General features: G+C 68.2%; 51 protein-coding genes and 1 pseudogene (1 of these 52 running past the window's edge). 23 read left to right on the top strand and 29 right to left on the bottom strand.

All coding sequences use genetic code 11. The annotated features are described in order from the left end of the window. Positions 1-103 precede the first annotated feature (103 nt). Entirely contained in the window at positions 104-370 is a 267-nt protein-coding gene (locus C1933_RS14260; RefSeq protein ID WP_108750680.1) for a DksA/TraR family C4-type zinc finger protein, read from the bottom strand. A gap of 111 nt (positions 371-481) precedes the next feature. Then, positions 482-1039: a DUF2058 domain-containing protein gene (locus C1933_RS14265; protein ID WP_108750681.1), complete on the bottom strand. Its 558-nt coding sequence runs from the start codon at positions 1037-1039 to the stop codon at positions 482-484. A 62-nt stretch (positions 1040-1101) separates the two neighbouring features. Between C1933_RS14265 and C1933_RS14270 the strand changes: the two genes are divergently transcribed. The 3 genes from C1933_RS14270 to C1933_RS14280 all read left to right on the top strand — a co-directional run bounded on the left by C1933_RS14270 (position 1102) and on the right by C1933_RS14280 (position 4019). Beyond that, entirely contained in the window at positions 1102-1602 is a 501-nt protein-coding gene (locus C1933_RS14270; RefSeq protein WP_108753782.1) for a M48 family metallopeptidase, read from the top strand. A 47-nt stretch (positions 1603-1649) separates the two neighbouring features. Further along, positions 1650-2348 carry an RNA pseudouridine synthase gene (locus C1933_RS14275; RefSeq protein ID WP_108753783.1) on the top strand — a complete coding sequence of 233 codons (699 nt, stop codon included), beginning with the start codon at positions 1650-1652 and terminating at the stop codon, positions 2346-2348. Between the two features lie 126 nt (positions 2349-2474). Beyond that, positions 2475-4019, top strand: coding sequence for a phospholipase D family protein (locus tag C1933_RS14280; protein WP_108753784.1), 1545 nt, complete (start codon positions 2475-2477; stop codon positions 4017-4019). Between the two features lie 3 nt (positions 4020-4022). Here the strand turns inward: C1933_RS14280 and C1933_RS14285 are convergent, their stop codons facing one another. Continuing rightward, a complete protein-coding gene (locus C1933_RS14285) occupies positions 4023-5093 on the bottom strand; it encodes an HDOD domain-containing protein (RefSeq protein WP_108753785.1) in 1071 nt (356 codons plus the stop codon). A 275-nt stretch (positions 5094-5368) separates the two neighbouring features. On the opposite strand from C1933_RS14285, the gene C1933_RS14290 reads away from it, so the two are divergent. Then, complete coding sequence (locus tag C1933_RS14290) at positions 5369-6466, top strand: Glu/Leu/Phe/Val dehydrogenase dimerization domain-containing protein (protein WP_108753786.1); 1098 nt, start codon at positions 5369-5371, stop codon at positions 6464-6466. Positions 6467-6518: 52 nt separating this feature from the next. Here C1933_RS14290 and C1933_RS14295 read toward each other — a convergent pair whose 3' ends face one another. Further along, positions 6519-9359, bottom strand: coding sequence for an autotransporter serine protease (locus C1933_RS14295; protein WP_108753787.1), 2841 nt, complete (start codon positions 9357-9359; stop codon positions 6519-6521). A gap of 181 nt (positions 9360-9540) precedes the next feature. On the opposite strand from C1933_RS14295, the gene C1933_RS14300 reads away from it, so the two are divergent. From C1933_RS14300 to C1933_RS14310, 3 genes are all read left to right on the top strand, one after another. Next, positions 9541-10716, top strand: a complete 1176-nt coding sequence (locus C1933_RS14300) for an acetyl-CoA C-acyltransferase (RefSeq protein WP_108753788.1) — start codon at positions 9541-9543, stop codon at positions 10714-10716. A gap of 122 nt (positions 10717-10838) precedes the next feature. Beyond that, positions 10839-11180 (top strand): hypothetical protein, encoded by a 342-nt coding sequence (locus C1933_RS14305; RefSeq protein WP_108750689.1) that lies wholly within the window; start codon positions 10839-10841, stop codon positions 11178-11180. Between the two features lie 149 nt (positions 11181-11329). Then, a complete protein-coding gene (locus C1933_RS14310) occupies positions 11330-11740 on the top strand; it encodes a hypothetical protein (RefSeq protein WP_108750690.1) in 411 nt (136 codons plus the stop codon). 37 nt (positions 11741-11777) lie between these two features. Here the strand turns inward: C1933_RS14310 and C1933_RS14315 are convergent, their stop codons facing one another. Next, entirely contained in the window at positions 11778-13415 is a 1638-nt protein-coding gene (locus C1933_RS14315) for an acyl-CoA dehydrogenase family protein (RefSeq protein ID WP_108753789.1), read from the bottom strand. A gap of 112 nt (positions 13416-13527) precedes the next feature. Between C1933_RS14315 and C1933_RS14320 the strand changes: the two genes are divergently transcribed. From C1933_RS14320 to pdeM, 4 genes are read left to right on the top strand one after another with little or no spacing between them, the layout of a single operon-like run. Beyond that, entirely contained in the window at positions 13528-14526 is a 999-nt protein-coding gene (locus tag C1933_RS14320; protein WP_108753790.1) for a ligase-associated DNA damage response exonuclease, read from the top strand. After that, positions 14523-16130, top strand: a complete 1608-nt coding sequence (locus C1933_RS14325) for an ATP-dependent DNA ligase (protein ID WP_108753791.1) — start codon at positions 14523-14525, stop codon at positions 16128-16130. Before C1933_RS14320 ends, C1933_RS14325 begins: the two co-directional genes overlap by 4 nt. Further along, entirely contained in the window at positions 16127-18586 is a 2460-nt protein-coding gene (locus tag C1933_RS14330; RefSeq protein ID WP_108753792.1) for a ligase-associated DNA damage response DEXH box helicase, read from the top strand. The genes C1933_RS14325 and C1933_RS14330 overlap by 4 nt, the downstream gene beginning before the upstream one ends. Next, positions 18576-19223 carry a ligase-associated DNA damage response endonuclease PdeM gene (gene pdeM, locus C1933_RS14335; protein WP_108753793.1) on the top strand — a complete coding sequence of 216 codons (648 nt, stop codon included), beginning with the start codon at positions 18576-18578 and terminating at the stop codon, positions 19221-19223. Before C1933_RS14330 ends, pdeM begins: the two co-directional genes overlap by 11 nt. On the opposite strand, the gene C1933_RS14340 is transcribed toward pdeM, so the two are convergent. The 8 genes from C1933_RS14340 to C1933_RS14375 form a co-directional block, all read right to left on the bottom strand. After that, positions 19220-19489, bottom strand: coding sequence for a hypothetical protein (locus tag C1933_RS14340; protein ID WP_108753794.1), 270 nt, complete (start codon positions 19487-19489; stop codon positions 19220-19222). The two genes, pdeM and C1933_RS14340, sit on opposite strands and share 4 nt — an antisense overlap. Positions 19490-19665: 176 nt before the next feature. After that, entirely contained in the window at positions 19666-20949 is a 1284-nt protein-coding gene (locus C1933_RS14345; RefSeq protein ID WP_108753795.1) for an NAD(P)/FAD-dependent oxidoreductase, read from the bottom strand. A 191-nt stretch (positions 20950-21140) separates the two neighbouring features. After that, positions 21141-21347: a cold-shock protein gene (locus C1933_RS14350; protein ID WP_005410590.1), complete on the bottom strand. Its 207-nt coding sequence runs from the start codon at positions 21345-21347 to the stop codon at positions 21141-21143. 87 nt (positions 21348-21434) lie between these two features. Then, positions 21435-22181 (bottom strand): S-methyl-5'-thioinosine phosphorylase, encoded by a 747-nt coding sequence (locus tag C1933_RS14355; RefSeq protein WP_108750698.1) that lies wholly within the window; start codon positions 22179-22181, stop codon positions 21435-21437. Between the two features lie 82 nt (positions 22182-22263). Then, positions 22264-22818, bottom strand: coding sequence for a hypoxanthine-guanine phosphoribosyltransferase (locus C1933_RS14360; RefSeq protein WP_108753796.1), 555 nt, complete (start codon positions 22816-22818; stop codon positions 22264-22266). Further along, a complete protein-coding gene (gene nagZ, locus C1933_RS14365) occupies positions 22818-23825 on the bottom strand; it encodes a beta-N-acetylhexosaminidase (RefSeq protein ID WP_108750700.1) in 1008 nt (335 codons plus the stop codon). The genes C1933_RS14360 and nagZ overlap by 1 nt, the downstream gene beginning before the upstream one ends. 161 nt (positions 23826-23986) lie before the next feature. Next, entirely contained in the window at positions 23987-24679 is a 693-nt protein-coding gene (locus C1933_RS14370; RefSeq protein WP_108753797.1) for a DsbA family oxidoreductase, read from the bottom strand. A 60-nt stretch (positions 24680-24739) separates the two neighbouring features. After that, positions 24740-25225 (bottom strand): CYTH domain-containing protein, encoded by a 486-nt coding sequence (locus C1933_RS14375; RefSeq protein ID WP_108753798.1) that lies wholly within the window; start codon positions 25223-25225, stop codon positions 24740-24742. A gap of 90 nt (positions 25226-25315) precedes the next feature. On the opposite strand from C1933_RS14375, the gene C1933_RS14380 reads away from it, so the two are divergent. Further along, positions 25316-25939, top strand: a complete 624-nt coding sequence (locus tag C1933_RS14380) for a hypothetical protein (RefSeq protein ID WP_108753799.1) — start codon at positions 25316-25318, stop codon at positions 25937-25939. Between the two features lie 58 nt (positions 25940-25997). On the opposite strand, the gene rlmD is transcribed toward C1933_RS14380, so the two are convergent. After that, positions 25998-27332 carry a 23S rRNA (uracil(1939)-C(5))-methyltransferase RlmD gene (gene rlmD, locus C1933_RS14385; RefSeq protein ID WP_108753800.1) on the bottom strand — a complete coding sequence of 445 codons (1335 nt, stop codon included), beginning with the start codon at positions 27330-27332 and terminating at the stop codon, positions 25998-26000. Positions 27333-27459: 127 nt separating this feature from the next. Here rlmD and C1933_RS14390 point away from each other — a divergent pair, with 127 nt between their 5' ends. Further along, positions 27460-28182 carry a response regulator gene (locus tag C1933_RS14390; RefSeq protein ID WP_108753801.1) on the top strand — a complete coding sequence of 241 codons (723 nt, stop codon included), beginning with the start codon at positions 27460-27462 and terminating at the stop codon, positions 28180-28182. A 391-nt stretch (positions 28183-28573) separates the two neighbouring features. Here the strand turns inward: C1933_RS14390 and C1933_RS14395 are convergent. From C1933_RS14395 to rpoE, 10 genes and pseudogenes are all read right to left on the bottom strand, one after another. Next, a pseudogene (locus C1933_RS14395) lies at positions 28574-28684 on the bottom strand (IS110 family transposase); the annotation flags it as partial. Positions 28685-29184: 500 nt separating this feature from the next. Beyond that, positions 29185-29904, bottom strand: a complete 720-nt coding sequence (recO, locus tag C1933_RS14400; RefSeq protein WP_108753802.1) for a DNA repair protein RecO — start codon at positions 29902-29904, stop codon at positions 29185-29187. 18 nt (positions 29905-29922) lie between these two features. Beyond that, positions 29923-30819, bottom strand: a complete 897-nt coding sequence (gene era, locus C1933_RS14405; RefSeq protein ID WP_108750708.1) for a GTPase Era — start codon at positions 30817-30819, stop codon at positions 29923-29925. Further along, positions 30816-31496 carry a ribonuclease III gene (gene rnc / locus C1933_RS14410; RefSeq protein WP_108750709.1) on the bottom strand — a complete coding sequence of 227 codons (681 nt, stop codon included), beginning with the start codon at positions 31494-31496 and terminating at the stop codon, positions 30816-30818. Before rnc ends, era begins: the two co-directional genes overlap by 4 nt. Continuing rightward, positions 31486-31869 (bottom strand): DUF4845 domain-containing protein, encoded by a 384-nt coding sequence (locus C1933_RS14415; protein WP_108750710.1) that lies wholly within the window; start codon positions 31867-31869, stop codon positions 31486-31488. The genes rnc and C1933_RS14415 overlap by 11 nt, the downstream gene beginning before the upstream one ends. Positions 31870-31910: 41 nt before the next feature. Next, complete coding sequence (gene lepB, locus C1933_RS14420) at positions 31911-32705, bottom strand: signal peptidase I (protein ID WP_108750711.1); 795 nt, start codon at positions 32703-32705, stop codon at positions 31911-31913. Between the two features lie 54 nt (positions 32706-32759). After that, complete coding sequence (lepA, locus tag C1933_RS14425; protein ID WP_164272953.1) at positions 32760-34553, bottom strand: translation elongation factor 4; 1794 nt, start codon at positions 34551-34553, stop codon at positions 32760-32762. A 178-nt stretch (positions 34554-34731) separates the two neighbouring features. Beyond that, positions 34732-36264, bottom strand: coding sequence for a DegQ family serine endoprotease (locus C1933_RS14430; protein WP_108753803.1), 1533 nt, complete (start codon positions 36262-36264; stop codon positions 34732-34734). A 79-nt stretch (positions 36265-36343) separates the two neighbouring features. Continuing rightward, positions 36344-37213: a sigma-E factor negative regulatory protein gene (locus C1933_RS14435; RefSeq protein WP_108753804.1), complete on the bottom strand. Its 870-nt coding sequence runs from the start codon at positions 37211-37213 to the stop codon at positions 36344-36346. Next, positions 37210-37830: an RNA polymerase sigma factor RpoE gene (rpoE, locus tag C1933_RS14440; protein ID WP_108750715.1), complete on the bottom strand. Its 621-nt coding sequence runs from the start codon at positions 37828-37830 to the stop codon at positions 37210-37212. The genes C1933_RS14435 and rpoE overlap by 4 nt, the downstream gene beginning before the upstream one ends. A gap of 234 nt (positions 37831-38064) precedes the next feature. On the opposite strand from rpoE, the gene C1933_RS14445 reads away from it, so the two are divergent. From C1933_RS14445 to C1933_RS14460, 4 genes are all read left to right on the top strand, one after another. Next, on the top strand, positions 38065-40128 hold the full coding sequence (locus tag C1933_RS14445; RefSeq protein ID WP_108753805.1) for a 3-hydroxyacyl-CoA dehydrogenase NAD-binding domain-containing protein: 2064 nt from the start codon (positions 38065-38067) through the stop codon (positions 40126-40128). A gap of 715 nt (positions 40129-40843) precedes the next feature. Continuing rightward, positions 40844-41707: a pirin family protein gene (locus C1933_RS14450; RefSeq protein WP_108754852.1), complete on the top strand. Its 864-nt coding sequence runs from the start codon at positions 40844-40846 to the stop codon at positions 41705-41707. Positions 41708-41842: 135 nt separating this feature from the next. After that, a complete protein-coding gene (gene aqpZ / locus C1933_RS14455; protein WP_108753806.1) occupies positions 41843-42562 on the top strand; it encodes an aquaporin Z in 720 nt (239 codons plus the stop codon). A gap of 199 nt (positions 42563-42761) precedes the next feature. After that, positions 42762-43220 carry a hypothetical protein gene (locus tag C1933_RS14460; protein ID WP_108753807.1) on the top strand — a complete coding sequence of 153 codons (459 nt, stop codon included), beginning with the start codon at positions 42762-42764 and terminating at the stop codon, positions 43218-43220. Positions 43221-43352: 132 nt separating this feature from the next. Here C1933_RS14460 and C1933_RS14465 read toward each other — a convergent pair whose 3' ends face one another. After that, positions 43353-44204, bottom strand: coding sequence for a pirin family protein (locus C1933_RS14465; RefSeq protein ID WP_108753808.1), 852 nt, complete (start codon positions 44202-44204; stop codon positions 43353-43355). A 233-nt stretch (positions 44205-44437) separates the two neighbouring features. Here C1933_RS14465 and C1933_RS14475 point away from each other — a divergent pair, with 233 nt between their 5' ends. Further along, positions 44438-46519, top strand: coding sequence for a carbon starvation CstA family protein (locus C1933_RS14475; RefSeq protein WP_108753810.1), 2082 nt, complete (start codon positions 44438-44440; stop codon positions 46517-46519). After that, a complete protein-coding gene (locus tag C1933_RS14480) occupies positions 46519-46743 on the top strand; it encodes a CstA-like transporter-associated (seleno)protein (RefSeq protein WP_049467479.1) in 225 nt (74 codons plus the stop codon). Before C1933_RS14475 ends, C1933_RS14480 begins: the two co-directional genes overlap by 1 nt. 475 nt (positions 46744-47218) lie before the next feature. On the opposite strand, the gene C1933_RS14485 is transcribed toward C1933_RS14480, so the two are convergent. Together C1933_RS14485 and C1933_RS14490 are read right to left on the bottom strand one after the other, a co-directional pair. Continuing rightward, positions 47219-48361, bottom strand: a complete 1143-nt coding sequence (locus C1933_RS14485) for a DUF3103 family protein (protein ID WP_159094002.1) — start codon at positions 48359-48361, stop codon at positions 47219-47221. 143 nt (positions 48362-48504) lie between these two features. Then, positions 48505-49755 (bottom strand): DUF819 family protein, encoded by a 1251-nt coding sequence (locus C1933_RS14490; RefSeq protein ID WP_108753812.1) that lies wholly within the window; start codon positions 49753-49755, stop codon positions 48505-48507. Between the two features lie 138 nt (positions 49756-49893). Here C1933_RS14490 and C1933_RS14495 point away from each other — a divergent pair, with 138 nt between their 5' ends. Next, on the top strand, positions 49894-50283 hold the full coding sequence (locus tag C1933_RS14495; protein WP_108753813.1) for a VOC family protein: 390 nt from the start codon (positions 49894-49896) through the stop codon (positions 50281-50283). Between the two features lie 439 nt (positions 50284-50722). Here C1933_RS14495 and C1933_RS14500 read toward each other — a convergent pair whose 3' ends face one another. Further along, the gene (locus tag C1933_RS14500; RefSeq protein ID WP_108753814.1) at positions 50723-52009 is read right to left on the bottom strand and encodes a HAMP domain-containing sensor histidine kinase; all 1287 of its coding nucleotides are present in this window, start codon (positions 52007-52009) and stop codon (positions 50723-50725) included. Further along, positions 51993-52703 (bottom strand): response regulator transcription factor, encoded by a 711-nt coding sequence (locus tag C1933_RS14505; RefSeq protein WP_108753815.1) that lies wholly within the window; start codon positions 52701-52703, stop codon positions 51993-51995. Before C1933_RS14505 ends, C1933_RS14500 begins: the two co-directional genes overlap by 17 nt. Before the next feature lie 130 nt (positions 52704-52833). On the opposite strand from C1933_RS14505, the gene C1933_RS14510 reads away from it, so the two are divergent. The 3 genes from C1933_RS14510 to C1933_RS14520 all read left to right on the top strand — a co-directional run. Beyond that, positions 52834-54537, top strand: coding sequence for a glycosyltransferase family 39 protein (locus tag C1933_RS14510; RefSeq protein WP_108754853.1), 1704 nt, complete (start codon positions 52834-52836; stop codon positions 54535-54537). Between the two features lie 111 nt (positions 54538-54648). Then, positions 54649-55401 (top strand): phosphatase PAP2 family protein, encoded by a 753-nt coding sequence (locus C1933_RS14515; RefSeq protein WP_199911374.1) that lies wholly within the window; start codon positions 54649-54651, stop codon positions 55399-55401. Next, positions 55398-56781: the 5' portion of a phosphoethanolamine--lipid A transferase gene (locus C1933_RS14520; protein WP_108753816.1), read on the top strand. The gene runs 266 nt beyond the window's last position; 1384 of the gene's 1650 nt are visible here — the first part of the coding sequence; the start codon lies at positions 55398-55400; its stop codon lies off the right edge, out of view. Before C1933_RS14515 ends, C1933_RS14520 begins: the two co-directional genes overlap by 4 nt.

A 56781-nucleotide genomic window follows, 5' to 3' on the forward strand; every position in this document is an offset into this window, starting at 1 on the left:
GCGTCCCCGCGATCCGACACCGCCCCGCCATCCCACGGAATGCCGCTTTTGCTTTTGACGTTGACGTTGAGCAGGTGCAGGGCGCAGCCCTGCAAAAGCCCCCTCACCGCAACTGGCTGTCCTTGCTGCCGCGGCGGTTGTAACCGGCGTGTGCCTGTTCTTCGTCGTCCAGCGCCTGCTGGCACGCCACGCACAGGCGAACACCGGGCACGGCCTGGCGCCGCGCCAGCGGAATCGGCGCGTCGCATTCTTCACAGTGTTCCAGACCCGGCCCCTGGCGCAGCTGGCGCCGCGCACGGGCAATGGCATCGTCAACGGTGGCGTCGATCTGGTCCTGGACCGCGCCGTCGCCCGCCCAACCGGTGGCCATCACTCACCTCCGCAACTGTCAGGTATATCCCTGATATGGGGACCGTACCCGTAACTGCAATCGGCAGCACCGGGCCCTGCCCGGCGTGCTGGCGGCCGGTTCAGCCGCGCCTTACCAGACCAGGTCGTCCGGCACCTGGAACTGGGCGTAGTAGGCGTCGTCCTCGGCGTTGCCGGTGGAAATCTCGGCGGTCGAGCCCGGCTGGCCGTGGTCGACGATGATCGCCTCGGGGGCACGCTCGCGCACCTTCTCGGCGGCCGCACGCGGTAGCAGGGCGTAGCCCTCGCCGTGGGCGACGATGACCAGCACGCCCACCGACAGCGCCTTGCGCAGCTTGGGGTCGATCAGCAGCGTGCGGATCGCCGCGCCATCGCTGAAGCGGTACTCGTCATCACCCTTGTGCGGCACCGCGTGGGCCGTGATGATCTGCTTGGCCTGCGCCTTTTGTTCAGCCTGGCGGGCCTGGGCATTGCGCTCGGCCGCCAGGGCGCGGTCGCGTTCGACCTTCTCGGCGCGCGCGCGTTCAGCTTCGCGCTGCACCTCGGCCGAGGCCGATTCCGCCTTGCCCTGCCGCGCCTTGGCCTGTTCACGCGCTGCAGCACTGGCCTGCGACTTCTTGGCCAGGCCGGCCTTGAGCAATTGTTCCTGCAGCGCGTTTGGCTTTGCCATGGTCGGTCGGTACCGCGTGTAATCTTGGAAGCCCCATTCTACCGACGCCCCGCCGCCCCTGCATGGCTGTCCTGAAGTACCTCACCGGTTATCCCGAGCCCCTGGTGGCCCAGGTCAGCGAACTGCTGGCCCAGGGCAAGCTCGGCCCCTGGTTGCAGCAGCGCTACCCCGATCCGCACGAGGTGCGCAGCGACCGCCAGTTGTACGACTACACCCAGGAACTGAAGGACCGCTACCTGCGCAAGTCGGTGCCGCTCAACAAGGTCTGCTACGACAACACCCTGGAAGTGATCAAACACGCGCTGGGCACGCATACCGCCATCTCCCGCGTGCACGGCGGTCGCCTCAAGGCCAGTCGCGAGATCCGCATCGCCACGGTGTTCCGCCAGGCCCCGGCCGCGTTCCTGCGCATGATCGTGGTGCATGAGCTGGCGCACCTGAAGGAAGCCGACCACAACAAGGCCTTCTACCAGCTGTGCCAGCACATGGAGCCGGATTACCTGCAGCTGGAGTTCGACACCCGCCTGTACCTGACCGAGCTGGCCAACCGCAGCCAGCGCTGACCGGCCGCAGCAGCTACACTGCGCGCCCCCTGACCGACCTGCCCGCCATGGAACCGATCCGCCTCGACAAACGCCTGTCCGCCCTGCTCGGCATCCCGCGCGGGGAAGCGCGGCGCTATGTGGAAGGTGGCTGGGTGACCGTGAACGGCGAAGTGGTGGAACAGCCGCAGCGCCCGGTGGATGAGGACGCGGTGATCGTGGTGGCCGAGCAGGCCAGCGATGAAAAGGCCGAACGGGTCAGCATGCTGCTGCACAAGCCGGCGGGCATGGCCGCCGAGGCATTGTGCGCACTGGTCAGCAGCGCGACGCGCAGCGAACTGGATGCCAGCGGCACCCGCGCCCTGCAGCGCCACTTCCACGGCCTGCAACTGGCCGCCGCACTGCCGGCCGCCGACAGCGGCCTGGTAGTGGTCAGCCAAGACCCGGCCACGCTGGCCCACCTGCAGCGCAACCTGGGCCGCACCGAGCAGGAATACCTGGTGGATGTGGCCGAAGGCGGCCCCGAACGTGGCCCGTGGCTGCTGGCGCGCCTGCAGCAGGAAGCCGGCGGGCCCAAGGTCAGCTGGCAGAGCGAGCAACGCCTGCGCTTTGCCGGCAAGGGCCTGACCGCCAAAGGCCTGCGCATGGCGGTGACCGCTGCCGGGCTGCAGGTGACGGCGGTGCGCCGGCTGCGCATCGGCCGCGTGGCGCTGGGGCCGCTGGTGCCGGGGCAGTGGCGCTACCTGGGCAGCGACGAGCGGTTCTGACCTCGCCACGGGGTCGGATCCCTTGCCGCAGACAAGGGCTCTGACCCCACAAGGCGCCATCCACGCATGGCGTGACCGTGCCCAGAACGCCATCCACGCAGGGCGTGGATCCACTAGCATGGTGGCATGAGACTGCTGCGTATCGTCGCCATCATCATTGCTGCGCTGGTGCTGCTGGTGTTGTCGGGCCTGCTGCTGGCCGACCATCTCACCCCCAGCGCGCGCGGGCCCGCATCGCAGATGCTGCCACTGCAGCCGGCGCAGACCGCGATCGATCGCCAGCTGGCGCCGCTGCTGGCCGCCCACCCCGACCAATCCGGCGTGGCCTTCCTCAGCGATGGACTGGATGCCTTCGCCGCGCGCGCCGTCATCACCGAACAGGCCGGCCGCAGCCTGGACCTGCAGTACTACATCTGGCACGACGACCGGGTGGGCCACCTGATGGCCAAGGCGCTGCACGACGCCGCCGTGCGCGGTGTTCGCGTGCGCCTGCTGCTGGATGACATGAACGCCAAGGACAAGGACGCGCTGATGCTGGCGCTCGATGCGCACCCGAACATCGAGATCCGCCTGTACAATCCGCTCCGCAACCGCAGCGGCATCGCCCGTACGCTGGAACTGGTGCAACGCGCCTTCAGCGTGAACCACCGCATGCACAACAAGAGCTGGATCGCCGATGGCCGCGTGGCAATCGTCGGCGGCCGCAACATCGGCGAGGAATACTTCAGCGCGCGCGACGATGTGAACTTCCAGGACCTGGACCTGGTCGTGGCCGGCCCCGCCGTGCAGCAGGCCAGCGCCATCTTCGATGCGTACTGGAACAGCGACGCCGCCGTTACGATCAGCGCGCTGGCGCACTACAGCCAGGCGCAGCTGCGCGTGCTGCTGCAGCAGTCCGACCGCGATGCGCTGCATGACAGCAGCCGCCCCTACCTGCAGCGCGTGGCCAGCTCGCGTGCGCTGCGCCAGCCCGGCCCCGAGCCCCTGCACTGGAGCGCCCGGGTGCGCATCCTGTCCGATCCGCCAATGAAGCACCGCGACGATGCACGCGAGGGTTGGCTGGTGACCGCGCTGGCCGCACAGTTGCAGAGCGCACAGCACAGCGCACTGCTGGTCTCGCCCTACTTCGTGCCCGGTGCCGAAGGCCTGCAGGGTCTGTCGGCCATGGCAGCACGCGATGTGCAGGTGGGCGTGGTGACCAACTCGCTGGCCGCCAACGATGTGGCCGCGGTGCACGGCGGCTACATGGGCTACCGGGTGCCGCTGCTGCAGGCCGGCGTGCAGCTGTACGAACTGAAGGCACACGGCGAACCGGGCGACAGCAGCCTGTTCGGCAGCAGTGGCGCCAGCCTGCATACCAAGGCCTTCGTCGTCGACGACCGCCGCGGCTTCGTGGGCTCGTTCAATCTCGACCCGCGCTCGGCCTACCTCAACACGGAAATGGGCGTGCTGTTCGACGATCCCGTGTTGGGCGCGCGCCTACGCCAGGAGTACCTGCGGCTGGCCGACCCGCAGCACAGCTGGTGGCTGGCACTGGGCGCCGGCAACGAGCTGCGCTGGCTGGAACGGCAGCCGCCGCCGCACTGGGTAGGGCGCGAGCCCGGCAGTTCGCTGGGCAAGCGCTGGACCGCGCGGGTGATCAGCTGGCTGCCGCTGGAATCGCAGCTGTAGCGCTTACGGCACGGGCGCCTCACCGCCCTCGGCGCCGGCTTCATCCAGCGTTTCCACCGCGCGCCCGTGCAGCCGTCGCCAGATCCAGCGCAGCGCGTGCGGCGGTGCCGAAGGCAGCTGTTCCAGCAACGCCTGCATGCGTACCTGGCTGCCATGGCCATGACGGCACAGCAGGCTGGCCGCGGCCGCCGCGCTGCCCAGGCGCAGGCTGTCGGCCAGCGGCCCCTGCGCGTCGGCGGCCAGCGCCTGGTGCACCGGTTCGGGCAGGTCCCAGGCGGCGGCCACGCGTTGCGCCAGCGGCAAGGACCAGCGCTGCAGCAGGTCCAGTGCCAGCGCCGCATCCACCGTGCTGCTGCGGCCCTGCGCTTCCTGCAGCACCTGCCGCATCACCAGCGCCGCGCCCAGCCCCTGCACCAGCCCCAGCCACTGCGCGGCGAACGCATCGCCGAAGGTGACGGTGCGGGCGTGGTCGGCCGCGGCGCGCGAGGCCAGCAGCGCGTGTTCCCAGATGATGGTGCTGAACTGCGGGAAGACATCGCACTGCACCTGCATGACCGGCTGTACCAGCACGGCGCTGATGATCTGCCGCACCCCTTCGGTACCGACCAGGGTGACCGCGCGCTGCAGGCTTTCCACCGGCCGCTCGTGCACCTTGTAGGCCGGGCTGTTGGCAATGCGCAGCAGGTTGCCGGTCAGCACCGGGTCCTGGCCGATGATGGCGGCCATCACCCGCGCCGACGCGGCATCGTCGTTGACGGTCTGGATCAGCTGCGGCAGCAGTTGCGGGCGGCGCGGCAGCTGCCGGGTGGCCCAGTCGCGGTCCTGCAGGGCGCGGTCCACCGCCTCGGCCAGCGGCGAGCTGCCCTCGCCCGCCGGTTCGCCCACCAGATGCGGGGACAGCGCCAGCGCGTGCAGGCTGCGCTGCAGGTGCGCGGCGACATCGCCGGCGGCCAGCGGCTCGCCCTGCAGGGGACCGGCGGGCGGGCGGACATGCGATTCGGCCCGGCGCACCGGTGTGGTCGCGCGCCTGCCCGCCAGCCAGGCCGTCATGGCCTGCCACCAGACCGGCCTCACCGGCGCCCGCCGTGTTGTTGCACTGCTGCTGCCACTGCCTGCACCCGCGCCTTCTTCACATTCGGCGACCTGCCGTCGTCGCAGCATCGGCCGCGCTTTCATCTTCTTTAATGCAGCCGCCCCGGCCGTGCACGGCATCGGCCGGGCGAATGGACTAGAATGGCGCCGCGCGACCCGTCCCCCAGCCATGACGACGTCGCTTTTTTTGTTTTGGGACCCTACCGTTCATTGGCAGTTCGCTGCAGTTCGCCGCTGATCGCGCCATCGGAGACGCCATGCTATTCGAAACCCTCGCCACCACCGGTCATGAGCAGGTGGTGTTCTGCCACAGCCAGGATGCCGGCCTGAAGGCGATCATCGCCATTCACAACACCACCCTGGGCCCCGCCCTGGGCGGCGTGCGCATGCGCCCCTACGCCAGCACCGACGAGGCCTTGAACGACGTGCTGCGGCTCAGCCGCACCATGACCTACAAGAACGCCCTGGCCGGCCTGAACGTGGGCGGCGGCAAGGCGGTGATCATCGGCGACCCGAAGGTGGACAAGACCGAGGTGCTGTTCCGTGCATTCGGCCGCTACGTCGACTCCCTGGGCGGCCGCTACATCACCGCCGAAGATGTCGGCACCGATGTGAACGACATGGAGAACATCTACCTGGAAAGCCAGTTCGTGACCGGCGTGCACCAGGTCCATGGCGGTTCCGGCGACCCGGCCCCGTTCACCGCCTATGGCGCGCTGCAGGCGCTGATGGCGGCACTGCGCTTCAAGTTCGGGCACGAAGAAGTGGGCAAGACCAGCATTGCCGTGCAGGGCCTGGGCCACATCGGCATGGAACTGGTGAAGCTGCTGCGTGACCGCGGCGCCAAGCTCTACGTGACCGACCTGGACAGCGCGCTGGTGGATCGTGCGGTCAGCGATTTCGGTGCCGAAGCGGTCAAGCCCGATGAGATCCACGAAGTGAACGCCGACGTGTTCGCCCCGTGTGCGCTGGAAGGGGCGATCAATGCCGACACCCTGCCGCGCATCAAGGCGAAGATCATCTGCGGCACCGCCAACAACCAGCTGTCCAGCCTGGACATCGGCGATGAGCTGCATGCCCGCGGCATCCTGTACGCACCGGATTACGCGGTGAACGCCGGCGGCGTGATGAATGTGTCGCTGGAGATCGACGGCTACAACCGCGAACGGGCGATGCGCCTGATCCGCAGCATCTACCACAACCTGACGCGCATCTTCGAACTGTCGCAGCGCGAGAACATCGCGCCGCAGCGCGCGGCCGACCGCATTGCCGAAGCGCGCATCCAGTCCATCGGCAAGCTGAAGATGCCGCTGGGCCGCAGCACCCCGCGCCTGGGCAACCTGCGCGGCGGTTGATGGGCGCTGGCCACGCCCGGCAGCCTGCCGGGCGTGGTCACCCAACACCGCGTCAGAACGCGGCGCTGTAGCGCAGTGCGACCTGGCTCAGTTCGCCGCGCGGGCCGAAGCGCTGGTCGTAGCCGAAGCTGAGGCGGCTGTTGCGGCTCAGCCACGATTCCACCGACAGACCCAGCAGGCCACCGGAACGCATCGGCTGCAACCCGGCCATCGGCGCCCAGGCATCGATGCCGACGAAGCTGGCCTGCGCATCCATGCCCTGGCTGGACAACTGCTGCTGCCATTCGGCGTAGCCACGCAGCGCCCAGTTGCGCCACTGGCGCTCGGCGCGCACACCGGCCAGTGCCTGGCTGCGGCTGCTGGCATCGCCTGCGCTGCGCAGGCCGAAGCCCAGGCCACCCTGTTCGCTGAAGCGATCGCTGTCCACGCGGGTGTAGTCGGCGCCCAGGTACGGGGTCAGCGAAGCACCAGCCCAGCCGAAGCGATAACCGGCCTCCACGCTGGCCGTGCTGAAGTTGCCACCGTAGCGGGCGTTGACCCCGTACTGGCCGGCACCCAGCAGCAGCTGGCGATCGATCTCGCGGTTGAACTGGCCGGCACCCAGCTGGCCCAGCGCATAGGCACCGCCGGCATTCCAGCCGGCGTACAGCTGCGCCTGCGACTGCCGGTCGCGGCCGCGATCGCTGCCCCAGGCCCGGTTGCCGAAGCTGCGCGTTTCACCGAAGGCAAAGCCCAGCACGCCGTTGCTGCCCAGTGCGGTGTCCTGGCCCATCATCCAGCCATGGGTGTCGGCGCCGCTGGCCGAGAAGCTGCCCTGGCCGGCTTCGCCCAGCGCGTTCTGCCAGGCACCGGCCAGGCGCGGTGCGCCCTGCACCTGGCCGAAGCGTGCGGACAGCGCGCGGCGGCCCAGATCGATGCTGTCGAAGGTGGCCGCCGTAGCCAGCGCATGCGCCTTGCCGGACAGGCTGTCCAGGCTCTGCTGCAGCGCCAGGTTGCCCTGCACGCCCTGCAGCACGCCCGCGCCCTGGGCGAACACGCCGGTGACGTCGGTCCCATCGTCGAGTGCTTCGAACGCGCGTTCCACGCGCGAGGCCGAGGCCTGGGTACTGGCGCCCAGGCCGGCCGCCGATGCCGCGCTGACCACGTTGACCCGGTCGATGTTCAGGGTGACGTCGTTGCTGCCATAGCTGAGCCATGCATCCAGCAGGCTGCCCGCGTTGAGGCTGTTGCTGACCCCGTTGAACGTGCCGCTGACGCCCTGCCCGGCCTGCAGCACGGTCTGGGTGCGGCCGGCAGCCGGCACGTAGCCGCTGACGACACTGGACACGTGCACGTCGCCGCCCTGCAGGGTGGCCCTGCCGGTGATGGCAAGTGGACTGGAACCCAGCGAGATCATCAATCGCGCGCCGTCGCGGTGCAGGTAGTTGCCTTCGATGGTGGCGCTGCTGTTGGCATCGCGCACGATCACCATCGCCGCGTTGTCCACGTTGCCCTTGACCCGGGTGGTGCCGGTCATGAACTGCAGTGCCGCCGCGTTGGGGCTGGACGCCTGCGCGGTGATCACCACGTTGGAAGTGATGGACGCGCCGTCGCGCAGCGCCAGCGTGCCGCGTTCGATGCGGGTGTCGCCGGTGTAGGTGTTGGTACCGGAAAGGCCCAGCGAACCTTCGCCCTGTTTGACCAGGCCGCCGCTGCCGGTGATGTTGTTGCTCCAGACCGAATTCAGGCCCAGCTGCGAGACGTTGACGGTGGTATTGCCCCAGTCGAAGCGGGCCGGGCCGTTCACGGCCTTGCCGACATTCAGCAGGCCGTAGCCGTAGATGGCGTCCACGCCTGGCGCGCCGATGTCGGTGGCCGTGCCCAGCAGGGTCTGCCGCACCAGGTCGTTGTCGAAGTACGGGAAGCGTTCCCAGACCAGCGCGGCCGCGCCTGATACCAGCGGCGCGGCGAACGACGTGCCGTAATTCCACTGGTAGCCGTTGCCGTTGCGCTCGGGGAACACCGCGCTGCCCGGTGCGGTCAGGCAGTAACGCGCCGCATCGCCACAGGCGTTGGCCCAGCTGGTGCGTTCGCCGGGCTTGTTCGGATCGATGGCGGTGGCCACCAGCCAGCCCTTTTCCAGATCGGCCGCCGGCAGCGTACCGCCCACGCCGCGCTGGCTGGGCAGTGCCGCCACGCTGCTGGGCTGGTCGCGGCCCTCGTTGCCCGAGGCGAACACCACCAGGCCGCCGTTGCTCATGATGAAGGGGCGGTACTCGGCCGCCACCTGCGCGGTGGTGGCCAGATCGGTCCAGTACAACCCGCCCCAGGAGTTGTTCATGATCTTCACGCCGTAGCTGATCAGGTCCTGGTGGATGCCGGCCACGCCCAGCGGGCCGCTGAAGGAGTTGCCCTGGCCACTTCCGTCATCGGTGGGCGATGTGTCGGAAATGATTCGCGCCGACACGATCTGCGCCCCTGGCGCGATGCCGCCGGGCCAGACGCCCACGGTTGCGCCGGCGGCCAGGCTGGCCACCGCGGTGCCGTGGCCGACCACGTCGTCCACATTCAGGTTGTTGCGCGCCGGATCGACGTAGTTGAGGTTGGCCACCACGCGGCCATTGAGCGCGGCCGTGTCGCGCTTCACGCCGGAATCGACGATGCCGATGCGCACGCCCTTGCCGGTCAGGCCAGCGGACTGCGCGGCCAGGGCATTGGTCTGCACCAGATGTGCGTTCACCGCCGGCTCGGTGGGCTTGGCCGGCGTGGGCGTGGTGGGTGGCGGGGTTACCGGCGGCGTAGTGGGCGGCGGGTCGATGCGCACATTGCTGCCGCCACCGCCACCGCCACATGCACTCAGCGCGGCGACCAGCGCCGAAGCCAGAACCGACCTGCCCATCGTCTTACGTTCCATCGTTTCCTTCCCATGAACGTTGGCCTGCCGCAACCCCTTGCAGGCATCCAGTGCTGCCAGCGGCAGCTACCGCCGACCCTCTATACTGGGTCGACCCCCACGCAGTCTGCCGGGAAATGGCGCCGCTTCCAACGCCCGCCGTCTCCTTTCCGAACATTGCTCACGCATCAACGAGATTGCCATGTCCAACATCGTCATCGCCGCCGCCAAGCGCACCGCCATTGGCTCCTTCCTGGGCCAGTTCAACGGCGTGCCCACCCCGACCCTCGGCGCGGCCGCCATCGCCGCCGCCCTTGAGCAGTCCGGGGTACCGGCCAGCGACGTTTCCGAAGTCCTGATGGGCTGCGTGCTGTCGGCCAACCTGGGCCAGGCCCCGGCCCGCCAGGCCGCCATCGCCGCCGGCATTCCGCTGTCGGCCGGCGCGACCACCCTGAACAAGGTCTGCGGCTCGGGCATGAAGACCATCATGCTGGGCCACGACCTGATCAAGGCCGGTTCGGCCAAGGTGGTGGTGGCCGGCGGCATGGAATCGATGTCCAACGCCCCGCACATGCTGCCCAACTCGCGCACCGGCAACCGCTTCGGCAACTTCCAGGCGGTGGACCACATGGCCCACGACGGCCTGGTCAATGCCTACGACGGCAAGGCCATGGGTGAATTCGCCGAATGCGCGGTGGACAAGTACCAGTTCACCCGCGAGGAACAGGACGCCTATTCCATCGAATCGGTGCGCCGTGCGCAGGCCGCGCAGGCCAATGGCGCATTCGCCGATGAAATCGTCGCGGTGAAGGTGGCCACCCGCAAGGGTGAGGTCGAGTTCGCCAGCGACGAGCAGCCCGGCCGTTCGGACATCGCCAAGATCCCGACCCTGCGCCCGGCGTTCAAGAAGGATGGCAGCGTGACCGCCGCCAGTTCCTCCAGCATTTCCGACGGCGCCGCTGCCGTGGTCCTGCTGGCCGAAGACGATGCGGCCGCGCGCGGCATCACCCCGCTGGCGCGCATCGTCGGCCACGCCACCCATTCGCAGGAGCCGGAGTGGTTCACCACCGCGCCGATCGGCGCGATCCACGCCCTGCTGGCGAAGACCGGCTGGACCCTGGACCAGGTCGACCTGTTCGAAGTGAACGAAGCCTTTGCCGTGGTGGCCATGGCGCCGATGCGTGAACTGGGCATCAGCCACGACAAGCTCAACGTGAATGGCGGCGCCTGCGCACTGGGCCATCCGATCGGCGCCTCGGGCGCACGTCTGGTGGTCACCCTGGTCAACGCCTTGCGCACGCGCGGCGGCAAGCGCGGCATCGCTACCCTGTGCATCGGCGGCGGCGAAGCGACGGCAATCGCCATCGAGTTGATCTGAAAGGAATTAACGGCGATTTCGCAAAAATGAATGCGGGAGCGCTTGACACCCAATCTTGGCTTGTCATCATGTTGTCGGCGCGCAGTTGCGCGTTGCCTAATCTAACGACGAGGATTCACACAATGAGCATCAACAAGCTGCTGGTCGCTATGTCCCTGGCCCTGGCCCTGGCCGCCTGCTCGAAGCAGGAAGCTGCCCAGGACGCCGCTGCTTCGGCCAACGAAGCCGCCACCGAAGCCCAGGCTGCTGCCGACCAGGCCGCCGCTGCCGGCGCCCAGACCGCCGACGCTGCCCAGCAGGCCGCTGACACCGCCGCCACCGCTGCCGACGCTTCGACCGACGCTGCTGCCCAGGCTGGCGCTGCTGCCACCGACGCTGCTGCCGGCGCTGCTGCCGACGCTGCCAAGGCCGGTGAAGCCACCGCCGAGCAGGCCAAGGACGCTGCTGAAGAAGCCAAGAAGTAATAACTTCTTTCTTCACGCTGTTCTGGAAAAGCCGCTGGTTCGCCAGCGGCTTTTTCTTTGCCTGAATGCCGCTGTTGGCCTCGCGACCGGGCCTTCACAGGGGCCTGAATAGGCTGGCGTCCCCATCCATCGCTGTACCGGAGACCGCCATGAAGATCCGCACGCTGACCACTTCCCTGCTGGCCGCCTCGCTGGTGCTGGCCCTGGCCGCCTGCAAGGGCCCGGAAGCCGAACAGGCCCGCCAGGATGCCGCGCAGGCCGCCGACAGCGCGGGCGCCGCCGCGCGTGATGCAGTGGACCAGGCCGCCGCGGCCACCCGCGAGGCCGCTGACAAGACTGCTGCGGCCTCCGAGCAGGCCGCCGCCGATACCCAGCAGGCGCTGGACAAGGCCGCCGATGCGACCGCCACCGCCGCCGACCAGGCCAAGGCTGCGGCCACCGATGCGGCCGCGCACGCCAGCGATGCCACCGCCGATGCCGCGCAGAAGGTGGCCGACAAGGCCCGCGATGTCGCAGATGACGCGAAGGCCAACGCGGCCCACGAAGAAGCCAAGCACTGATGTTTCCCCTGTCGCCGGGCCTGTTGGCCCGGCGACGTTACGGCAGGGCGCGCGCCAGCATCTCGCCCAGTTCCAGCCCCGGCGGCAACGTCCCCAGCGCCAGGCCATGCTCGCCCTGCAAGCGGCTGCGGATGAAGGCGTCGGCCATGGGGCTTTCCGCCCGCAACAGCACCGCGGCCTGCAGCAGCAGTGCCGTGCGCTCGCAGAAGGCGCGTGCCTGCCCCTCATCGAACCCGGGTGATTCTTCCCAGCGCTGCAGCGCCTGCGAGTAGCGCAGGTCGGCATCGGCCGCCGCCTGCAGTTCCTGTTGCAGGGCGGCCATTGTTTCCGGCTCACGCGCCAGCGCGCGCAGCACGTCCAGGCACTGGATGTTGCCACTGCCTTCCCAGATCGAATTCAACGGCGCCTGCCGGTACAGGCGCGGCAGCATCGACTCTTCCACGTAGCCAGCGCCGCCCAGGCATTCCTGCGCCTCGTTGACGAAGGCCGGGGCGCGCTTGCACAGCCAGTACTTGCCCAGCGCCGTGCCCACCCGCGCCAGCGCGGCTTCTGCCGGATCGATGGCGGCGCGATCCACCGCGCGGGCGATGCGCATGGCCAGCACCGTGGCCGCCTCCGATTCCAGCGCCAGATCGGCCAGCACGTTGGTCATCAGCGCATGGTCCACCAGCGGTTTGCCGAACGCGCGCCGGTGCCGTGCATGGTGCAGCGCCTGGGCCAGGGCCATGCGCATTTCCGCCGCCGCGCCCAGCATGCAGTCCAGCCGGGTCATCATCACCATGCCGATGATGGTGGCCACCCCGCGCCCTTCCTCGCCCACGCGCCAGGCCTGTGCACCGCAGAACTCCACTTCGCTGGACGCATTGGCCCAGTCGCCCAGCTTGTCCTTCAATCGCATCAGCCGGAACGCATTGCGGTCACCATCGGCCAGGCGGCGTGGCATCAGCAGGCAGGTCAGCCCACCGGGGGCCTGCGCCAGCACCAGGAAGCCATCGCTCATCGGCGCGGAGAAGAACCACTTGTGCCCCGACAAGCGATAACGCTCGCCGTCGATCGGCTCGGCGTGGGTGCTGTTGGCACGCACGTCCGAGCCGCCCTGCTTTTCGGTCATGCCCATGCCCAGCGTGATGCCGGCCTTGTCGGCCACCGGCACATCGCGCGAATCGTAGACAGGCGCGGCCGCCTTGCGTGCCCACTCGGCCAGGTGCGGCTGCGAGCGCAGCACCGCCACCGCGGCGTGGGTCATGGTGAGCGGGCAACTGGTGCCCGCTTCGGCCTGGTGATGCAGGTAGCTCAGCGCCGCGCGCGCCACGTGTGCGCCCGGTTGCGGTTCGTGCCAGGACAGCCCCGCCACGCCGTGCTGCTTGGCCGTGCCCATCAGTTGGTGGTACGCCGGATGGAACTCCACCAGATCGATGCGGTGCCCCTGCGCATCGTGCGTGCGCAGGCGCGGCCGGTCGCGGTTGGCATCGAACCCCAGGCGGTACAGCTCATCGCCGGCCAGTGCGCCATACACCGCCAGGCGCGGCGCGAAGGCACCGCCGCCCTCACGCTGCACTGCCTCGGCCAGCGCGACATCGTCGGTACATAACTGCCGCCCGGCGAACGGTGGTGGCTGGTTCAGCACCACGTGCGTTTCGTAGGGAACGTTGCTGCTGAAGCCCGGTCCGTTCATCCATTGCTTCCCGTTGCGGAAAAGGAGCCCCTCGATTGTGCCGCATCGTCCGGCCAGCGCCCGTTCAGCGCGGTTCTCACCGCCTGCACGAGCGCCGCGCCAGAGTGGCCACATGAGCGACAACGAAGATCTGGTGGTATTGCGGCCAGAAGGCCTGTACTGCGCCGCCGGCGATTTCCACATCGACCCGTGGCGCCCGGTGCCGCGCGCGGTCATCACCCATGGCCATGGTGACCACGCACGCCCCGGCATGGGCGAGTACCACTGCAGCACCGGCAGCGTGCCGATCCTGCGCTGGCGCTTGGGCGATGTGCCGCTGCACGCGCATGACGAAGGAACGGCCTTCGCGCTGGGCCGGGTGCAGGTATCACTGCACCCGGCGGGGCATGTGCTGGGGTCGACCCAGGTCCGCATCGACGATGGGCGCCAGGTCTGGGTGGCCTCGGGCGATTACAAGCGCCAGCACGATCCCACCTGCACGGCGTTCGAGGTCGTGCCCTGCGATACCTTCATCAGCGAAGCCACCTTCGCCCTGCCGATCTACCGCTGGCCACACACCGCCGACGTGGCCGCCGACATCGTGGCCTGGCGCCGCGAATGCGCCGCGCGCGGGGAAGCGGCGGTGCTGCTGTGCTATGCCCTTGGCAAGGCCCAGCGCGTGCTGGCCGAGCTGCTGCCGCTGGACGATCAGCCGGCGTGGCTGCACGGGGCCATCGCCAATGGCGTGGCGGTCTACCGCCAGGCCGGGGTGGACATGCTGGACACGGTGACCGTGGCCGAACAGGGGCGTACCCCGGATGCGGCCGGGCAGCTGATCCTGGCCCCGCCGTCGGCGGCGGGCACGCCGTGGCTGCGCCGCTTTGGCCGTCACCAGTTGGCGTTCGCGTCGGGCTGGATGCAGCTGCGGGGCAACCGGCGACGGCGCAATGTTGACCGCGGCTTCGTCATTTCCGACCACGCCGACTGGCCGGCGCTGCTGCAGACCATCGAACAGACCGGCGCGCGTCGCATCATCGCCACCCACGGCAACACCGATGCGCTGATTCCCTTCCTGCGCGAGCGCGGCGTGGCCGCCGAGGCCTTCCGCACCGATTTCGGGGCCGAGGAATGAAGGCCTTCGCCGCGCTTTACCAACGCCTGGACCGCAGCACCGCGACGCTGGACAAGCGGGCGGCGCTGGTCGACTACTTCCGCACGGCGCGCCCACGCGATGCCGCCTGGGCGCTGTACCTGCTGAGCGGTGGCAAGGTGGGCGGCGCGCGCCGCAAGGTGGCCGCCAGCGGCGAGCTGCGCCGCTGGATCGCCGAGGCGGCCGCCCTTCCGGCCTGGCTGGTGGAAGACAGCTATGCGCAGGTGGGCGACCTGGCCGAAACGCTGACCCTGCTGCTGGATGACCCGGCAACGCGCGCCCCCGAGCGGGCCCTGGCCGACTGGATCGAACAGCATCTGCTGGCGGTGGCCAACCAGGACGAGGCGGTACGCCACGCCGCCGTGCTGCAGGGCTGGCAGCAACTGCCCGCCGCCGAACGCCTGGTGTTCAACAAGCTGCTGACCGGCGCCCTGCGCGTAGGTGTATCGCAGCGATTGGTGCAGCAGGCGCTGGCCGAATGGTCGGGGTTGGACATCGCCCGCATTGCCCAGCGCATGCTGGGGGAGTGGGTGCCCTCGCCCGCCGCGCTGGCGCAGCTGCTGTCGCCAGACGAGCTGCCGACCGACCGCCAGCAGCCCTACCCGTTCTTTCTGGCCTCGCCGCTGGAAGGCGCACCGGCCGAGCGGCTGGGCGCGCTGGATGACTGGTTGCTGGAATGGAAGTGGGACGGCATCCGCCTGCAGCTGCTGCGCCGCAATGGCGAGGTGGCCCTGTGGTCGCGCGGCGAAGAGCGGCTGGATGGTCGCTTCCCCGAAATCGAACAGGCCGCCGCCGGACTGCCCGATGGCTGCGTGATCGACGGCGAGCTGCTGGCCTGGGACAGCGCCGATGACCTGCCGCGCGCCTTCACTGCCCTGCAGACCCGCATCCAGCGCCGCAAACCCGGTGCCGCCACCCTGCGCAACACGCCGGTGCGCGTGCTGGCCTACGACCTGCTGGAACGTGATGGCCAGGATCTTCGCGAGCTGCCACTGCACGAACGCCGCGCGCAGCTGGCGCAGCTGCTCGATGCACTGGCCGATCCTCGCCTGCAGCTCTCGCCACCGGTGCTCGCCGAGGACTGGGCCGATGCCGCGCGCCTGCGTGACGGTGCCCGCGAACGCGGCGTGGAGGGGCTGATGATCAAGCGCCGCGATTCGGTCTACCAGGCCGGGCGCCGTCGCGGCGACTGGTGGAAATGGAAGATCGAGCCGCTCACCATCGATGCGGTGCTGCTGTACGCGCAGGCCGGCCATGGGCGGCGCAGCACCTTGTACACCGACTACACCTTCGGGGTGTGGGACGGTGACGCGCTGGTACCGGTGGCCAAGGCCTATTCGGGCCTGGACGACAAGGAGATCCTGGCGCTGGACCGCTGGATCCGCGCGCACACCCGCGAGCGCTTCGGCCCGGTGCGCAGCGTCGACGCCGTGCAGGTATTCGAGCTGGGATTCGAAGCGGTGAACCGCAGCAGCCGACACAAGTCGGGCATCGCGGTGCGCTTCCCGCGCATCCTGCGCTGGCGCCACGACAAGCCCGCCGGCGAGGCCGACCAGCTGCACACCCTGCAGGCACTGGCGCGATGACCCGTGCGCAGGCCCTGCAGCGCCTGCAGGCGTGGTTCGCCGCGCGCGGCTGGCGCCCACTGCCGTTCCAGCGCGCGATGTGGCGGCACTACCTGGCGGGCGAATCGGGCCTGCTGCATACGCCCACCGGCAGCGGCAAGACCCTGGCGATGTTCGGCGGGCCGTTGCTGCAGGCCTTGATCGATCCACCACCGGCGCCGGCGCGGGCCAGCGCGGTGCGTCCGCTGCAGGTGCTGTGGGTCACCCCGCTGCGGGCACTGGCCAGCGATACCGCACGCGCACTGCAGACAGTCATCGATGGCATGGGTCTGGGCTGGAAGGTCGGCCTGCGCAGTGGCGATGCCAGCAACCGCGAGCGGCGCCAGGCGCGCGAGGGGCGCGTGGATGTGCTGGTGACCACGCCCGAATCGCTGGCGCTGTTGTTGAGCTATGCCGATACGCTGCCGCGCATGCAGCACCTGCGCTGCGTGGTGGTGGATGAGTGGCATGAACTGCTGGGCAGCAAGCGTGGCGTGCTGTTGCAGCTGAACCTGGCACGGTTGCGCGATGCCAGCCCCGGCCTGCAGCTGTGGGGGCTGTCGGCCACGCTGGGCAACCTGCAGCAGGCGCGGCAGGTGCTGCTGCCCGACCAGCCCGACGCGCCGCTCGTGGAAGGCGCGCGGCAGCGACCGGTGCAGGTGCAGACACTGCTGCCGCCGGCCGGCGAACGGTTTCCGTGGGCCGGCTACCTGGGCCTGGTGCAGTTGCCGCGGGTCCTGCATGCGATCCAGGGCGCACGCAGCACCCTGCTGTTCACCAACACCCGCGCGCAGGCCGAACTGTGGCACCAGGCGCTGGCCGCGGTGTGGCCGGAAGACGCCGACAGCCTGGCCCTGCACCACGGCTCGCTGGACCCGACCCTGCGCCAGCAGGTGGAAGACGGCCTGCGTGCAGGCAGCCTGCGCTGCGTGGTGGCCACCTCCAGCCTGGACCTGGGCGTGGATTTCCCGGAAGTGGACCAGGTGCTGCAGCTGGGCAGCCCCAAGGGCGTGGCGCGCCTGCGCCAGCGCGCCGGCCGCGCACGCCATCGCCCCGGCGCCAGCGGCCGCATCACCTGCATTCCCAGCCATGCGCTGGAAGTGGCCGAATTCGCGGCGGCACGCAACGCGCTGCGCGAGAACGTGGTGGAAGCACGCCGTCCACGGGTCCTGTCGCTGGACGTGCTGGCCCAGCACGCGGTGAGCTGCGCGCTGGCCGGCGGCTTCCAGGCCGATGTGCTGCTGGCCCAGGTACGGCGCACCCACGCCTTTGCCGATCTGACCGATGCACAGTGGCAGGCCGTGCTGGACTTCATCGTGCAGGGCGGCCGGGCGCTGTCGCAGTATCCGGATTTCCACAAGGTGCAGATCGATGACAGCGGCACCTACCGGGTGCCCGATCGCCGCCAGGCCCTGCGCCACCGCTTGTCGATCGGCACCATCAGCAGCGATGGCAGCGTGCGCGTGCAGTTCCTGCGCGGCGGCAGCCTGGGTTCGGTGGAAGAACAGTTCGCAGGGCGCCTGCGCCCGGGCGACCGCTTCCAGTTCGCCGGGCGCCTGCTGGAGCTGGTGCAGCTGCGCGACATGACCGCCTATGTGCGGGTGGCACGTGGCCGCGGCGACGGCAGCGTGCCGCGCTGGCAGGGCGGCCAGCTGCCCTTGTCGATGCCACTGGGGCAAGCCTTGCTCGCAGTGCTCTCCGGAAGTGATGACAGTGCCGAATCAACGTGGCTGGCGCCGCTGCTGGCGCTGCAGGCACGCGTGTCCGCGCGGCCCTCGCCGGCGCAGCTGCTGGTGGAGGACGTGCGCCGCCGCGAGGGCCAGTTCGTGTTCATCTACCCGTTCGCCGGGCGCCACGTGCATGAAGCACTGGCCGCGCTGCTGTCACTGCGCTGCACGCGGCTGCAGCGCAACAGCATTGGCTATGCGGTGAACGATCATGGCCTGGTGCTGGCACCGGCACAGCCGATCACCCTGGATGCGCAGGCGTGGCATGCGTTGTTCACCCGCGACGGGCTGCTGGACGATCTGCGCGCGGCCGTGAACCTGGGCGAGCTGGCACGCCGCCAGTTCCGCGGCATCGCGCGCGTGGCCGGACTGCTGGTGCCCAGCCTGCCCGGCGGCATGCCGCGCTCGCTGCGCCAGTTGCAGGCCTCTGCGGGCCTGCTGCATGACGTGCTGCGCCAGCATGACCCCGAGCACATGCTGCTGGCCCTGGCCGAGCAGGAAGTGCTGCAGGACGCATTGGATCTGCCCGGGCTGCAGCAGGCGCTGGCACGCATTGGCGGTCAGGCGGTGTCGCTGCAGCATCCGGCCTCACTCACGCCGCTGGGTTTTCCGCTGTGGGCCGAGCGCCTGCGCGGCCAGTTCAGCAACGAAGACTGGCGTACCCGCGTGCAACGCGCCGCGCAACAGCTGGAACGCCGCCATGACCACTGAGCTGGCCACGCAGCTGGGCGGGCAGACGCTGCGCCTGCTCGGCGCGCGTGCATTGCTGTGGCCGGCCCGGCAGGCCCTGCTGATTGCCGACCTGCACTTGGGCAAGGCCGATGTGTTCCGCCGCGCCGGCATCGCCTTGCCCGCCGGCGGCACCCTGGGCGACCTGCAACGGCTGCAGGCGCTTGTGCAGCAGCACGCGTGCCGCGAGCTGTGGATCCTGGGCGATATGCTGCATGGCCCGCTGCACCGCACGGCGTGGCTGGCGCAATGGCTGGCCTGGCGCGAACAGCAAGCGGGCCTGGACGTGCATGTGATCCGTGGCAACCACGACCGCCAGCTTGCCGCAGCGGCGCTGCGCGTGCAGCTGCACGATCAGGTGCGACTGGGGGACATCGTGCTGCGCCACGAACCACAACCCGAAGCCGGCGCCTGGGTGATTGCCGGCCACCTGCATCCGCAGATCGCCCTGCCGGCGCTGCGCCGGCGCTTTCCAGCATTCTGGCTGCGCCCGGGAATCACCGTGCTGCCCGCGTTTTCCGCGTTCACCGCGGGCGTCGTGATACAGCCCGCGCGCGACGAACAGCGCATTGCCTGTGTGGAAGGCAGCCTGGTGCCGGTACCGCCCCGCCAGGCTTAGGCCGGGCGGGCCAGCATGTCGGGCATCAATCGAAACGTGGGCTCGCTGTTGCCGACGTGGCGCGGCAGTGCACGCACCGCCGCCAGCATTTCCTGCGCACAGGTGCGGATGTAGCCATGGTGTTCGGCGCCCGCGTGGCTGATCAGGCTACCCACGTGGAATTCAAAGACATCCTCCAGCACGTCGGGCTGGTCTTCGTGCAGCATCTGCAGCAGACCGCGCAGTTTGCAGATTTCCGATTCCAGCTCGTGGACCGCGAACAACATGGCATCCTCCTTCGAACGTGCGGCGCATCCGGGCCGCAGCAGGCCGCGACGGCGCGGCCGCCCGGGCCATGCGCGAAGTTCGATCACGGAGTGTTCGATCACGGAAAGGAAAACGGGCGACGCGGCGTGCGCGTGCACAGCTGTTCTCGCACAACCGGGGTGAGATGTTCGTTAGTTCAGGTGACGGGCACGTTCACGGCAGCGCTGATCGCACTGCTGCTGGCGGCCGCACGCGGCGCTTCGGCCAGCGCGGCAATGAAGCCCGGATCCAGCGGCAGTGCGCCGAACCAGCCGTGCTGGGTGCCGCTGAGCACGCGCAGCATGTGCCCGCGCCCGCCCGGCATGCGCCCCATCGGGCCAAGCAGGACGTCGCGCGCATGCGCCCATAGATCGCCATTGGACTGGAACAGCGGCGTCAGCCAGCGGCTCCAGCGCTGGTACACCGCCACATGCGCACGCCGCTGTGCCTGGTAGGCCTGCAGCGCCGCTTCGCCACGGTGGCTGCGCAGCGCATCGCGCAGCGCCAGTGCATCGATCAGGGCCATGTTCACGCCCTGCCCCAGCTGCGGGCTCATCGAATGTGCGGCATCACCGGCCAGCACCAGGCGGCCATGGTGCCAGCGCTTCATCACCGCATCGCGGTACACCGCGCGTGCCAGCTGGCCGGCATCGACCAGGTGCGCGAAGCGCGCGCTGGCCTGCGGCCACAGGGCATGCAGTTCCTGCAGCCAGGGCGCCATGCCTTCCTGCTGCCAGCGCTCGAAATCATCACGCGGCAGGCTCCAGAAGAAGCTCAGGCGCGGCGTGGCATCACCGGGGCGGGTGCCCACCGGCAGCAGGCCGATCATCTTGCGCGCCGCCACGTAGCGTTGCCGCAGCTCCTGCATGTGCGGCCAGTCTTCGGCTGGCAGCAGGCACCACAGCGCACCCCACGGGTACACCCGGTCCAGCGCGGTGCCACCTTCTACGCTGCCGCGCAGGGTGGATGCCGCACCATCGGCGGCCACCACCAGGTCGAACGGGCCGTGCCAGCGCCCCTGCGCATCGCGTACGCGCCCCTGTGCGCTGTCCACCGCCTCGATGGCGGTGCCCACGTGCAGGTGGCCGGCGCCTTCGCGCGCATCTTCCAGCAACGAGAACAGCGCGCCGCGCTGCATGCCCAGCCCGTGCAGGCGTGCATCCAGACCGGCATAGCCCATGTCCATCACCGCGCGTTCGCAGGGCGTATCGCCGTACAGGCGGTGCACCGGCGCGGCGTGCGCACGCACGGCGTCGAGCAGGCCCATCTGCCACAGCACCTGCAGGCCGCTGGGCTGCAGCAGGAAGCCGGCCCCTACCGGGCCCGGCGTGGGCACGCGTTCGAAGATCTCCACCTCGTGGCCATCACGGGTGAGCAGGATGGCCAATGCCTGGCCAGCGGTGCCGTAGCCGATCACGGCAATGCGCAGTCGTTCCGTCATGCCTGCATTGTGCCCGAGGCGGATTGCCAATGGCGAAGGGAACCCGCAACGGCATCCACGCATGGCGTGGATCTACTGGCCGACGCCGGAGCGCCCGCCGTTCCGTCAGCCACCCGCAATCCCCGCCCGCCGTTGCCCTGCGCAAAAAAAAACCCCGCCGTAGCGGGGTTTTCAACGCACTGTCGAGTGGATCACTCGGCCGGCGTAATGTTCGAAGCCTGGGCACCCTTCGGGCCCTGGGTCACGTCATAGGTGACACGCTGGCCTTCCTGCAGGCTGCGGAAGCCCTTGGAGTTGATGGCGGAGAAGTGCGCGAACACGTCGGCGCTGCCATCCTCCGGCGAGATGAAGCCAAATCCCTTGGCGTCGTTGAACCACTTGACGGTACCGTTCGGCATGTTAATGCGAGACCTTTGCAATGAATGGGTGGTGTACGCTGAACCCGCGTACCGGCTGAGTATGCAAAGCTTGCCCGAGGATGACAATCACCCCCGCGCCAATTCGCCTACCAGTTCCGGAAGTCCGTTGCTGGCGGCCTGCACGTTTGCCAGCACTTCGGCCATGGTGATCTCCTCGCCGTCGCCACAGCCGGCGGCCCAGTTGGCCACGATCGCCAGGCAGGCGTAATCCAGCCCCAGCTCCCGTGCCAGCGCGGCTTCAGGCATGCCGGTCATGCCCACCAGATCGCAGCCATCGCGGCGCATGCGGGCGATTTCGGCAATGGTTTCCAGGCGCGGGCCCTGGGTGGCGCCGTAGCAGCCGCCGTCGTGCACCTTCACCCCGGTCACTTTCGCCGCCGCCAGGATCTTGCTGCGCAGCATCGGCGTGTACGGGTGACCGAAATCGACGTGGACCACGTCGGTGCCGTCTTCTTCGCAGATCGTGCTGATACGACCCCACGTGTAATCGATTACCTGATCCGGACAGGCCAGCACGCGCGGACCGAAATCGTCGCCGATGCCGCCCACCGTGTTCAGCGCCAGCACGCGCTGCGCGCCGATCTGCTGCAGCGCGGCCAGGTTGGCGCGGTAGTTGATCTTGTGCGGCGGCAGCGAATGGCCCTCACCGTGGCGGGCCAGGAAGGCCACGCGGTGGCCCAGCAGGGTGCCGACGCGCACCGGGCCCGACGGACGACCGAAGCGGGTTTCGACCTCGTGGGTCTGCACATCGTCCAGCTTGGCCAGGTTGTAGACACCGGTACCGCCGATCACGGCCAGGGCAATCTGTTGCATGGGAATCACTCCAGAAAAAGACGAACGCCGGCACCCGAGGGCGCCGGCGACAGGGTGGGATCGGCCGCGGACGGCCGTGCCGTCACTCCTTCATGGCATAGATGGCCGGCACGCAGCGCAGGGTCTCGTTCACATCCATGCCGAAGCCGAACACGTAACGGTCCGGCAGCTCGATGCCGGCGTAATCGGCGGTGACGTCCGGCAGCGCGCGGTCGTGCTTCTTCACGGTCATCGCGGCGATGCGCACATCGGTGGCGCCCTGTTCCAGGCACCAGGTGCGCACGCCCTGCAGGGTGTAGCCCTCGTCCAGGATGTCGTCCACCAGCAGCACGCGGCGGCCGAACAGCGAGGTGGCCGGCTTGTGCTTCCAGACCAGGTCGCCGCCGGTGGTTTCACCGCGGTAGCGGGTGGCGTGCAGGTAATCGAACTGCACGTCCTGGCCGCGCGCGCCCAGTTCCAGCGCCAGCTGGCCGGCGAACGGCAGTGCGCCGTGCATGATGGACAGGAACAGCGGCACCTCGCCCTTGTAGTCGCGCGCGATGGCGTCGGCGATGCTGGCAATGGCCTTGTCGATGGTGGGGCGGTCGACCAGCAGGTCAGCCTGGGCCAGGGCCTGGGAAATGGTGAGGTTCGGCATCAGACGGTTCTTCCAAGGGTTTGCAGCAGATGGGATTGGGTGGTGCCATGGCGGGCATCGGCCAGCAGGCCGTCCCAGCCAAGTGCGCCGCGGCCAAGCAGGCCCAGCAGCGCGGCGGTATTCAGTGAACGGCCCTGCACGGCATGCAGGGCTTCATCGACCAGCTCGGGGTGGCAGACCAGCACCACGTCGCAGCCGGCATCCAGGTGGGCATGCACGCGCGCCGGCACGCCACCGGCGCTGTGCGAGGCGGCCATGCCGATGTCATCGGAGAACACCACGCCGCGGAAGCCCAGTTCACCGCGCAGGATGTCCTGGATCCAGCGCGGCGAATAGCCAGCCGGCTCGGGCGCCACCTGCGGGTAGATCACGTGGGCCATCATCACCGCATCGGCACCGGCGGCAATGCCGGCGCCGAACGGCACCAGGTCCTGCGCGCGAAGTTCGTCCAGCGCGCGCGGGTCGATGGCGGTATCGACGTGGGTGTCTTCCAGCACGGTGCCGTGGCCGGGGAAATGCTTGAGCGTGGCGGCCATGCCCACCGCGTGCATGCCGCGCACATAGGCGGCAGTGAAGGCGGCGACCACCTGCGGGTCTTCGCTGAAGGCACGGTTGCCGATGGCGCGGTTGCCACGGGCCAGATCCACCACCGGGGCGAAGCTGAGGTCCAGGCCGCTGGCGCGCACTTCACTGGCCATCAGCCAGGCGTGCTGTTCGGCCAGCGCCAGCGCCTGCTGCGGATCGCGCGCGTAAAGGGCGCCGATGTCCTGCAACGGCGGCAGTTCGCTGTAGCCCTCGCGGAAGCGCTGCACGCGGCCGCCTTCCTGGTCCACGCAGAGCAGCTGCGGGCGCGGTGCGGCGGCGCGGATGGCGGCGGTCAGATCGGTCACCTGCTGGCGCGAGGCGAAGTTGCGCTTGAACAGCACCACCCCGGCCACGGCATCGTGCTGCAGCCAGTCGCGTTCCTGGGCGGTCAGTTCAGTGCCGGCAACGCCGATCAGCAGCATGGGTCGATCTCCACAACAGGCGCCCGCATGGCGCAGTGCCGCATTGTCGCAGAACCGGCCGATGGACGCAGTGTTCGGCGAAATGGGGAGACGGGGTCAGAGCCCCTGCGGGGATCCGACCCCGGAGTCGGATCCCCGCAGGGGCTCTGACCCCGCGCGCGTTACACCGTGCAGCCATCCGGGCCGCAGGCCGCTTCACCCGCAGCGGCCGAGGGGGCGCCCTGCTCGGCGGCGATCTGGCGCAGCGCCTGGGCGAAGGCCTCCGGCGGCTGCGCGCCGGAAATCGCCCAGCGCCCGTCGATCACGAAGGTGGGCACCGAGGAAATGCCCAGCGCCTGTGCGTCGGCCAGCTTGGCCTGCACCTGGGCCAGGCCGCGGTCGGATGCCAGCATCTGTTCGATCTCGGCTGCGGCCAGCCCGCCGGTCTCACCGGCCTTCACCAGTACGGCGGGATCGGCCAGGTTCTGGCCATGCTCGAAGTGGGCGCGGAACAGCGCTTCGCCCACCGCGTCCTGCACGCCGTGTTCGCCGGCCAGCCACAGCAGGCGGTGCGCAGGCAACGTGGTCACCCGCACCTGGCCCTGGCCGAAGTCCATCGGCAGGCCCTCGGCCTGCGCGGTGGACTGGGTCTGGCCCAGGATCTGTTCGGTGCGCTCGGCCCCGCCGAACTTGCGCGCATAAGCCTGGCGCAGCGGGACCGGCGTGGCATCAGCGTCCGGGTCCAGCTGGAACGGCTGCCAATGGATGTCCAAGGCGGGCGCATCGGCGCCCAGCAACTGCACGCCCTGCTGGAAACGATGCTTGCCGATCCAGCACCAGGGGCAGACCACGTCGGAATAGATGTCGATTCTCATACCCCCAAGATGGGGGCCGCCCGCCGCGGCAAAAGGGGGCGCTATCGGCCGATCAGCGCTTCACCACTGTGAATAGGGATGACTGGCCAGCGCGACGTTGTAATAGCGCGCGTCGTCGGTCACTTCCGCGCCCACCCAGTCCGGCAGGTCGATGGCCTGGTCGGCACTGTCCAGTTCCACCTCGGCCACCACCAGGCCGGCGTTGTCGCCCAGGAACTCATCCACTTCCCAGGTCAGCCCGGCGTGTTCGACCAGATGGCGGCGCTTGTCGATCAACCCGCCCACGCACAGCGCCAGCAGGTCGCGGGCATCGTCCACGGGAATGGGGTAATCGAACTCCTGGCGGGTGTGCCCCAGGGTGCGCGACTTCAGGTTCAGCGCCGCCTGTTCGCCTTCGATGCGCACGCGCACCGAGGCGTTCTGGGTGCCGCGATCCAGTGCGCCCATGTCGTTGATATAGCCCTGCGCCATCGGAATGACCCGATGCGCGGCGGTACGCCAACCGTCGCCGGTCACCAGAAACTTGCGTTCGATTTCAATGCCCATGGGCGAAGTATGCGGCCGCCAGCAGCGACCTGCCTACCCGGCGCGCGGCCGCCGCACTACACTGCGCCACCCTGCAAGGATCGCTGAACCATGACACTGTCCCTTTCCACGCTGCGCCCGCTGGCGCTGGCCCTGCTGCTGCCCGCCGGCGCATGCCTGGCCCAGGCCCCTGCACTGCCCACCCTGCAACAGGCGCAGGACGCGATGGATCTGGCGATTGCCGAGCAGATCGCCGCGCGCCCGCGCAGTGACAGCAGCAGCCTGGTCGCGATGGCGTTCCGGCCCACGCTGGAATCGCTGAGCAGCTGCGCGGTGGGCAGCACCGCCGACACCGCCACCTGCATCGTGGTGGGCAGTGCGGGCATGAAATCGGGTGCGCGCCTGCTGCACCTGGCCTGGGTGGATGGCCAATGGACCCTGCCCGATCCGCGCCGCCTGCCGACGCCCGCGCCCAGTCGCGAGGAAGTACAACCGCTGCTGCGCGCGCACCTGGCGACCGTGGCGGCGCGTGAGAGCGATGCCGAGGAGCGGGCGCGCTTCATGCTGGCCGTGCGCGATGCGCAGGTGCTGGAGGTTGCCGACTGCGAAGTGCCCGACGAGCGTGCCGTATTCGAATGTGCGGTCACCGCCCAGGTGGGCGATGAGCAAGGCACCGAAACGCTGGCATTCATCCGCGAGGATGGCCAGTGGCGCAGCGCGCCGGCGCCCCGATAGCCGACGCGCGGCCACCTGCGGCGGCGGGCACCGGGGTATTGCCGGTGCCCGCGCGTTGTCAGCGCTTTTCGAAGACCGCGATGCTTTCCACGTGCGCGGTGTGCGGGAACATGTCCATGGCACCGGCGCTGACCAGGGTGAAGCCCTGTTCGTTGACCAGGTAGCCGGCGTCGCGCGCCAGCGAACCGGGGTGGCAGCTGACATAGACGATGCGCTTGAACTGCTTCAGCGGTAGCTGCTGCAGCACTTCAATCGCGCCCGAGCGCGGCGGGTCCAGCAGCAGCTTGTCGAAGCCCTGGCGCATCCACGGGGTGGCGCGCTGGTCCTGGGTCAGGTCGGCGCTGAAGAACTGTGCGTTGGCCAGGTCGTTGCGCTCGGCGTTTTCGCGGGCGCGCGCGACCAGGCCGGCATCGCCTTCCACGCCCACCACTTCGCGCACCTTGCGGGCCAGCGGCAGGGTGAAATTGCCCAGGCCGCAGAACAGGTCGAGCACGCGTTCGTCAGCACCGGGCTCCAGCAGCTCCAGCGCGCGGGCGATCATCGCCTCGTTCAGCTTGGCGTTGACCTGGATGAAATCCAGCGGGCGGAAGGCCAGTTCCACGTCCCACGGCGCCAGCCGGAAGGACAGCGGCACGCCCTGCCCGTCCAGCGGGTGCACGGTGTCCAGGCCGCCCGGCTGCAGGTAGATGGCAAACCCGTGCTGCTGGCCGAACGCGGCCCAGGCGGCGCGGTCGGCGTCGCTGAGCGGCTGCAGGTGGCGCACGGTCAGGGCAATGGCGTTGTCGCCGCCGATGAACTCGATCTGCGGAATGTCGCGCTTGCCATCCAGGCCTTCGATGAAGGTGGACAGGTCCTGGACCTTGGTGCCGATTTCCGGGATCACGGTCAGGCACTGGCTCAGGTCGGCCACGAAACGCGGATCCTGTTCGCGGAAACCGACCAGGGTCTTGTCCTTCTTTTCCACCCGGCGGACCGAGAAGCGGCCCTTGCGGCGGTAGCCCCAGCTGTCCCCGACCAGCGGCGGCAGCACGGTGCCCGGGGTGACGTGGCCGATGCGCTCCAGGTTGTCCATCAGCACGCGCTGCTTGGCCACGATCTGCTGGCTTTCGTCCAGGTGCTGCAGCACGCAGCCGGCACAGGTGCCGAAGTGCGGGCATTTGGGGGTAACGCGCTGCGGCGAGGCCTGCAGCACTTCCACCGTGCGCGCCTCGTCGAAGTGGCGGCTGCGGGCGGTCTGTTCGGCCATCACCACTTCGCCCGGCAGGGCGCCGCTGATGAAGGTGACCTTGCCGCCTTCGCCTTCACGGCGGGCGACGCCACGACCGTCATGGCTGAGGTCGAGGATTTCGGTCTGGAACGGGGTACGGTCGATGCGGGAACGGGATCGGGCCACGTGGCGACAGGCTGCGGGCAAAAAAGGGCGCACATTGTCGCAGATCCTGGCCGGGCGGGCCGATGGCCGCTTGCACACGCCGCCGCCGTGCATGATGATTGTCCACAGCTGACATGGAGGCAGCCCTATGCAGATGACCCCGCGGACCAGCCGGCCCCGCTTCCTGCTTGTCGAGGACGACATCATCAGCCGCGGTTTTTTCAAAGCGGCGTTGGAAACGTTACCAGCCGATGTGGACACTGCTGACTCACTTGCCAGCGCGCTTGCCCGTGGCGAGCCCGGCACGCATGACCTGTGGCTGATCGACGTGAACCTGCCCGACGGCAATGGCGCCCAGCTGCTGCAGGCGCTGCGCCAGTCGCATCCGGACACCCCGGCCCTGGCTCATACCGCTGACGGCGATGCCTCCATTCACGCCAGCCTGCGCGAGGCCGGCTTCAGCGACACCCTGGTGAAGCCGCTGGGCCGTGATCAACTGCTGAAAGCGGTGCGCCGGGCGCTGGTGAACAGCCCGGGCGCTGCGCCGCTGCCGCCGGCCGCGGTGGAGCTGGCCGTGGAGGACTGGGATGAGACGGCGGCCCTGGCGGCACTGAACGGCCAGCGCAACCACCTGATTGCCCTGCGTGAGCTGTTCCTGGCCGAGCTGCCGGGGGTCCGCGATGCGGTCGAACAGGCGGTGGACCAGCACGACGAGCGCCAGCTGCGCAGCCAGCTGCATCGGCTGCAGGCCAGTTGTGGCTTCGTGGGGGCGGCCCGGCTGGGCCGTGCCGTGCGCCAGCTGCACCACGCGCCCGACTCCGGGCAGGCCCAGGCGGGCTTCCGCGCCGCGGTAGCTTCCCTGCTGCACTGAGGGTGTGGGTGTGTCGGCAGGGCTTGCAGCCCTGCACCTGCCGAATCAACGTCAACGGCCGAAGCAACAGCAACAGCGGGCTATCGGTGGGATGGCGGGATGGTTCCGGTGGCGGGGGACGGCGCAAGTACGTCCATGTAGCCTCGGTCGCGCCATCCATGGCGCTCACGCCCCCGCCACCGGACCCACCCCGCCTTCGACAGTTGGCCGCGATCTGTCGGAACGGCACGGGGTCGGATCCCGTTGCTGCGCAACGGGCTCTGACCCCAGAAACAATTCGGTATCTGACAGAGTGTGTCGACCAAGGTCGACACCTACCAGAGCAAGATGCGGTTCCGACAGATCGCGGGGGACTGTCACCGGTTCCCAGCGGCCAGTAGCAACTGTCTTGTCAGGGGCTGCCGAGGGCCACCTCGGCGTCCCGCTTGCGGGCATTGAGGATCACCAGCATTTTGCGCATGACCGCAACGAGGGCCACCTTGCTCGCCTTACCCTTGGCTTTCGAATCCGGCGTGGGGACCCAAGCTACTTCACGGTCGCAAGACCTGGATCCACACGGTCGCCCACGCCGGGCTCTCGGCACCCAAGGTGCCAGATCGGCAAGAGATAAGATCCACGCCATGCGTGGATGAATCTCAATCGGAATCGAAAGTTTCGAAGATCTACCGTGTCGACCAAGGTCGACACCTACCAGAGCAAGACGCGGTTCCGACAGATCGCGGAGAACTGTCGAAGGCGGGGGGGGGGGGCCGGTTGAGGGGGCGTGAGCCGCATGGATGCGGCGACCGAGCTTACATGGGTGAGGGCGCTTTGCTTGCGAAGCACTGCTTCGCAAGCGCCCGAACGCCCAGCCGCCAGCGGCTGGGCCGGGCGCCGGAGGGGGACTTGCAGCGTCCCCCTCAACCGGACCCACCCCGCCATCCCACGGATAGCCCGCTTTTGACGTTGACGTTGACGTTGACGGTAGCGGGTGCAGGGCTGCAAGCCCTGCCGACAAACCCCTCAGCGGCGGGGGGTCAGCTGCTCCAGCAGTTCCCAGGATTTCAGGCCGCGTGCGCCCAGGTGATGGGCCAGCACCCGCCGCATCGGCAGCCGCAGGCTGGCCAGGTCGGCCGCATCGGGTTCTTCGTCGGCACCCAGCGCCAGCAGCGCCGAACCGGTGGCCGCCGCGCTGCGCTCGCCATCACGCACGCTCAACAGCCGCTGCGGACCCTCCTGCGGGTCCAGGGCGTAGCGCGCCGCCGGATCGATCGGCTGGCCGTCGCTGGCCGTTTCCAGATCGAAGCCCAGGCCCAGTGCCGCCAGCAGTTCGCGCTCGAAACGGCGCAGGGTCCAGGCCAGGCCGGCGCCCACCGCCAACCGTGCGCGCGCTTCGCCGTAGGCCAGATAGAGATCGGGCAGCGGGTCCTGGCGCGGGGCCAGGCGCAGGGTCAGTTCACTCAGGTAGAAACCGGCCAGCATGGCCTGCCCCACCAGCCGCGGGGCTGCATCCAGGGCCTCGGCACCGCGCAACTGCGCCAGCTCACCGCGCTGTTGGGCGCTGAAGCGGATCCATTGCAGCGGCTGCAGGGCGGCGCGCAGCACCTGCCCTTTCGCGGTGGACACCCCGCGCGCCAGCACGCCAATACGGCCATGCTGCGCGCTCAGTACCTCCACCAGCAGGCTGGTCTCGCGGTAGGCCCGTGCGTGCAGCACGAACCCGGTGTCGTCCTCGATCAGCATCGAAGCGACCGCAACGGCTTACTCGTAGCCGAAGGCCTTCAGTGCGGCCTCGTCGTCGGACCAGCCTTCACGCACGCGCACCCAGGTTTCCAGGAACACCTTGGCCCCGAACAGACGCTCCATCTGCAGGCGCGACTTGGCCCCGATCTCCTTCAGGCGGGCGCCGCCCTTGCCGATCACGATGGCCTTCTGGCCCTCGCGCTCGACCCAGATGACCGCGCCGATGCGCAGCAGGTTGCCGTCTTCGGTGAAGCGCTCGATTTCCACCGTGGTGGCGTACGGCAGTTCTTCGCCCAGCTGGCGCATCAGCTGCTCGCGCACCAGTTCGCCGGCCAGGAAACGCTGGCTGCGGTCGGTGATCTCATCCTCGCCGAACATCGGCGGGGCTTCCGGCAGCAGCTTCAGCACGTCGCGCACCAGCGCTTCCAGGCCGTTGCGCTTCTGCGCGGAAATGGGATGCACGGCGGCGAAATCGCGGCCGTTGGTGACTTCCTGCAGGAACGGCAGCAGCGCGCCCTTGTCCTTCAGGCGGTCGATCTTGTTGACCACCAGCACCACCGGCACGCCGGCGTCGCGCAGCACGTTGAAGGCCAGGCTGTCCTCTTCGTCCCAGCGACCGGCTTCGATCACCAGCAGGCCGGCGTCCACGCCTTCCAGCGAGCCGCGGGCAGCACGGTTCATCACCCGGTTCATCGCCCGCTTCTGCACCTTGTGCAGCCCCGGGGTGTCGACCAGCACCAGCTGGCCTTCGGGATAGGTGGCGATGCCCAGCAGGCGATGGCGCGTGGTCTGCGGGCGGTTGGAGACGATGCTGACCTTGGCGCCGACCAGCGCATTGGTCAGGGTCGACTTGCCCACGTTCGGGCGGCCGATGACGGCCACACTGCCGCAATGATGGGGAATCTGTTCGCTCACTTGGAATCCAGTTGTTCAAGGACGGCCGCAGCCGCCTGTTGTTCGGCAATCCGCCGCGAGGAGCCTTCGCCCTCGATGCTGGCGGCGGGGTCGGCTACGTTGCAGCGTACCCGGAAGTGCTTGGCGTGGTCGTCACCGGATTCTGACACCAGTTCGTACTGCGGCAACGCCTTCTGTCGGGCCTGCAGCCATTCCTGCAGGCGGGTCTTGGGGTCCTTTTCCGGCCGCCCGGTGGCCGGCAGCGCCTCCATGGAGGCACTGAACCAGGGCAGCACCACCGTGCGGCAGGCCTCGAAGCCCCCATCCAGGTAGATCGCGGCCACCACCGCTTCCACGGCGTCGGCCAGGATCGAGTCGCGGCGATGGCCGCCGGATTTCATCTCACCAGCGCCCAGGATCAGGCGCTCGCCCAACTGCAGGGTGCGCGCGATCACCGCCAGCGCCTCTTCCCGCACCAGCGCGGCGCGGGCGCGGGTGAGCGCGCCCTCGTCGGCCTTGGGCCAGCGGTGGTACAGGGCCTCGGCCACCATCTGGTTGACGATGCTGTCGCCCAGGAATTCCAGGCGCTCGTTATGCGGCGCACCGGCACTGCGATGGGTCAGCGCCTGCTTCAGCAGGGCCGGATCGCGGAAGCTGTGACCGATCAGGTCACCACGTTGGAAAGGTTTATTCGGCACCGCTACGGGTCAGGTCCTGGGTCGATTCAAACTTGCCAACCACGTCCAGGTTGCCGACCAGCGGGCGGCGCACTTCGTAGTTGACGGTAAGGGTCCAGCCGCCATCGCGTCGGGCGAACTTGACGTTGGCCGGCTTCACGTTGTCCGAGTAGTTGATGTACAGCCGCTTGAAGAACAGGTCCTGGATCTGCGCCGGCGCCATGGTGCCCACGTTGGGCTCGGCCGCCAGGCTCTTCATGGCCGAACGCACCGAGTAGTACTCCTGGTACATCGGGAACAGCTTCATGCCGATGTACAGGAAGAACCCGACCACGGCCAGTACGACCAGGAACGAGGTCAAAGTCATGCCGCGCTGCGTGTTCATCGTCTTCATGGCGTTTCTCCCCAGATACGCGAATGGATGTGAAGTCAGTTTCAGTTGATGCCCGAACCGATACGCGACGGTTCGAAGCCGTCCTTGCAGAACCAGCCCGAGCAGTTCAGCCAGATCAGGAAGGCCTTGCCGCGCAGGTTTTCTTCCGGCAGCAGGCCCCAGAACCGGCCGTCGTCGCTGTTGTCGCGATTGTCGCCCATCACCAGATATTTACCAGCCGGCACGGTCCACTGGCCCTGGCCGCGCGGGAAATCGGTCTCCAGCACGGTATGGGTGCGGCCCGGCAGGTGCTCGACCAGCAGGTTGGCGCCTTCGCCCTGGCCACGGTGGCCGGCGTAGATGCCCTTGTTGTCATACTTCAGCGCTTCGCCATTGAGGGTGACGCTGTCGCCGTCGAAGGACACCGTATCGCCCGGCACGCCGATCACGCGCTTGATGAAGTTCTCACCCTTGGCCGGGTCGTTGTCGCTGTGGCCGGGGAAGTGGAACACCACCACGTCGCCGCGCGAGGGCTCGCCCACCGGTACGAACTTGGTGTTGCTGATCGGCAGGCGCAGGCCGTAGGAGAACTTGTTGACCAGGATGAAATCGCCGATCAGCAGGTTGGGCATCATCGAGCTGGACGGAATCTTGTACGGCTCGGCAATGAAACTGCGCACCACCAGCACGATGGCCAGCACCGGGAAGAAGGCGCGTGAGTAATCCACCAGCACCGGCTCGGTGTCGAGCAGGCCGGCGCGCTGGGCACGGCGCTTGGCGAAGTACAGCTTTTCGGCAAGCAGGATCAGGCCCGAGGCCAGGGTCAGTACGACCAGGAGGATCTCAAACAGTTTCATTCAGGGTCCTTTGCAACGTCACCGGACGAACGGCCCCGAAGGGCCGCTGCGGGCTTACTTGTTGTCCATCTGCAGCACGGCCAGGAAGGCTTCCTGCGGAATTTCCACGCGGCCGACCTGCTTCATGCGCTTCTTGCCTTCCTTCTGCTTTTCCAGAAGCTTCTTCTTGCGCGAAACGTCGCCACCATAGCACTTGGCCAGCACGTTCTTGCGCATGGCCTTGACCGTGGTGCGGGCGATGATCTGCGAGCCCACGGCGGCCTGGATGGCCACGTCGAACTGCTGGCGCGGGATCAGGTCCTTCATCTTCTCGCACAGCTCGCGGCCGCGGCGGTCGGCGTGGCTGCGGTGCACGATCAGCGACAGGGCGTCGACCTTGTCACCGTTGATCAGCACGTCCACGCGCACGAACGGGCCGGCATCGAAGCGCACGAAGTGGTAGTCCAGCGAGGCATAGCCACGGCTGACCGACTTCAGCTTGTCGAAGAAGTCCAGCACCACTTCGGCCATCGGCAGCTCGTAGCTGATCTGCACCTGGCTGCCCAGGTAGTTGATGCCGATCTGGCTGCCGCGCTTTTCTTCGCACAGCTTGATGATGTTGCCGATGTACTCCTCGGGGGTGAGCACGTTGGCGCGGATGATCGGCTCGCGGATCTCTTCCACATGGTTCACCGGCGGCAGCTTGGCCGGGTTGTCCATGTTGATGATGGTGCCGTCGGTCTTCAGGACCTCGTAGACCACCGTCGGTGCGGTGCTGATCAGGTCCAGGTTGTATTCGCGTTCCAGGCGCTCCTGCACGATTTCCATGTGCAGCATGCCCAGGAAGCCGCAGCGGAAACCGAAGCCCATGGCTTCGGAGCTTTCCGGCTCGAAGCGCAGCGCGGCGTCGTTCAGGCGCAGCTTGTCCAGCGCTTCGCGCAGGTCCGGGTAGTCCTCGGCATCGACCGGGAACAGGCCGGCGAACACGCGCGGCTGCATTTCCTGGAAGCCCGGCAGCGGCTTGGGCGCCGGATCGGCGGCCAGGGTGAGGGTGTCGCCCACTGGTGCGCCGTGCACGTCCTTGATGCTGGCGGTGACCCAGCCCACTTCACCGGCACGCAGCGCCGGCAGCACTTTCCGCTTCGGCGTGAACACGCCGACGTTGTCGACCTGGTGGGTACGGCCGGTGGACATGACCTGCAGCTTGTCGCCGGCCTTGATCTGGCCCTGCATGACGCGCACCAGCGAAACCACGCCCAGGTAGTTGTCGAACCAGGAATCGATGATCAGCGCCTGCAGCTTGTCGGTGTCGCGCGGCTGCGGTGCCGGAATGCGGTGCACGATGGCTTCCAGCACGTCCTGCACATTCAGGCCGGTCTTGGCGCTGACCGGCACGGCGTCGGCGGCGTCGATGCCGATCACGGCCTCGATCTCGGCCTTGGCGCGTTCGATATCGGCGGTGGGTAGGTCGATCTTGTTGATGACCGGCACCACTTCCAGACCCTGCTCGACGGCGGTGTAGCAGTTGGCCACCGACTGCGCTTCCACGCCCTGGGCGGCATCGACCACCAGCAACGCGCCTTCGCAGGCGGCCAGCGAACGGCTGACTTCATAGGAGAAGTCGACGTGGCCGGGGGTGTCGATGAAGTTCAGGTGGTAGGTCTGCCCATCCTTGGCCAGGTACGGCAGCGACACCGACTGGGCCTTGATGGTGATGCCACGCTCGCGCTCGATCGGGTTGGAGTCGAGCACCTGCGCTTCCATCTCGCGGGCCTGCAGGCCGCCACAGAGCTGGATGATGCGATCGGCCAGCGTGGACTTGCCGTGGTCGACGTGGGCAATGATGGAGAAGTTGCGGATGTTCCGCATCGAATCAGAAGACATAGGTGGCGGCGGCGCGCGGCGTCGTCAGGGTAACGGTGGATTATCGCATGCCCGGGGCCAGCCCGCTTGGGGGCGGCTGCGGGGAGGCTGGAAATGGCCGAAGCCCCGCCAGAGCGGGGCTTCGGGGGATTGCCAGGGCCACCTGGGGGCGGCCGTGAGGGCCTTACTGACCGGCCTTGACCGCCACGAAGGCGCTGTTGCCGCTGTTGGCACGCACCAGCAGCAGGACCACGTCGCCCTTCTTGTAGCCGGACAGCGCGCGGTTGAGCGCATCGACGCGGCCGACCGGGGTATTGCCGACACGCAGGATGACCATGCCCGGCGACAGACCGGCATCGCGGGCCCCTTCACCCTTCACCCCGGTAATGCGCACGCCTTCGTCCGACTCCAGGCCGAGCTGCTTGCGCTGCACGGCGTTCAGCTCGGTCACGTCCAGGCCCAGCAAGGCGTTGGCCCCGGACTGCGGGGGCGCATCGGCGTCGGCGGTGGACGTACCACGGCCGTCGGCCTGACCGTCTTCGGTCAGCGCGGTCAGGGTGGCGCTGAGCTCACGCGGCTTGCCGTCGCGGTAGACCACCAGGGTCACCTTGCTGCCCGGCGCCATCGCACCGATCAGCGGCGGCAGGTCGGACCAGGTGTTGACCGCGCGGCCATTGACCGAGCGGATCACGTCACCCAGTTGCACACCGGCCTTCGCCGCGGCGCTGCCCGGCACGATCTGGTTGACCAGGGCGCCACGGCTGTCGGGCAGGCCCAGGCCCTGCGCTTTGAGCGAATCGACCTGCTCGACCACCGCACCCAGCTGGCCACGGGTGACCTTGCCACTCTTCTTGATCTGCTCAACCGCGCTCATCGCCAGGTCGATCGGGATCGAGAAGCTGATGCCCATGTAACCGCCGGACGCGGAGTAGATCTGCGAGTTGATGCCGACCACTTCACCGCGGGTGTTCAGCAGCGGGCCACCGGAATTGCCCTGGTTGATCGCCACGTCGGTCTGGATGAAGGGCACGTAGCGCTGGTCCGGGCCACCGGTGCTGCGGCCCAGCGCGCTGACGATGCCCGCGGTGACCGAATGATCCAGGCCGAACGGCGAACCGATCGCGACCACCCACTGGCCCGGCTTCAGGGTGTTGGAATCGCCCAGACGCACGGTCGGCAGGTTCTTGCCTTCGATCTTCAGCAGGGCCACGTCGTACTGCTGGTCGCTGCCGACCACCTTGGCGGTGAACTCGCGGCTGTCACCCAGCTTGACCTTCACATCGCTGGCATCGGCCACCACGTGGTAGTTGGTCAGCACGTAGCCGTCGGGCGAGATGATGAAGCCCGAGCCCATGCCACGGCCCTTGATGCTGGGCCCGCTGTCGCCCCCACCCTGCCCCGGCATCGGGAAGTCCGGACCGAAGAAGCGGCGGAAGAATTCGGGCATCTCGTCATCGCCGGGGCCCATGCCGCCGCGCGCCTGGCGGTTCTGGCGCACGATGGTGGTATCGACGTTGACCACGCCCGGGCCGACCTGTTCGACCAGGTTGGTGAAATCAGGCAGGCCACTGACCAGCGGCTGCGCCGGTGCGCGGGGGGCGGCGGCCGCTGCGGCCGGCTGCGCCGGGGCGGCCGGTGACGGCGCCTGCGCGCAGGCCATCAACGGCAGGGTCATCACCAGCAGGCCCATGGCATGGGTACGGAATCGGGCAGTCATCGGACGGCAACCTCCGGATCGGATGGAAAACGGGAGAGGCGCCCCGCCAGCGGCGGGGCGTGGACCGGCGCGCTCCAGGTCAGTCGCGCGGGCGGGGCGGCGCCGGCAGATCGTCCTGCAGGCGCGGCTCGAAGGGATAGAACGCGGCGCCACCGGACGCGGCCGGGAAGCTGGCATTGAGGGCGCTGCCGCCGGCCGGGGCCAGGCTGGACTTCGGCCAGGGCCGTGCCTGCAGGCTGCCGACATCGCCGAAGGGCAGATGGCGGGTGTTGGCGGTGGGCACCGACGGCGCCAGCGGCACCGCGGCCGTGGCCACGGCGCGCTGCGGCGCCTCGTCACGCTGGGCCACGCGCGCGGCCTGCTGGCTGCGGGTGGCACTGGCGCGGCGGGCATCCTGGCGGCGGCTGGCGGCCATGGCCACCGCCGGCACAGCAGCTACGGCCATCGCGGCGCTGTCCACCGACGCTTCGGTTACCGGCGCGGCAGCCGGCGCCAGTTCGGCCTGGCTGGCCACCACCTGCGGGGCCGGGGCTTCGCCGGGTGCGGGGGGCTGCAGCTTTTCGCCGCCCATGAACAGGGCCACGGCGGCCACCGAGGCTGCCAGTGCGGCACCGCCGCCCCAGGCACGCCAGCCCGTGCGACGCACCTGCCGGCGCGGTTCAGCCACCGGCGCGGGTTCGGCGGCAATCGCCGCGGCCACGCGTTCACTGAAACCGGCCGGGGCCAGCAGCGAGGCCTGGCCACGCATCACATCGCCCAGCAGCTGCCAGCGTTCCTGGCAGCCGGCCAGTTCCGGATCATGTTCCATGCGGCGCAGCAGGAAGCGCGCCTCGTCGGCGCCCAGCTCGCCATCGACCAGGGCCGACAGCTGTTCGCGGTGGCGCTGGTCCAGGCGTTGCCCGGCTGGGGATTGATGGTTCTGCGATTCGTTCAACGGGTTACTGGTCATACGCGGCTCTTCTCGCGGGTGGCGCTGCCGATGTCCAGCAGCGGCCGGAGTTCAGTGTCGATCGCCTCGCGCGCCCGGAAGATCCGCGAACGCACGGTGCCGATCGGGCACCCCATCTTCTGCGCGATTTCCTCGTAGCTCAGGCCTTCCACCTCGCGCAGGGTGATCGCCGACCGGAGTTCTTCCGGCAGCGCGTTGACGGCCTTCATCACCGTCTGTTCCAGTTCCTGGCGCATCAACTCGCGTTCGGGCGTGTCGGTGTCGCGCAGACGGGTGCCGCTGTCGAACTGCTCGGCATCACCGATGTCGATGTCATCGGTGGGCGGGCGTCGATTGTGTGAAGCCAGGTAGTTTTTGGCAGTGTTCACGGCGATCCGATGCAACCAGGTTGAGAACTGGGCGTCGCCGCGGAAGCTTCCAATGGCGCGATAGGCGCGCATGAAAGTGTCCTGGGCCACGTCCTGACATTCGCTCCAGTCGGCGATGTAGCGACCGACAAGGGCCACCACGCGATGCTGGTACTTGCGCACCAGGACATCGAACGCGGCGCTCTCGCCGTGCTGCACGCGCCGGACCAGTTCCAGATCCAGCTCCTGTGGTGTTTCAACCTCGGCCATGAGGGGCCGCACTCCTGTCAGCCCAACCGACGTCGGGCAATGAGACTGCCAATCCCGGGAAAAGTTCAGTCGCCGATCACCCGGCGCCGCACCAGCTTTTAACCACCGTTCCGCTAGCGTCCGGTTCCACGGCCATGGATCCGGGGTCGCCTACCCCTCCTATTGGGATTTGACGCGGGGGAAACAACCTCTGGATCATAGCCGCTTCTCCATACACAACCGGATGGAACGTCCATGCTCTCAGGCTTCGATGGGCTCCGCTTCAGCCACTGGCACCCCGAAATCCGTGAAGACGGCGTGGTGGTCCTTACCCTGGATCGTCAGGACACCAGCGTCAACGCGATGTCGCAGGACGTGCTGCTGGAACTGGGCGACCTGCTCGAACGCATCGCCCTGGACCCGCCCAAGGGCGTGGTGATCCAGTCGGCGAAGAAGGCCGGCTTCATTGCCGGTGCCGACCTGAAGGAGTTCCAGGAATTCGACCGCCGCGGCACCGTGAACGATGCCATCCGCCGCGGCCAGTCCACCTACCAGAAGCTGGCCGAGCTGCCCTGCCCCACCGTGGCGGCCATCCATGGCCACTGCCTGGGCGGCGGTACCGAACTGGCGCTGGCCTGCCGCTACCGGGTGGCCTCCAATGACAGCAGCACCCGCATCGGCCTGCCGGAAACCCAGCTGGGCATCTTCCCGGGCTGGGGCGGCAGCGCGCGACTGCCGCATCTGGTGGGTGCGCCGGCGGCGATGGACCTGATGCTGACCGGGCGCACCCTGTCGGCCTCGGCCGCGCGTGGCATCGGCCTGGTCGACAAGGTGGTGGCACCGGCCGTGGTGCTCGATACCGCCGTGGCGCTGGCGCTGTCCGGCACCACCCGGCCGTTCAAGCAGCGCGCGACCGCATGGGCGACCAATACCTGGCTGGCGCGCACCCTGCTGGCACCGCAGATGGTCAAGCAGGTGGCGCGCAAGGCGAAGAAGGACCAGTACCCGGCGCCGTACGCACTGATCAGCACCTGGCAGCGCAGCGGCGGCAAGCCGATCCAGGCACGCCTGGATGCCGAGCGCCGCGCGGTGGTGAAGCTGGCCAGCACGCCGACCGCGCGCAACCTGATCCGCATCTTCTTCCTGACCGAGCGCCTGAAGGGCCTGGGCAGCGGTGATTCCGGCATCCGCCACGTGCACGTGGTCGGTGCTGGCGTGATGGGTGGCGACATTGCCGCCTGGGCCGCCTACAAGGGCTTCGAAGTGACCCTGCAGGACCGCGAGCAGCGCTTCATCGACCCGGCCATGGAGCGCGCCCAGGCATTGTTTGCCAAGAAGGTGCGCGATGAGAGCAAGCGCCCGGCGGTGGCCGCGCGACTGCGTGCCGACCTGGAGGGCAACGGCGTGGCCGAAGCCGACCTGGTGATCGAGGCCATCATCGAGAACCCCGAGGCCAAGCGTGCGCTGTACCAGACGCTGGAACCGAAGATGAAGCTGGACGCCCTGCTGACCACCAACACCTCGTCGATTCCGTTGGTGGAACTGCGCGACCACATCCAGCGCCCGGCGCAGTTTGCCGGCCTGCACTACTTCAACCCGGTGGCGCAGATGCCGCTGGTGGAAATCATCCACCACGACGGGATGGCGCCGGAGACGGAGCGCCGCCTGGCCGCGTTCTGCAAGGCGCTGGGCAAGTTCCCGGTGCCGGTGGCCGGCAGCCCGGGCTTCCTGGTCAACCGCGTGCTGTTCCCGTACATGCTGGAAGCGGCCACCGCCTATGCCGAAGGCATTCCGGGCCCGGTGATCGACAAGGCGGCCGTGAAGTTCGGCATGCCGATGGGGCCGATCGAGCTGATCGATACCGTGGGCCTGGACGTGGCTGCCGGCGTGGGCCGTGAACTGGCCCCGTTCCTGGGCCTGCAGATTCCGGCGGCGCTGCAGACGGTGGAACCGGACAAGCGCGGCAAGAAGGACGGCCAGGGCATTTATACCTGGGAAAACGGCAAGCCGAAGAAGCCGGACGTGGCCAGCAACTACCAGGCCCCGACCGATCTGGAAGACCGCCTGATCCTGCCGCTGTTGAACGAGGCGGTGGCCTGCCTGCACGAAGGCGTGGTGGCCGATGCGGACCTGCTGGATGCGGGTGTGATCTTCGGCACCGGTTTCGCCCCGTTCCGTGGCGGCCCGATCCAGCACATCCGCGCGGTGGGTGCCGATGTGATCGTCGAGCGTCTGAAGGCGTTGCAGCAGCGCCACGGCGACCGCTTCGCCCCGCGCCCGGGCTGGGACAACCCCGCCCTGCGCGAACCGGTGGTGTGAGTTGGTCGGCCGGGCCTGCGGCCCGGCACCCGCAGAGGCAACAGCAACAGCCGAAGCCAGAGCCGGAGCAACAGCCGGCTCTGGCTTTTCTATTTGCTGGGCGGGGCGGTGTGGGCTGGCAGGACACGCCGTAAATCCATCCCTGGAGGCTCGTAGGCGCCTTGCTCGTGTGCGCAATCCTGCGCACACGGCAAGACCGGGGTTGGGCGTCCTGCCCAACCCGCCCGAGGCATGCCTCGGGCCCATGGCGCCTGCGGTCCTGCCAGCCCACACCGCCCCACCCCTGACAGTTTCCCGGCGACGGTGGGTAAACAGCCACTTCATTTGGGATCACTACGAACTGGTGGGTGGCTACCTTGGGGGCCACCAGGAGCGAAGCGACCGGCGTTTGAATTTGATTTTCTTTTTTCTTTTCCGTGGCTGACGCGCACGGAAACCGTCAGGGCCGGGGCGGGTTGGGGGCGCGGGACCGCAGGCGCCATGGATGGCGCCTACGAGCCTCCAGGGACGTATTCACGGCGTGTCCCGCGCCCCCAACCCGCCCCGGCCCAACACGAAATTCGCACCGCCCAGCCACGAGGGGCTGCGCCGTTGGCGGGAACCCCGTCGAGCAAGCTCGACGCTGCGGAACAGGCTGTTACCCGCATGGGGCATGTCGCCGTCACCACGGCGTGCCATGCTGGCGCCCTTGATTCCTGCCAGCGAGAACGCCCGCATGACCACCATCATCGCCCCGCGCGTCCACGACATCGGCGGCCTGGAAGTGCGCCGCGCCGTGCCCACGCTGCAGGCCCGCAGCATCGGTTCGTTCGTGTTCGTCGACCAGATGGGCCCGGCCATCATGCACCCCGGCACCGCCATCGACGTGCGCCCGCACCCGCATATCGGCCTGGCCACGGTGACCTACCTGTGGTCCGGCGCCATCGGCCACCGCGATACGCTGGGCTCGGACCAGGTGATCCGCCCTGGCGATGTGAACTGGATGACCGCCGGCCGTGGCATCGCCCATTCCGAGCGCACGCCGCCGCCGGATCGCGGCCACGACAACCCGATCCATGGCATGCAGACCTGGGTGGCGCTGCCCAAGTCGCATGAGGAAATCGAACCGGCGTTCTACCACCACGCCGCCGCCACCCTGCCCGAGCAGCGCCGCAACGGCGTCTGGCTGCGGGTGATCGCCGGCCGCGCCTACGGCGAGGAATCGCCGGTGAAGGTCTTCGCCGATACCCTGAACGTGGCCATCGACCTGGACCCCGATGCCGAGATCGACATCGACAATGGCCACCACGAACGTGCGCTGTACATCCTGGAAGGCCAGGCCCAGCTGGATGGCGTGGACATTCCCGCCCAGCACCTGGTCATTCCCGAAGCCGGTGCCATCGGCCGCCTGCGCGCAAAGACGCCGGTGAAGGCGATGCTGTTCGGCGGCGAGCCGCTGGATGGGCCGCGCCACCTGTGGTGGAACTTCGTGTCCAGTTCCAAGGAACGCATCGAACAGGCCAAGCACGATTGGGAAGCCGGTCGCTTCGGCACGATCCCGGGTGACGACAAGGAATTCATTCCGCTGCCGCAGTATTGACGGCAGTCGAGCACGCTCGACTCTACTCAGCCACAGTCGAGCAAGCTCGACTCTACGGGCTGTACACATGTTCATCACCGGCCGCCCACTTCAATGCGACCGCACGCATCCGCGCGCCACAATGGAGTGCACGTCATGGGCATGGGAAAGCGCTTGGCCGCCGAATTCCTCGGCACGTTCTGGCTGGTGTTGGGCGGCTGTGGCAGCGCGGTACTGGCCGCCAAGTTCGGCGGCGACGGCAATCCGCTGGGTATCGGTTTCCTGGGCGTGGCGCTGGCCTTCGGCCTGACCGTGGTCACCGGTGCCTATGCGTTCGGCCATGTGTCGGGCGCGCATTTCAATCCGGCCGTCAGCGTCGGCCTTTGGGCCGGTGGCCGCTTCCCGGCCCGCGATCTGCTGCCGTACATCCTGGCCCAGTGCGTCGGTGGCCTGCTGGCGGGCTTCATCCTGCTGCAGATTGCTTCAGGTGCCAGCGGCTTTGCCATCGATGGCAGCCAGGCCGGCGCGTTCGCCAGCAATGGGTACGGCGCACTGTCGCCGGGCGGCTACAGCGTGGCGGCCGCCTTCCTGTGCGAAGTGGTGCTGACCGCGGTGTTCCTGGTGGTGATCATGGGCAGCACGCACGGCAAGGCGCCGGCTGGCTTTGCGCCGCTGGCCATCGGCCTGGCCCTGACCCTGATCCATCTGATCAGCATTCCGGTGACCAACACCTCGGTGAACCCGGCCCGATCGACCGCCGTGGCCTTCTTCGCCGGCAGTGGGGCTACCGGCCAGTTGTGGCTGTTCTGGGTGGCGCCGCTGCTGGGCGGCGTGATTGGCGGGATGATCTACAAGTGGGTCGGCAGCGACCGGTGATCTCCGCCGCGTCCATTGCGGCCGTCACCCGGCCGCAATGGTTACATTTGCAACCGCAATTTGTGCGATCGCTCACGTTCCGTTAAGGTCGGCTTGACCTCCCGTGCACGTGCCGGGAACGTCGGCATCCGGGGATGGGATGCCCGCGCCGCCGGTGCCATCGGCGGGGACTCTAGGCCACACCACCTTGGGGGAATGCATGAAGTTCGTGCCTGTTCTGTTGTCGAGCCTGTTGTTTGCCGCGGCCAACGCCGCCGCACAGGCGCCGGTTGACTGTCCTACGCTGCCAGCCAGCAGTGGCCTGCAGTGGCAGCAGCAGGTGCAGAGCGATTTCCTGATCTGCCGCGCCAGCACCGCCGACGGCCGCGAGGTGCTGAGCCTGATGCTGAGCCAACGCGATCCCAACATTCCGCTCAGCCGCTCGCTGCGCGAGGAAAAGGGCAGCTTCGGCGGCGAATCGATGTACTGGTACAAGCCCGACCTGGGCGGCCAGCAGCCGCCCGGCTATGCCGAGCGCCGCATCAGCGTGGTCAAGCTGGACAAGGGCCGCTACGCGCAGATCGCCCTGTACCCGGGCAGCACCCAGGAAATGGGCAGCCTGCAGCAGCTGGCGCAGGGCATGAGCCTGAACCCCACTGCCGTGGCCGACGGCCGCTGAATGAGCGCGGGGATGACTGCCTGGCAGCCTCCCCGCCATCCCGCCCGACCCATCGCTAGCGCCGGGCCATGCCCGGTGAACTGCGTTGCGTGGGCGCGGGAAAAAACGCCGGGTGGGACCCGGCGCTACCGCTCAGAAGCGGCCTTCCTGGAAATCGACGAAAGCCTGCATCAGTTCCTGCCGGGTGTTCATCACGAACGGCCCGTGGCGCATGACCGGCTCGCGCAGCGGACGGCCCGCCACCAGGATCAACCGCGCGCCCTCGGCGCCGGCCGACACGTGCAGCTGCTCGCCACCGCCCAGCACGGCCAGTTCCTGCCGCGCCACATCGCGCGCCGCATCCTGCTCGCCCACGGTCAGCGCACCTTCGAACACATAGGCGAAGGCGTTGTGGCCTTCCGGCAGCGTGTACGTCCAGGCGCGATCCGGCGCCAGGGTGATATCCAGATAGACCGGATCGGTGGCCGGCTGCGCGATCGGCCCTGCAGTGCCATCGACCGTACCGGCGATCACCTTCACCTGCACGCCGTCGGCCGGCTGCACCACCGGAATGCGCTCGGGCGCGAACTCCTGGTACTTCGGGTCGGTCATCTTGTCCCGCGCCGGCAGGTTCACCCACAGCTGGAAGCCACGCATCTGCCCGCTTTCCTGCTCGGGCATTTCCGAATGCACCAGGCCGCGGCCGGCGGTCATCCACTGCACGCTGCCCGGGGTCAGCAGGCCTTCGTTGCCGTGGTTGTCGCGATGCCGCATGCGCCCGTCCAGCATGTAGGTGACGGTCTCGAAGCCCCGATGCGGATGCTCCGGGAAGCCGGCGATGTAGTCCTCGGCGCGGTCGGTGCCGAATTCATCCAGCAGCAGGAAGGGGTCCAGATCCGGCAGCGAGGGGCCACCGATGACCCGGGTCAGGCGCACACCGGCGCCATCGGACGTGGGCATGCCACGGATCGTGCGCAGCACGCGCACCGGCTCGGGAAGACTCATGGCAACTCCTGTGGGATGGATGCCCATGAAGATGGACGCTGCAGCGCGGCGGGCCAATGGATGGCGCCGCAACCGATTGTTCCATTGCTGGTGTTTGCCGCGCGTCATGTCCGCCACGCGGCATCGCCTGCGTTGTGTTCGACCAAAGTACTACCGAAGAAGGCTCCCGTGGACATTGACCCTGCCAAGGGCACGCGGGACTCTTTCACTGTCTTTCCGGGAGAGAGCACCTCATGAAAGGGTTTTCCAAACTGGGCTGGGCCGCACTGGCCCTGCTCGGCGCGTTCTGTCTGGGCACCGTCGCCCTGCGCCGCGGCGAACACATCAACGCACTGTGGATCGTGGTGGCCGCGGTATCGCTGTATCTGGTCGCCTATCGCTACTACAGCCTGTTCATCGCCAACAAGGTGATGCAGCTCGATCCGACCCGGGCCACCCCGGCGGTGATCAACAACGACGGTCTGGATTACGTTCCGACCAACAAACACGTGCTGTTCGGCCACCACTTCGCCGCCATTGCCGGCGCCGGCCCGCTGGTGGGCCCGGTGCTGGCCGCGCAGATGGGCTACCTGCCCGGCCTGCTGTGGCTGGTGGTGGGCGTGGTGCTGGCCGGCGCAGTGCAGGACTTCATGGTCCTGTTCCTGTCCAGCCGCCGCAACGGCCGTTCGCTGGGTGACCTGGTGCGCGAGGAAATGGGCCAGGTGCCCGGCACCATCGCCCTGTTCGGCGCCTTCCTGATCATGATCATCATCCTGGCGGTGCTGGCCATGGTGGTGGTGAAGGCGCTGGCGGAAAGCCCGTGGGGCATGTTCACGGTGATCGCCACGATGCCCATCGCGATCCTGATGGGCGTGTACATGCGCTACATCCGGCCGGGCAAGATCGGTGAGATTTCCGTGGTGGGCCTGATCCTGCTGCTGGCCGCGATCTGGTTCGGCGGCAAGGTGGCGGCCGACCCGGTCTGGGGCCCGGCGTTCACCTTCACCGGTACCCAGATCACCTGGATGCTGATCGGCTACGGTTTCGTCGCATCGGTACTGCCGGTGTGGCTGCTGCTGGCCCCGCGCGATTACCTGTCGACCTTCCTGAAGATCGGCACGATCATCGCCCTGGCCATCGGTATCGTGGTGGTGATGCCGGAACTGAAGATGCCGGCACTGACCCAGTTCGCCGCCAGCGGTGACGGTCCGGTGTGGAAGGGCGGCATGTTCCCGTTCCTGTTCATCACCATCGCCTGCGGCGCGGTGTCCGGTTTCCATGCGCTGATTTCCTCGGGCACCACGCCCAAGCTGCTGGCCAATGAAGCGCACATGCGCTACATCGGCTACGGCGGCATGCTGATGGAATCGTTCGTGGCGGTGATGGCGCTGGTGGCTGCCTCGATCATCGATCCGGGCATCTACTTCGCCATGAACAGCCCGGCAGCGGTGATCGGTGCCGACGCCGTGTCGGCCGCGCACTACATCACCAACACCTGGGGCTTCACCATCACCCCGGAACAGTTGAATGCCACAGCGGCGGCGATCGGTGAACCGACCATCCTGCACCGCGCCGGTGGTGCGCCCACGCTGGCGGTGGGCATCGCGCAGATCCTGCACGAGGCCATTCCCAGCAGCAGCGACGCGATGATGGCGTTCTGGTACCACTTCGCGATCCTGTTCGAAGCGCTGTTCATCCTGACCGCCGTGGATGCCGGCACCCGTGCCGGTCGCTTCATGCTGCAGGACCTGCTGGGCAACTTCGTGCCGGCCCTGAAGAAGACCGAATCGTGGACGGCCAACATCATCGGCACGGCCGGCTGCGTGGCGCTGTGGGGCTACCTGCTGTACACCGGCGTGGTCGATCCGTTCGGTGGCATCCAGACGCTGTGGCCGCTGTTCGGCATTTCCAACCAGATGCTGGCCGGTATCGCGCTGATGCTGGGCACGGTGGTGCTGTTCAAGATGAAGCGTGACCGCTACGCGTGGGTGACCGCCGTGCCGGCCGTGTGGCTGCTGATCTGCACCACGTATGCAGGCTTCATCAAGATCTTCGACAGCAACCCGGCGCAGGGTTTCCTGGCCCAGGCGCACAAGTTCCAGGCCGCCATTGCCAGTGACACCATCACCGCACCGGCCAAGAGCGTGGCGCAGATGCAGCAGATCGTGGTGAACGCTTACGTCAACACCGGCCTGACTGCGCTGTTCCTGCTGGTGGTGGCCTCGGTGCTGGTGTATGCGATCAAGACCATCCTGGCTGCCCGTCGCAACCCGCAGCGGACCGACCGCGAGACCCCGTACGTGGCGCTGAAGCCGCACGAAATGGTGGATCTGTAATGAGTACCCAACTGGTTCCGGTAGGCCAGTACCAGGCGCACCGCCGCATCTGGCGGCGCCTGGTGCAGACCGCGCGCCTGTGCTGTGGCATTCCTGATTACGACAACTACGTCCGGCACATGCTGGAAAAGCATCCGGATCAGGAGCCGATGGACTACAAGACGTTCTTCCGCGAGCGACAGGAAGCGCGATACGGCGGCCGCAACGGCGGACGCTGCTGCTGAGGTGCTGTGTGGGTGCCGGGCTTGCAGCCCGGCGCCCGCAGAAGCCGGAGCAACTGCAACTGCAAGAGCGTCGGCTCTGGGTTTCTGTTTGTTTGGCGGGGCGGTGTCGGATTGCGGGGACGCCGCAAGTACGTCCATGTAGGCTTGGCCGCGGCATCCATGCCGCGGACACCCCGCAATCCGACACCGCCCCACCTTCGACAGATTGCCGGTGACGGCGGGACACACGCGGGGTCAGATCCGTTTTCCGAAGGAAACGGATCTGACCCCATTTTGTTTATCGATATCTGACAGATGTGCCGACCAACGGTCGGCACCCACCTAAAGCCGCGCGACCGAGCCTCCATGGACGGATTCACGGCGTCCCCCGCAACCGGCCCCACCCCGCCATCCCACGGAATGTCCGCTGTTGCCGTTGCTTCAGTCGAGCATGGCTCGACTCTACAGCGGGTGCAGGGCTGCAAGCCCTGCTGGCCTAGTCCACCAGGGTGATGGGCGTGAGGGTGACCTTGGCGTTGTTCGCCGCGCCCATCCGGTCGGTGTAGCCCTGACCGCGCTGCAGCAGGTAGATGCTGTCCAGGTAATCGATGTCGTTGGCAAACCACGATGTCGGCATGGCCTTGAGGATCGCCCCGGCGATATCGGCAATCACCGCGTACTCGGGAGCGAACGCGCCCAGCGCCGTCTTCACGCCGGTGGCCAGAGCGACCAGCAGCTCCTGGTAGTTGGTATCGCCATCGTCTTCAAACAGCTGCACATTGGCCGCGTTGAAGCGGTAGTTGCCCCAGATCACCAACGGCTGTTGGGGCGTGTAGTCGGTCTGGTCATGGTCCAGCCACGGCATGTCCACTGTCATCATTTCCGGTTCGGTGGCGTCGACCTGCAGGCCTGACACGACCGCGAACACTTCGGCCGCGCCCAGCGCCCACGGCTCCTGATCGTCATTCAGACGAATACGGTCCAGGCGGGTGATGTCCAACGAAGCGCTGGCGCCGTCGGCCGACAGGGTGATGCGTTCGGGCGACTGCAGCCCGCGCGCGCGCAGACCCGCATTGACCAGGGCCATGCCCTCCTTCACTGCACGGCGGGTATCCACGTCCACGATCAGCACGGGCACATCCGGCGCGTGCCGGGCATCGAGCAGGTGCGCGCGGCCCTGCGCGTCGTAGGCGGTCAACGTGGTCCAGTCGCGGTCGTTACCACGTGGCAGGCTGGCCACCCACAACCGCTCCGGTGCGACCGCAGCCAGCGAGGCACCTGCAGGCACGAACGCCCGCAGCTGCAGCAGCCCCGGCCCCTGCTGGACCAGGCCCTTGCGCTGGCGCACCTGCTGGTCCTGCGTGGCCAGTAGCGTGCTGGCGCGGGTGCGTGCCTGCGGATCGAAGCGGGCCATCACCTGCTGCAGGGCGACTCCCTGCTCCGGCTCCGACTGCAGGGCAGCGCGCGCACTGGCGGCAAACCCCGGCTGGGCCAGCAACGCGGCAACCTCGCGCGCGCTGCTTTCGGTGATCGCCTGTACGTCAGCGCGCTGCGGTGTCAAAGGCGACTGCGCGAAGGCGCTGCCAGCGGCAAGCACCAGGGTCAGTACTGCCGCACGAAACATCCGTTCTTTCGTCATGGTCATACCTGGGCACAGGCTGGCGGCTGCCAGCGGAAGTGCCCACGGTACGGAGCGCACCGGATCGGTTCCGGTATGCACCGCACAATTCGTGCGGTTGCCGGGGAATGCGTCAGGCGCGGCCTGCGCATTCCCCCGGCCGGTTACGCGCCGGCCATCGCCTTCAGGATCAAGCCGGTGACGTAGGCCAGGCCGGTGCCGGTGGCATAGCCCACCGTTCCCAGCAGCACGCCCACCGGCGCCAGCGACGGATGGAACGCAGCGGCCACCACCGGCGCCGATGCGGCCGCGCCAATGTTGCCCATCGAGCCGACACCAAAGAAGAACAGCGGTGCGCGCACCAGGCGTGCCACGATCCACAGCACCAGCACGTGGGTGGCCATCCAGATCAGGCCCAGGACGAACAGCCAGGGGCGATCCAGCAGCGACAGCAGGTCCATCTGCATGCCGATGCAGGCAATCAGGAAGTACAGGAACACGGTGCCCAGGCGCGATGCACCGGCCGATTCCAGGCGCCGTGCGCGGGTGAAGCTCAGGCCCAGGCCGAAGGCGGTGGACAGCAGCACCACCCACACGAACTGGCTGTCCAGGCTGAACTGGCTGGACCAGCCGACGTTGGCCTTGAACCAGGCGGCCAGCTGCGCGGCAATGGCATGTGCCAGCCCCACCCCGCCCAGCGCCACGCCGACGATCACCATCAGGTCGGTGAGGGTGGGAATGCGCGAATTCTGCGCTTCATAGGCGCTGATACGCGCCTTCATTTCATCGATGGCGCGGGTATCGGCACCGCTGCGGGTGTCGATCTGCTGTGCGCGGTTGGCCAGGAACAGCAGGATGGCCATCCACAGGCTGGCGCAGGCCACATCGACCACGGCGAACTGGCCGAAGGTGGTGGCGTCGGTGCCGAAGATCTCGCGCATGGCCACCATGTTGGCGCCGCCACCGATCCAGCTGCCCGCCAGCGCGGCCATGCCCGCCCAGGTATCGCCGGCCACGGTTTCCGGATGGATGAACTTCATCACCTGGAACGACACGATGGCACCGAGCATGATGCCTGCCGTACCGGCGCAGAACACCAGGATCAGCTTCGGGCCGAGCTTGGCGATGCCTTTCAGGTCGATCGACAGCGTCAGCAGCACCAGCGCCGCCGGCAGCAGCACGTCGCGGGCGACCGGGTTGTACAGGGCCGTGTTGTGGCCATCGATCAGCCCAACGGTGTTGTAGATGGCCGGAATGAAGTAGCACAGCAGCAGGGCCGGCACCCAGGCGAAGATCTTCTTCAGCAACGGGGTGGGGCCACTGGCGGCCCAGAAGATCAGGGCCAGGGTGGCAGCAATCAGGCCAAGGCCTACGATATCGCTGGTGATCAGCGCGGTAGCGGGTTCGGTCGGCATGGGATCCTCTGTCGATCGAAAGGGCGTGGAAAAAAGAAGTGCCGCATCGGTGCGGCACGGCCCGAGGTTAACATCCTCTTCACGCAGGGTCATGCTGCAGTGCCGGCCACCCTGCCCTTCCTCAACGGAGCCTGTGCCATGCAACTGGGAGCTTTTTCAGTCAGCCTGTCGGTGAAGGACCTGGCCGCCTCGCGCTCGTTCTACGAGGCGCTTGGGTTTTCGGTGACCGGCGGCGATGCCAGCCAGCACTGGCTGGTGCTGCGCAACGACGGCATCGTGATCGGGCTGTTCCAGGGCATGTTCGAAGGCAACCTGCTGACCTTCAACCCGGGCTGGGACCAGCACAAGCAGGAACTGGCCGACTTCCAGGACGTCCGCGAGCTGCAGGCCGCCATTGAAGGCAAAGGGATCGAACTGGCCGTGCGCACCGACCCCGATGGCCAGGGAACGGGCTATGTGCAGCTGGCCGACCCGGATGGCAACGTGATCCTGATCGACCAACACGTGACGCGGCCGAAAGCGCGGTAATCCGCGCCGGTTGGCGGCGGTAATCCGCTTTGGTAAGCGTCGACCTTGGTCGACGACCGACGTGCCAACCAAGGTTGGCACCTACCGGGCGTCGGGCGGTAATCCGCTTTGGTAGGCGTCGACCTTGGTCGACGACCGACGTGCCAACAAAGGTTGGCACCTACCGGGCGTCGGGCGGTAATCCGCTTTGGTAGGCGTCGACCTTGGTCGACGCACGACGTGCCAACCAAGGTTGGCACCTACCAGGCGTCGGGCGGTGATCCCCTTTGGTAGGCGTCGACCTTGGTCGACGCACGGCGTGCCAACCAAGGTTGGCACCTACCAGGGACCGACGTGCCAACCAAGGTTGGCACCTACCAGGGACCGACGTGCCAACCATGGTTGGCACCTACCAGGGACTGGCGTGCCAACCGGGGTTGGCACCTGCCACGCGTTCGGATCAGGCCGGGCGCGATGCGGCGAAGTCGAGCGTGACCCGGGTGCCGCGTGGTTCGCAGGGCTGGAACTGCAGCGTCCAGCCCAGGTGCTCGCAGAGACGGGCAATCAGTTCCAGGCCGATGCCACCGCGGTCGGCGCGCTCACCGCGGGCCAGCCGCGCATGGATCGCGGCGATTTCTTCCGGACTCATGCCGTGCCCCGGGTCCTGCAGGGTCAGCACGGCCTGCGCGTCCAGGCTCAGCGCGATGTGGCCGCGCCCGCTGTTCTCGATGGCGTTGCGCAGCAGGTTGCCGATGGCCGCCTGCACCACCGCCAGCGGCGCAACGATATCCACCGCCGCCGCCTGGATGCCGATGCTCAGGTCCTTGTCACCCAGCAGGTGGCGATGGTCGTCAACGATCTCCGGCAGCAACTGGTCCAGCGCGATGCGCTCGGCACGCGAGCTCAACCGTGCCGGATCACGTGCCAGCACCAGCAGCAGTTCGATCAGCTCTTCCACGCCCTGCGCGGTACGCAGCACCCGCTGCATCTGCTGGCGCGCGCGCTCGGGCAGGCCCGGCTGCTCCAGTGCCAGTTCGGCCGCGCCGGTCACCACGGCAATCGGCGTGCGCAGTTCGTGGCTGGCCGTGCTGATGAACACCCGTTCGCGCTCGACGAACTGTTCATTGCGGTCAAGGTAATCGTTCAAGGCATCGGCGATGGTGTGCAGCTCGGAGCTGCCACGCGGATCCACCTCGATGCGCTGGCCCTGCTCGCCAGGGCGCAGTGCGCCGATGTTGCGCGCCAGCAGGCTCAACGGCCGCACCATGCGCTCCATGCCGAAGGAAGCCATCATCACGGTAACGAAGATCATGATGATGCCGGCCAGCATCACCCAGCGCGTGGCGAACTGTTCCAGGTCGTGGAAATCGGTGATGTCCAGCGCCAGCGCCACGCGGCCCAGGGTGGGCGTATCGCGCACCATGACGGCCGTTTCGCGGTCGTCGATCAGCACGCCGTCGTGCAGGCCGGGATGCAGTGTGCGCACGCTCTCGGGCAGGTCGGGCTGGCCGAACCGGTACAGGCTGAGCGTGTCCGAATCCTGCCAGTGATAGTCCGGCTCATGCCGGGTGTGTTCCAGGATGCTGTCCAGTTCGGAATTGAGCAGCGCACGCCAGGCGGCATGTTCGGCATGCTCGTGCACGTAGTTGCCGACGCTGAACACCGCCAGCGACAGCAGCGCCAGGTAGCCCAGCAGCCACCACACCACGCGCCGGTACAGCGGGCCGGGCTTACGCGCGCGGGGCATTGCTGTCGTCCTCTGCCGCCGGGCTGGCAGCCAGGCGGTAGCCCACCCGCGGCAGGGTGTGGATCAGCTTGTCGGCGAAGGGACCGTCCACGCTGCGGCGCAGCTCATACACGTGCGAGCGCAGCAGGTCCCCATCGGGCGGTTCATCGCCCCACAGGGCGAATTCCAGTTGCTGCCGGGTTACCGCACCGGGGCTGGCGCGCATCAGCACTTCCAGCAGCTTGCGGCACGCCGGATACAGGTGCAGTGCCTGTCCGCCACGCTGCGCTTCCAGGGTGGCCAGGTCCAGCACCAGATCGGCCACCTGCAGGCGCTTGCGTGGATTGCGGCCCTGGGCCCGCAGCAGCAGCGCCTCCAGCCGCACCTCCAGTTCCGGCAGGGCGAAGGGCTTGGTCAGGTAGTCGTCGGCGCCGGCGCGGAAGCCGGCGATCTTGTCGGGCAGTTCATCGCGGGCGGTCAGCATGATGACCGGCACTTCCGAACCGTGCTCGCTGCGCAGACGGCGCAGCACTTCCGGCCCCTCCATGCGCGGCAGCATCCAGTCCAGGATGACCGCATCGTAGGGATGGCTGCCGGCCAGGTGCAGCCCGGTGATGCCATCGGGGGCCACATCCAGCACGTGCCCGCGCGACTCGAAGTAGTCGAACAGATTGGCCACCAGCTGACGGTTGTCTTCGATCACCAACAGGCGCATGCGTAGCGGATCCACGGGAACTGGCCCCATGGTAGCCCTGCCCGTGTCGGAAAGCGGTCGGGATGGCGCCCTTCCGACAGGTTTCCCACGCCGCCAAGCGCAGCCTGTGGGTTTTGCCCCGGAGCCTGCCGTGCCCGACGCCCTGCCCCGCCGTTGGCTGCAACCCCTGCTGTGGCTGCTGGTTGCCGTTGCCCTTGCGGCTGGTTTGGGGCTGCGCCAGCCGCAGCCGCCGGATGAACCACGCTTCGTACTGGCGGCCCGCAGCATGGTCGAGAGCGGGCAGTGGCTGCTGCCCCATCGCGGGGTCGAACTGTATGCGGAAAAACCCCCGGTGTTCATGTGGTTGCAGGCGGCCGCGTACCAGCTGGTGGGAAGCTGGCAGTGGTCGTTCCTGCTGCCTTCGCTGCTGGCTGCGCTGCTGACGCTGTGGCTGGTGGCGGACCTGGCGCGGCGCCTGTGGTCGCCCCGTCATGCGCTGTTCGCCGTGGCCGCGCTGTTCTGCACCCTGCAGTTCGGCCTGATGGCCAAGCGCGCGCAGATCGACATGGTGCTGGTGGGCATGACCACGCTCGCCCTGTGGGGCGTGCTTCGCCATCTGTGCGAACGCCGCAACCTGCCCGCGTTGTGGCTGGCCGGGGTCGCCGCCGGCGTCGGCACGGTGACCAAGGGCGTGGGCTTCCTGCCGCTGCTGATCGTGCTGCCCTGGCTCGGCTGGCGGCTGCACCGGCGCCACCTGGGACGGGCCGTGGACGGCCCGCACCCGGCCACCCTGCTGTGGTTGCTGCCGGCCTTCCTGCTGGGCACGGCCGTCTGGCTGGCGCCGCTGGGCTGGGCCCTGCTGCATGAGCCCAGCACCGCATTGCAGTCGTATGCGCATGAGCTTCTCTTCAAACAGACCGGCACGCGCTACGCCAACGCGTGGCACCACCGGCAACCGGTCTGGTACTACCTGCAGGTGATGGCCACGCTGTGGCTGCCCGGCAGCCTGCTGTTGCCCTGGCTGCTGCGGCCGTGGTGGCGGCGCCTGCGCCGCGGCGACCTGCGCCATTGGCTGCTGCTGGGATGGGCGGTGCTGGTCCTGGTGTTCTTCAGCGCCAGCCCCGGCAAACGTGAGGTCTACGTGCTTCCCATGCTGCCGGCGCTGGCGCTGGCGGTCGCGCCACTGCTGCCGGGCCTGCTGCGCCTTGTGTGGGTGCGGCGTTACCTGTTCGGTTACAGCGCCGCGCTGATGCTGTGCACCGGTACGCTGGGCGTGCTGCTGATGAGCGACAGCGCATGGGCGCAGGCACAACTGGCACGACGGGCGATGCCCGAGACATTGCTGCCGGTGCTGGGACAAGGGCTGTTGAGCTTCGCCATCGCCGTGGCAACGCTGGCCGTGTGGCTGCGGGTGCGCCGCGCAGGTCTGTTGGTGCTGCTCAGCCATGGCCTGCTGTGGCTGCTGTACGGCGGCCTGCTGATGCCGGCGCTGGATCCCTTCGCCTCGGCTTCGGCGGTGATGCAACGGGTTGGCCAGCGGATCGGGCCCGATGCCGAACTGGCGATGGTTGCCTGGCGGGAGCAGAACCTGTTGCAGGCCGATCGGCCGGTGCAGGAGTTCGGCTTCAAGCGCCCTTGGGACGAGCAGTGGCACTCCGCGGGGCCGTGGCTGGCGCAAGCCCCGCACACACGCTGGGTACTGGTGCTGGACCAGGCCATGAGCCCCTGTGTGGACCGCGCGCAGGTGGTCGATATTGGCGTGGCCAACCGCAATCACTGGTTGCTGCTGCCAGGTATGGCCTGGAACGTGGATTGCCATGCGGCAACGGTCGGGATGTCGCAGGAGGAATACTGAACGGATCGCGGCCGGCGCCGGCAGATTAACCCGTCGCCAACACCGGTCCGACCCTTCTCCGACACGTTGCTGACCAGCATGGCCGCGATTCCCGCCACGGCACCGGTCCGCATGCCCGCACATCCTCTTGCCCCCGCACTCGCGATTGCCCCATCCCGGCTGGGCTCACGCTTCGCGCTGACCCACCTGTGGCTGCCGTTGGCCATTGGCATTCCAGCGTTCGCCCTGCTGATGGGCTTCGGCGGGGACCAGTGGCTGGCCGATCACCTGTACCAACTGCAGGGCGGGCACTGGGCCTTTCAGCACGCGTGGCTGACCGGCACCCTGGTGCACCAGGGCGGCAAGTGGCTGAGCACCCTGGCCGCCCTGGTCGCCATCCTGCTGTGCTTCCACCACTGGCGGCGCGGGCGTGACCGCACGCTGCGCTGGGCGCTGCTGTACGTGGTGGCTGCCGTCGCACTGGGCACCGGGCTGGTATCGCTGCTGAAGGCGCTGGTGCCCATGGACTGCCCGTGGGACCTGCTGCGCTATGGCGGCCACGATGCCTTCGTGGGTCTGTTCGATCGCCGCCCGCAGGGCATGCTGGCGCGTGCCTGCTTCCCGGCCGGCCACGCCAGTGCCGGTTATGCATGGCTGTGCCTGTACTTCTTCGCCCAGCTCTGGCGCCCCAGCTGGCGCTGGGTGGGGCTGGGCATCGGCCTGGCCGCCGGGCTGGTGTTCGGCGTCAGCCAGCAACTGCGCGGTGCGCACTTCCTTTCGCACGATGTCGCCACCGCGCTGCTGTGCTGGCTGTTGTCGCTCGGCCTTTTCCTGGGCGTGCAGCGCTGGCTGGCGCGGCCGCGCCGCCAGGAGGCACAGGCATGAACGCATCGGTTGAACGCTCGCCGCGCCTTCCCGCGCTGGCATCGCTGCTGCAGTGGCGGCCGCTGCTGTCCACCGAAGCGCTGATCGCGCTGGCCAGCCTGTTCTTCGCCGTCGCAGGCAACGGGCTGTTCTGGCACAGCGCGATGGCCAGCCACCCCGGCAGCCTGCGCTATGCACTTTCGCTGCTGCTGTTGCTGCTGGGCGCACATGGCCTGCTGCTGGGGTTGCTGGTGTGGCGCTGGAACGCCAAGGTGATGGTCAGCCTGCTGTTGCTGGTCACCGCGTTCGCCGCGCACTACATGGGGCGCTACCACATCTATCTGGATGCGGACATGCTGCGCAACGTACTGGCCACCGACCCGAAGGAAAGCCGGGAGCTGATGACCGCCTCGCTGCTGTGGCCGCTGCTGTGGCTGGCGGCCGTACCGATGCTGCTGCTGTGGCGCGTGCAGCTGCGCAGGCGAAGCTGGGGCCGCACGCTGCTGTGGCGCGCGGGCTTCCTGCTGCTGGCAGCGGCGACCGCGCTGGGCGGTGCGCTGTTGTCGTTCCAGGATGTGTCGGCACTGATGCGCAACCAGCGCGAGGTGCGCTACCTGGCCACGCCGGCCAACGTAATGCTGGGCCTGCCGCGCGCACTGCGCAGCGACAACCCGGTGCAGCGCGCGCCGAAGCTGCCGATCGGCACCGACGCCATGGCCACCCCGCGCGCGCCGACCAGCAAGCCGCGGCTGCTGGTGATCGTAATGGGGGAAACACTGCGTGCGCAGGACTGGGGCCTCAACGGCGGCCGCAACACCACGCCCGAGCTGGCCCAGGCGCCGGTGATCAATTTCCCCGACATGCACTCGTGCGGCACCAGCACCGAAGTCTCGCTGCCGTGCATGTACTCGCCCTGGGGCCGGCACGACTACGACGAGAAGAAGATCCGCGCGCACCAGTCGCTGCTGCACGTACTGAACCGCGCCGGCATCACCCCGCTGTGGCGTGACAACCAATCGGGCTGCAAGGGCGTATGCGAAGGTCTGCAGTTCCAGTCGCTGGCCGATGCGACCACGCCCGGGCTGTGTGCGGACGGCCGCTGCATGGATGAAATCCTGCTGCAGGACCTGGCCACGCAGGTGCGCGCCAAGCCCGGCGACCGGGTGGTGGTGCTGCACCAGCTGGGCAACCATGGGCCAGCGTATTTCGAGCGTTATCCTGCCGCGTTCCGTCGATTCACCCCCACGTGCGACACCCGTGACATCGGCCAGTGCAGCCGCGAACAGATCACCAACAGCTACGACAATGCAGTGCTCTACACCGATCATTTCCTGGCCCGGACGATCGGCACGCTGCAGGGGCTGGACGACTACGACACGGCGATGATCTACCTGTCCGACC

This window comes from Stenotrophomonas sp. ZAC14D2_NAIMI4_6, from assembly GCF_003086875.1.
GTDB lineage: Bacteria > Pseudomonadota > Gammaproteobacteria > Xanthomonadales > Xanthomonadaceae > Stenotrophomonas.

Coding starts and splice junctions, on each gene's coding strand:
- C1933_RS14360 (WP_108753796.1), bottom strand. CDS start 22,818: ATGCCGAACCTCACCATTTCCCAGGCCCTGGCCCAGGCTGACCTGCTG.
- C1933_RS14380 (WP_108753799.1), top strand. CDS start 25,316: ATGACACTGTCCCTTTCCACGCTGCGCCCGCTGGCGCTGGCCCTGCTG.
- lepB (WP_108750711.1), bottom strand. CDS start 32,705: ATGAAACTGTTTGAGATCCTCCTGGTCGTACTGACCCTGGCCTCGGGC.
- C1933_RS14430 (WP_108753803.1), bottom strand. CDS start 36,264: ATGACTGCCCGATTCCGTACCCATGCCATGGGCCTGCTGGTGATGACC.
- C1933_RS14275 (WP_108753783.1), top strand. CDS start 1,650: ATGGAACCGATCCGCCTCGACAAACGCCTGTCCGCCCTGCTCGGCATC.
- C1933_RS14300 (WP_108753788.1), top strand. CDS start 9,541: ATGTCCAACATCGTCATCGCCGCCGCCAAGCGCACCGCCATTGGCTCC.
- nagZ (WP_108750700.1), bottom strand. CDS start 23,825: ATGCTGCTGATCGGCGTTGCCGGCACTGAACTGACCGCCCAGGAACGC.
- rpoE (WP_108750715.1), bottom strand. CDS start 37,830: ATGGCCGAGGTTGAAACACCACAGGAGCTGGATCTGGAACTGGTCCGG.
- aqpZ (WP_108753806.1), top strand. CDS start 41,843: ATGGGCATGGGAAAGCGCTTGGCCGCCGAATTCCTCGGCACGTTCTGG.
- C1933_RS14450 (WP_108754852.1), top strand. CDS start 40,844: ATGACCACCATCATCGCCCCGCGCGTCCACGACATCGGCGGCCTGGAA.
- C1933_RS14435 (WP_108753804.1), bottom strand. CDS start 37,213: ATGACCAGTAACCCGTTGAACGAATCGCAGAACCATCAATCCCCAGCC.
- pdeM (WP_108753793.1), top strand. CDS start 18,576: ATGACCACTGAGCTGGCCACGCAGCTGGGCGGGCAGACGCTGCGCCTG.
- C1933_RS14345 (WP_108753795.1), bottom strand. CDS start 20,949: ATGACGGAACGACTGCGCATTGCCGTGATCGGCTACGGCACCGCTGGC.
- C1933_RS14465 (WP_108753808.1), bottom strand. CDS start 44,204: ATGAGTCTTCCCGAGCCGGTGCGCGTGCTGCGCACGATCCGTGGCATG.
- C1933_RS14490 (WP_108753812.1), bottom strand. CDS start 49,755: ATGCCGACCGAACCCGCTACCGCGCTGATCACCAGCGATATCGTAGGC.
- C1933_RS14260 (WP_108750680.1), bottom strand. CDS start 370: ATGGCCACCGGTTGGGCGGGCGACGGCGCGGTCCAGGACCAGATCGAC.
- C1933_RS14340 (WP_108753794.1), bottom strand. CDS start 19,489: ATGTTGTTCGCGGTCCACGAGCTGGAATCGGAAATCTGCAAACTGCGC.
- C1933_RS14475 (WP_108753810.1), top strand. CDS start 44,438: ATGAAAGGGTTTTCCAAACTGGGCTGGGCCGCACTGGCCCTGCTCGGC.
- C1933_RS14305 (WP_108750689.1), top strand. CDS start 10,839: ATGAGCATCAACAAGCTGCTGGTCGCTATGTCCCTGGCCCTGGCCCTG.
- C1933_RS14460 (WP_108753807.1), top strand. CDS start 42,762: ATGAAGTTCGTGCCTGTTCTGTTGTCGAGCCTGTTGTTTGCCGCGGCC.
- C1933_RS14355 (WP_108750698.1), bottom strand. CDS start 22,181: ATGCAACAGATTGCCCTGGCCGTGATCGGCGGTACCGGTGTCTACAAC.
- C1933_RS14330 (WP_108753792.1), top strand. CDS start 16,127: ATGACCCGTGCGCAGGCCCTGCAGCGCCTGCAGGCGTGGTTCGCCGCG.
- C1933_RS14370 (WP_108753797.1), bottom strand. CDS start 24,679: ATGAGAATCGACATCTATTCCGACGTGGTCTGCCCCTGGTGCTGGATC.
- C1933_RS14280 (WP_108753784.1), top strand. CDS start 2,475: ATGAGACTGCTGCGTATCGTCGCCATCATCATTGCTGCGCTGGTGCTG.
- C1933_RS14310 (WP_108750690.1), top strand. CDS start 11,330: ATGAAGATCCGCACGCTGACCACTTCCCTGCTGGCCGCCTCGCTGGTG.
- C1933_RS14515 (WP_199911374.1), top strand. CDS start 54,649: ATGCCCGCACATCCTCTTGCCCCCGCACTCGCGATTGCCCCATCCCGG.
- C1933_RS14320 (WP_108753790.1), top strand. CDS start 13,528: ATGAGCGACAACGAAGATCTGGTGGTATTGCGGCCAGAAGGCCTGTAC.
- C1933_RS14505 (WP_108753815.1), bottom strand. CDS start 52,703: ATGCGCCTGTTGGTGATCGAAGACAACCGTCAGCTGGTGGCCAATCTG.
- C1933_RS14350 (WP_005410590.1), bottom strand. CDS start 21,347: ATGCCGAACGGTACCGTCAAGTGGTTCAACGACGCCAAGGGATTTGGC.
- C1933_RS14325 (WP_108753791.1), top strand. CDS start 14,523: ATGAAGGCCTTCGCCGCGCTTTACCAACGCCTGGACCGCAGCACCGCG.
- C1933_RS14390 (WP_108753801.1), top strand. CDS start 27,460: ATGCAGATGACCCCGCGGACCAGCCGGCCCCGCTTCCTGCTTGTCGAG.
- C1933_RS14270 (WP_108753782.1), top strand. CDS start 1,102: ATGGCTGTCCTGAAGTACCTCACCGGTTATCCCGAGCCCCTGGTGGCC.
- C1933_RS14295 (WP_108753787.1), bottom strand. CDS start 9,359: ATGGAACGTAAGACGATGGGCAGGTCGGTTCTGGCTTCGGCGCTGGTC.
- C1933_RS14500 (WP_108753814.1), bottom strand. CDS start 52,009: ATGCCCCGCGCGCGTAAGCCCGGCCCGCTGTACCGGCGCGTGGTGTGG.
- C1933_RS14495 (WP_108753813.1), top strand. CDS start 49,894: ATGCAACTGGGAGCTTTTTCAGTCAGCCTGTCGGTGAAGGACCTGGCC.
- C1933_RS14290 (WP_108753786.1), top strand. CDS start 5,369: ATGCTATTCGAAACCCTCGCCACCACCGGTCATGAGCAGGTGGTGTTC.
- C1933_RS14265 (WP_108750681.1), bottom strand. CDS start 1,039: ATGGCAAAGCCAAACGCGCTGCAGGAACAATTGCTCAAGGCCGGCCTG.
- C1933_RS14480 (WP_049467479.1), top strand. CDS start 46,519: ATGAGTACCCAACTGGTTCCGGTAGGCCAGTACCAGGCGCACCGCCGC.
- C1933_RS14375 (WP_108753798.1), bottom strand. CDS start 25,225: ATGGGCATTGAAATCGAACGCAAGTTTCTGGTGACCGGCGACGGTTGG.
- C1933_RS14445 (WP_108753805.1), top strand. CDS start 38,065: ATGCTCTCAGGCTTCGATGGGCTCCGCTTCAGCCACTGGCACCCCGAA.
- C1933_RS14315 (WP_108753789.1), bottom strand. CDS start 13,415: ATGAACGGACCGGGCTTCAGCAGCAACGTTCCCTACGAAACGCACGTG.
- C1933_RS14485 (WP_159094002.1), bottom strand. CDS start 48,361: ATGACGAAAGAACGGATGTTTCGTGCGGCAGTACTGACCCTGGTGCTT.
- lepA (WP_164272953.1), bottom strand. CDS start 34,553: ATGCGGAACATCCGCAACTTCTCCATCATTGCCCACGTCGACCACGGC.
- C1933_RS14415 (WP_108750710.1), bottom strand. CDS start 31,869: ATGAAGACGATGAACACGCAGCGCGGCATGACTTTGACCTCGTTCCTG.
- recO (WP_108753802.1), bottom strand. CDS start 29,904: ATGCTGATCGAGGACGACACCGGGTTCGTGCTGCACGCACGGGCCTAC.